61 protein-coding genes and 1 tRNA gene (2 of these 62 only partly in view) are annotated in these 51,757 nt (G+C 70.7%); 29 read left to right on the forward strand and 33 right to left on the reverse strand.

Features of this window, described 5'->3' with window-relative positions; all coding sequences use genetic code 11:
- Nucleotides 1–438, forward strand: partial view of a M56 family metallopeptidase gene (locus ASD35_RS06380; RefSeq protein WP_056874036.1) — the end only. The gene continues 804 nt to the left of window position 1, outside the view; only the last 438 of its 1,242 coding nucleotides appear in the window; the start codon falls outside the window, past its left edge; it ends in the stop codon at nt 436–438.
- 35 nt (nt 439–473) lie between these two features.
- Here the strand turns inward: ASD35_RS06380 and ASD35_RS06385 are convergent, their stop codons facing one another.
- Nucleotides 474–1,253, reverse strand: coding sequence for an MBL fold metallo-hydrolase (locus ASD35_RS06385; RefSeq protein ID WP_056874037.1), 780 nt, complete (start codon nt 1,251–1,253; stop codon nt 474–476).
- Nucleotides 1,254–1,388: 135 nt separating this feature from the next.
- On the opposite strand from ASD35_RS06385, the gene ASD35_RS06390 reads away from it, so the two are divergent.
- Nucleotides 1,389–3,407, forward strand: a complete 2,019-nt coding sequence (locus ASD35_RS06390) for a DEAD/DEAH box helicase (protein ID WP_056874038.1) — start codon at nt 1,389–1,391, stop codon at nt 3,405–3,407.
- A gap of 9 nt (nt 3,408–3,416) precedes the next feature.
- On the opposite strand, the gene ASD35_RS06395 is transcribed toward ASD35_RS06390, so the two are convergent.
- The 5 genes from ASD35_RS06395 to ybaK form a co-directional block, all read right to left on the reverse strand.
- On the reverse strand, nt 3,417–3,773 hold the full coding sequence (locus ASD35_RS06395) for a RidA family protein (RefSeq protein ID WP_056874039.1): 357 nt from the start codon (nt 3,771–3,773) through the stop codon (nt 3,417–3,419).
- Entirely contained in the window at nt 3,770–4,429 is a 660-nt protein-coding gene (gene plsY / locus ASD35_RS06400) for a glycerol-3-phosphate 1-O-acyltransferase PlsY (RefSeq protein ID WP_056874040.1), read from the reverse strand. Before plsY ends, ASD35_RS06395 begins: the two co-directional genes overlap by 4 nt.
- A gap of 35 nt (nt 4,430–4,464) precedes the next feature.
- Nucleotides 4,465–4,797: a hypothetical protein gene (locus ASD35_RS06405; RefSeq protein WP_056874041.1), complete on the reverse strand. Its 333-nt coding sequence runs from the start codon at nt 4,795–4,797 to the stop codon at nt 4,465–4,467.
- Nucleotides 4,798–4,888: 91 nt separating this feature from the next.
- On the reverse strand, nt 4,889–5,362 hold the full coding sequence (locus ASD35_RS06410) for an MgtC/SapB family protein (RefSeq protein WP_056874042.1): 474 nt from the start codon (nt 5,360–5,362) through the stop codon (nt 4,889–4,891).
- Nucleotides 5,363–5,402: 40 nt separating this feature from the next.
- Nucleotides 5,403–5,891 carry a Cys-tRNA(Pro) deacylase gene (gene ybaK, locus ASD35_RS06415; RefSeq protein WP_056874043.1) on the reverse strand — a complete coding sequence of 163 codons (489 nt, stop codon included), beginning with the start codon at nt 5,889–5,891 and terminating at the stop codon, nt 5,403–5,405.
- An 89-nt stretch (nt 5,892–5,980) separates the two neighbouring features.
- Between ybaK and ASD35_RS06420 the strand changes: the two genes are divergently transcribed.
- The 5 genes from ASD35_RS06420 (at nt 5,981) to ASD35_RS06440 (ending at nt 8,945) form a co-directional block, all read left to right on the forward strand.
- Complete coding sequence (locus ASD35_RS06420; RefSeq protein ID WP_056874044.1) at nt 5,981–6,529, forward strand: DUF2975 domain-containing protein; 549 nt, start codon at nt 5,981–5,983, stop codon at nt 6,527–6,529.
- Between the two features lie 50 nt (nt 6,530–6,579).
- Nucleotides 6,580–6,810, forward strand: a complete 231-nt coding sequence (locus tag ASD35_RS06425; RefSeq protein ID WP_056874045.1) for a helix-turn-helix transcriptional regulator — start codon at nt 6,580–6,582, stop codon at nt 6,808–6,810.
- 3 nt (nt 6,811–6,813) lie between these two features.
- A complete protein-coding gene (locus ASD35_RS06430) occupies nt 6,814–7,548 on the forward strand; it encodes a hypothetical protein (protein ID WP_056874046.1) in 735 nt (244 codons plus the stop codon).
- The gene (locus ASD35_RS27030) at nt 7,545–8,207 is read left to right on the forward strand and encodes a hypothetical protein (protein WP_056874047.1); all 663 of its coding nucleotides are present in this window, start codon (nt 7,545–7,547) and stop codon (nt 8,205–8,207) included. Before ASD35_RS06430 ends, ASD35_RS27030 begins: the two co-directional genes overlap by 4 nt.
- A gap of 102 nt (nt 8,208–8,309) precedes the next feature.
- Entirely contained in the window at nt 8,310–8,945 is a 636-nt protein-coding gene (locus tag ASD35_RS06440) for a LysE family translocator (protein ID WP_056874048.1), read from the forward strand.
- Here the strand turns inward: ASD35_RS06440 and ASD35_RS06445 are convergent.
- Both ASD35_RS06445 and ASD35_RS06450 read right to left on the reverse strand, forming a co-directional pair.
- Nucleotides 8,925–10,622: an acyl-CoA synthetase gene (locus tag ASD35_RS06445; protein WP_056874049.1), complete on the reverse strand. Its 1,698-nt coding sequence runs from the start codon at nt 10,620–10,622 to the stop codon at nt 8,925–8,927. The two genes, ASD35_RS06440 and ASD35_RS06445, sit on opposite strands and share 21 nt — an antisense overlap.
- A gap of 89 nt (nt 10,623–10,711) precedes the next feature.
- The gene (locus tag ASD35_RS06450) at nt 10,712–11,233 is read right to left on the reverse strand and encodes a GNAT family N-acetyltransferase (RefSeq protein WP_056874050.1); all 522 of its coding nucleotides are present in this window, start codon (nt 11,231–11,233) and stop codon (nt 10,712–10,714) included.
- Between the two features lie 45 nt (nt 11,234–11,278).
- On the opposite strand from ASD35_RS06450, the gene ASD35_RS06455 reads away from it, so the two are divergent.
- A complete protein-coding gene (locus tag ASD35_RS06455; protein ID WP_056874051.1) occupies nt 11,279–12,175 on the forward strand; it encodes an alpha/beta fold hydrolase in 897 nt (298 codons plus the stop codon).
- Here the strand turns inward: ASD35_RS06455 and ASD35_RS06460 are convergent, their stop codons facing one another.
- Complete coding sequence (locus ASD35_RS06460) at nt 12,176–12,427, reverse strand: DUF4212 domain-containing protein (protein ID WP_235538253.1); 252 nt, start codon at nt 12,425–12,427, stop codon at nt 12,176–12,178. It lies immediately after the preceding gene.
- Nucleotides 12,428–12,483: 56 nt separating this feature from the next.
- Here ASD35_RS06460 and prfB point away from each other — a divergent pair.
- The 6 genes from prfB (at nt 12,484) to ASD35_RS06490 (ending at nt 19,214) form a co-directional block, all read left to right on the forward strand.
- Nucleotides 12,484–13,588 (forward strand): peptide chain release factor 2 gene (gene prfB / locus ASD35_RS06465; protein WP_157275403.1). Its coding sequence is split into 2 segments (ribosomal slippage): nt 12,484–12,564 and nt 12,566–13,588, totalling 1,104 coding nucleotides; the frame shifts between segments, so codons are not numbered across the junction.
- 19 nt (nt 13,589–13,607) lie between these two features.
- Nucleotides 13,608–14,813: an AAA family ATPase gene (locus ASD35_RS06470; RefSeq protein ID WP_056874053.1), complete on the forward strand. Its 1,206-nt coding sequence runs from the start codon at nt 13,608–13,610 to the stop codon at nt 14,811–14,813.
- Nucleotides 14,810–15,403 carry a DUF4276 family protein gene (locus ASD35_RS26480; protein ID WP_082579953.1) on the forward strand — a complete coding sequence of 198 codons (594 nt, stop codon included), beginning with the start codon at nt 14,810–14,812 and terminating at the stop codon, nt 15,401–15,403. Before ASD35_RS06470 ends, ASD35_RS26480 begins: the two co-directional genes overlap by 4 nt.
- A gap of 19 nt (nt 15,404–15,422) precedes the next feature.
- Complete coding sequence (pepN, locus tag ASD35_RS06480; RefSeq protein WP_056874055.1) at nt 15,423–18,092, forward strand: aminopeptidase N; 2,670 nt, start codon at nt 15,423–15,425, stop codon at nt 18,090–18,092.
- On the forward strand, nt 18,089–19,105 hold the full coding sequence (locus tag ASD35_RS06485; protein WP_056874056.1) for a class 1 fructose-bisphosphatase: 1,017 nt from the start codon (nt 18,089–18,091) through the stop codon (nt 19,103–19,105). Before pepN ends, ASD35_RS06485 begins: the two co-directional genes overlap by 4 nt.
- A gap of 33 nt (nt 19,106–19,138) precedes the next feature.
- Nucleotides 19,139–19,214: transfer RNA gene (locus ASD35_RS06490), tRNA-Thr, on the forward strand.
- 92 nt (nt 19,215–19,306) lie between these two features.
- On the opposite strand, the gene ASD35_RS06495 is transcribed toward ASD35_RS06490, so the two are convergent.
- Complete coding sequence (locus tag ASD35_RS06495; protein ID WP_056874057.1) at nt 19,307–19,651, reverse strand: hypothetical protein; 345 nt, start codon at nt 19,649–19,651, stop codon at nt 19,307–19,309.
- A gap of 103 nt (nt 19,652–19,754) precedes the next feature.
- Between ASD35_RS06495 and ASD35_RS06500 the strand changes: the two genes are divergently transcribed.
- Nucleotides 19,755–20,930: a zinc-dependent alcohol dehydrogenase gene (locus ASD35_RS06500; protein WP_056874058.1), complete on the forward strand. Its 1,176-nt coding sequence runs from the start codon at nt 19,755–19,757 to the stop codon at nt 20,928–20,930.
- Nucleotides 20,931–20,945: 15 nt separating this feature from the next.
- Here the strand turns inward: ASD35_RS06500 and ASD35_RS06505 are convergent, their stop codons facing one another.
- Nucleotides 20,946–21,950, reverse strand: coding sequence for a glycosyltransferase family 2 protein (locus ASD35_RS06505; protein ID WP_157275405.1), 1,005 nt, complete (start codon nt 21,948–21,950; stop codon nt 20,946–20,948).
- A gap of 45 nt (nt 21,951–21,995) precedes the next feature.
- On the opposite strand from ASD35_RS06505, the gene ligD reads away from it, so the two are divergent.
- A complete protein-coding gene (gene ligD, locus ASD35_RS06510; RefSeq protein ID WP_056874059.1) occupies nt 21,996–22,868 on the forward strand; it encodes a non-homologous end-joining DNA ligase in 873 nt (290 codons plus the stop codon).
- Here the strand turns inward: ligD and ASD35_RS06515 are convergent.
- Nucleotides 22,865–23,527 carry an OmpA family protein gene (locus ASD35_RS06515; RefSeq protein ID WP_056874620.1) on the reverse strand — a complete coding sequence of 221 codons (663 nt, stop codon included), beginning with the start codon at nt 23,525–23,527 and terminating at the stop codon, nt 22,865–22,867. The two genes, ligD and ASD35_RS06515, sit on opposite strands and share 4 nt — an antisense overlap.
- 121 nt (nt 23,528–23,648) lie before the next feature.
- Entirely contained in the window at nt 23,649–23,843 is a 195-nt protein-coding gene (locus ASD35_RS06520; protein ID WP_056874060.1) for a CsbD family protein, read from the reverse strand.
- Between ASD35_RS06520 and ASD35_RS27940 the strand changes: the two genes are divergently transcribed.
- Nucleotides 23,842–24,162, forward strand: a complete 321-nt coding sequence (locus tag ASD35_RS27940) for a hypothetical protein (protein WP_235538255.1) — start codon at nt 23,842–23,844, stop codon at nt 24,160–24,162. The genes ASD35_RS06520 and ASD35_RS27940 overlap by 2 nt on opposite strands.
- On the opposite strand, the gene ASD35_RS06525 is transcribed toward ASD35_RS27940, so the two are convergent.
- From ASD35_RS06525 to ASD35_RS06535, 3 genes are all read right to left on the reverse strand, one after another.
- Complete coding sequence (locus tag ASD35_RS06525; protein WP_162254430.1) at nt 24,155–25,729, reverse strand: ATP-binding protein; 1,575 nt, start codon at nt 25,727–25,729, stop codon at nt 24,155–24,157. The two genes, ASD35_RS27940 and ASD35_RS06525, sit on opposite strands and share 8 nt — an antisense overlap.
- A gap of 101 nt (nt 25,730–25,830) precedes the next feature.
- On the reverse strand, nt 25,831–26,310 hold the full coding sequence (locus tag ASD35_RS06530) for a hemerythrin domain-containing protein (RefSeq protein WP_157275406.1): 480 nt from the start codon (nt 26,308–26,310) through the stop codon (nt 25,831–25,833).
- 43 nt (nt 26,311–26,353) lie between these two features.
- Nucleotides 26,354–26,623: a DUF378 domain-containing protein gene (locus ASD35_RS06535; RefSeq protein ID WP_200956008.1), complete on the reverse strand. Its 270-nt coding sequence runs from the start codon at nt 26,621–26,623 to the stop codon at nt 26,354–26,356.
- Nucleotides 26,624–26,694: 71 nt separating this feature from the next.
- Between ASD35_RS06535 and ASD35_RS06540 the strand changes: the two genes are divergently transcribed.
- Complete coding sequence (locus ASD35_RS06540) at nt 26,695–27,123, forward strand: CBS domain-containing protein (protein WP_056874064.1); 429 nt, start codon at nt 26,695–26,697, stop codon at nt 27,121–27,123.
- A 37-nt stretch (nt 27,124–27,160) separates the two neighbouring features.
- On the opposite strand, the gene ASD35_RS06545 is transcribed toward ASD35_RS06540, so the two are convergent.
- Nucleotides 27,161–27,676, reverse strand: a complete 516-nt coding sequence (locus ASD35_RS06545; RefSeq protein ID WP_056874065.1) for a hemerythrin domain-containing protein — start codon at nt 27,674–27,676, stop codon at nt 27,161–27,163.
- Nucleotides 27,677–27,798: 122 nt separating this feature from the next.
- On the opposite strand from ASD35_RS06545, the gene ASD35_RS06550 reads away from it, so the two are divergent.
- The gene (locus ASD35_RS06550; protein ID WP_056874066.1) at nt 27,799–29,127 is read left to right on the forward strand and encodes a sorbosone dehydrogenase family protein; all 1,329 of its coding nucleotides are present in this window, start codon (nt 27,799–27,801) and stop codon (nt 29,125–29,127) included.
- A 27-nt stretch (nt 29,128–29,154) separates the two neighbouring features.
- Here the strand turns inward: ASD35_RS06550 and ASD35_RS06555 are convergent, their stop codons facing one another.
- Complete coding sequence (locus ASD35_RS06555; RefSeq protein ID WP_056874067.1) at nt 29,155–29,679, reverse strand: hypothetical protein; 525 nt, start codon at nt 29,677–29,679, stop codon at nt 29,155–29,157.
- Between the two features lie 178 nt (nt 29,680–29,857).
- Between ASD35_RS06555 and ASD35_RS06560 the strand changes: the two genes are divergently transcribed.
- Nucleotides 29,858–30,688: a hypothetical protein gene (locus ASD35_RS06560; RefSeq protein ID WP_056874068.1), complete on the forward strand. Its 831-nt coding sequence runs from the start codon at nt 29,858–29,860 to the stop codon at nt 30,686–30,688.
- 95 nt (nt 30,689–30,783) lie between these two features.
- On the opposite strand, the gene rpoN is transcribed toward ASD35_RS06560, so the two are convergent.
- On the reverse strand, nt 30,784–32,277 hold the full coding sequence (rpoN, locus tag ASD35_RS06565) for an RNA polymerase factor sigma-54 (protein WP_056874069.1): 1,494 nt from the start codon (nt 32,275–32,277) through the stop codon (nt 30,784–30,786).
- Between the two features lie 342 nt (nt 32,278–32,619).
- Here rpoN and ASD35_RS06570 point away from each other — a divergent pair, with 342 nt between their 5' ends.
- From ASD35_RS06570 to ASD35_RS06585, 4 genes are all read left to right on the forward strand, one after another.
- A complete protein-coding gene (locus ASD35_RS06570) occupies nt 32,620–32,940 on the forward strand; it encodes a BON domain-containing protein (RefSeq protein WP_056874070.1) in 321 nt (106 codons plus the stop codon).
- Entirely contained in the window at nt 32,940–34,091 is a 1,152-nt protein-coding gene (locus tag ASD35_RS06575) for an AI-2E family transporter (protein ID WP_056874071.1), read from the forward strand. The genes ASD35_RS06570 and ASD35_RS06575 overlap by 1 nt, the downstream gene beginning before the upstream one ends.
- Before the next feature lie 111 nt (nt 34,092–34,202).
- Complete coding sequence (locus ASD35_RS06580; RefSeq protein ID WP_162254431.1) at nt 34,203–36,458, forward strand: ATP-binding protein; 2,256 nt, start codon at nt 34,203–34,205, stop codon at nt 36,456–36,458.
- 142 nt (nt 36,459–36,600) lie between these two features.
- Entirely contained in the window at nt 36,601–37,056 is a 456-nt protein-coding gene (locus tag ASD35_RS06585) for a PA2169 family four-helix-bundle protein (protein ID WP_056874073.1), read from the forward strand.
- Nucleotides 37,057–37,073: 17 nt separating this feature from the next.
- On the opposite strand, the gene ASD35_RS06590 is transcribed toward ASD35_RS06585, so the two are convergent.
- From ASD35_RS06590 to ASD35_RS06620, 7 genes are all read right to left on the reverse strand, one after another.
- Nucleotides 37,074–37,526, reverse strand: a complete 453-nt coding sequence (locus ASD35_RS06590) for a hypothetical protein (RefSeq protein WP_056874074.1) — start codon at nt 37,524–37,526, stop codon at nt 37,074–37,076.
- A gap of 70 nt (nt 37,527–37,596) precedes the next feature.
- The gene (locus ASD35_RS06595) at nt 37,597–38,133 is read right to left on the reverse strand and encodes a DUF421 domain-containing protein (protein ID WP_056874075.1); all 537 of its coding nucleotides are present in this window, start codon (nt 38,131–38,133) and stop codon (nt 37,597–37,599) included.
- Complete coding sequence (locus tag ASD35_RS06600) at nt 38,130–39,056, reverse strand: lipocalin family protein (RefSeq protein WP_056874076.1); 927 nt, start codon at nt 39,054–39,056, stop codon at nt 38,130–38,132. The genes ASD35_RS06595 and ASD35_RS06600 overlap by 4 nt, the downstream gene beginning before the upstream one ends.
- A complete protein-coding gene (locus ASD35_RS06605) occupies nt 39,010–39,498 on the reverse strand; it encodes a phage holin family protein (RefSeq protein ID WP_056874077.1) in 489 nt (162 codons plus the stop codon). The genes ASD35_RS06600 and ASD35_RS06605 overlap by 47 nt, the downstream gene beginning before the upstream one ends.
- A 202-nt stretch (nt 39,499–39,700) precedes the next feature.
- Nucleotides 39,701–40,108: a hypothetical protein gene (locus ASD35_RS06610; RefSeq protein ID WP_056874078.1), complete on the reverse strand. Its 408-nt coding sequence runs from the start codon at nt 40,106–40,108 to the stop codon at nt 39,701–39,703.
- Nucleotides 40,109–40,187: 79 nt separating this feature from the next.
- Nucleotides 40,188–41,156 carry an SDR family oxidoreductase gene (locus ASD35_RS06615; protein ID WP_056874079.1) on the reverse strand — a complete coding sequence of 323 codons (969 nt, stop codon included), beginning with the start codon at nt 41,154–41,156 and terminating at the stop codon, nt 40,188–40,190.
- A 39-nt stretch (nt 41,157–41,195) separates the two neighbouring features.
- Nucleotides 41,196–41,696: a hypothetical protein gene (locus ASD35_RS06620; RefSeq protein WP_056874621.1), complete on the reverse strand. Its 501-nt coding sequence runs from the start codon at nt 41,694–41,696 to the stop codon at nt 41,196–41,198.
- A 107-nt stretch (nt 41,697–41,803) separates the two neighbouring features.
- On the opposite strand from ASD35_RS06620, the gene ASD35_RS06625 reads away from it, so the two are divergent.
- Entirely contained in the window at nt 41,804–42,241 is a 438-nt protein-coding gene (locus ASD35_RS06625) for a response regulator (RefSeq protein ID WP_056874080.1), read from the forward strand.
- 87 nt (nt 42,242–42,328) lie between these two features.
- Nucleotides 42,329–42,703 carry a hypothetical protein gene (locus ASD35_RS06630; protein ID WP_056874081.1) on the forward strand — a complete coding sequence of 125 codons (375 nt, stop codon included), beginning with the start codon at nt 42,329–42,331 and terminating at the stop codon, nt 42,701–42,703.
- A gap of 58 nt (nt 42,704–42,761) precedes the next feature.
- Here the strand turns inward: ASD35_RS06630 and ASD35_RS06635 are convergent, their stop codons facing one another.
- Genes ASD35_RS06635 through ASD35_RS06645 form a run of 3 tightly spaced genes read right to left on the reverse strand, consistent with a single transcriptional unit; the run spans nt 42,762 to nt 45,587 of the window.
- A complete protein-coding gene (locus tag ASD35_RS06635; RefSeq protein WP_056874082.1) occupies nt 42,762–43,898 on the reverse strand; it encodes a putative zinc-binding metallopeptidase in 1,137 nt (378 codons plus the stop codon).
- Entirely contained in the window at nt 43,898–44,431 is a 534-nt protein-coding gene (locus ASD35_RS06640; RefSeq protein WP_056874083.1) for a phosphatase PAP2 family protein, read from the reverse strand. Before ASD35_RS06640 ends, ASD35_RS06635 begins: the two co-directional genes overlap by 1 nt.
- Nucleotides 44,415–45,587, reverse strand: a complete 1,173-nt coding sequence (locus ASD35_RS06645; RefSeq protein WP_056874084.1) for a glycosyltransferase family 1 protein — start codon at nt 45,585–45,587, stop codon at nt 44,415–44,417. Before ASD35_RS06645 ends, ASD35_RS06640 begins: the two co-directional genes overlap by 17 nt.
- Nucleotides 45,588–45,788: 201 nt before the next feature.
- On the opposite strand from ASD35_RS06645, the gene ASD35_RS06650 reads away from it, so the two are divergent.
- On the forward strand, nt 45,789–46,439 hold the full coding sequence (locus tag ASD35_RS06650) for an HAD-IIIA family hydrolase (protein ID WP_056874085.1): 651 nt from the start codon (nt 45,789–45,791) through the stop codon (nt 46,437–46,439).
- Here the strand turns inward: ASD35_RS06650 and ASD35_RS06655 are convergent.
- Nucleotides 46,411–47,487, reverse strand: a complete 1,077-nt coding sequence (locus ASD35_RS06655) for a DNA topoisomerase IB (protein ID WP_056874086.1) — start codon at nt 47,485–47,487, stop codon at nt 46,411–46,413. The genes ASD35_RS06650 and ASD35_RS06655 overlap by 29 nt on opposite strands.
- Nucleotides 47,488–47,555: 68 nt before the next feature.
- Between ASD35_RS06655 and ASD35_RS06660 the strand changes: the two genes are divergently transcribed.
- Both ASD35_RS06660 and ASD35_RS06665 read left to right on the forward strand, forming a co-directional pair.
- Nucleotides 47,556–48,794, forward strand: a complete 1,239-nt coding sequence (locus ASD35_RS06660) for a glycosyltransferase (RefSeq protein ID WP_056874087.1) — start codon at nt 47,556–47,558, stop codon at nt 48,792–48,794.
- Nucleotides 48,791–49,633 carry a DUF2334 domain-containing protein gene (locus tag ASD35_RS06665; RefSeq protein ID WP_157275408.1) on the forward strand — a complete coding sequence of 281 codons (843 nt, stop codon included), beginning with the start codon at nt 48,791–48,793 and terminating at the stop codon, nt 49,631–49,633. The genes ASD35_RS06660 and ASD35_RS06665 overlap by 4 nt, the downstream gene beginning before the upstream one ends.
- Before the next feature lie 15 nt (nt 49,634–49,648).
- Here ASD35_RS06665 and ASD35_RS06670 read toward each other — a convergent pair whose 3' ends face one another.
- The 3 genes from ASD35_RS06670 to ASD35_RS06680 form a co-directional block, all read right to left on the reverse strand.
- Complete coding sequence (locus ASD35_RS06670; RefSeq protein WP_056874089.1) at nt 49,649–50,155, reverse strand: hypothetical protein; 507 nt, start codon at nt 50,153–50,155, stop codon at nt 49,649–49,651.
- A complete protein-coding gene (locus tag ASD35_RS06675) occupies nt 50,155–50,412 on the reverse strand; it encodes a hypothetical protein (RefSeq protein WP_056874090.1) in 258 nt (85 codons plus the stop codon). The genes ASD35_RS06670 and ASD35_RS06675 overlap by 1 nt, the downstream gene beginning before the upstream one ends.
- A gap of 67 nt (nt 50,413–50,479) precedes the next feature.
- A protein-coding gene (locus ASD35_RS06680; protein WP_056874622.1) for a sigma-54 dependent transcriptional regulator crosses the window boundary here: on the reverse strand, nt 50,480–51,757 show its 3' portion. It continues 198 nt past the right edge of the window; only the last 1,278 of its 1,476 coding nucleotides appear in the window; its start codon lies beyond the right edge, outside the window — the gene reads right to left on this strand; its stop codon occupies nt 50,480–50,482.

The following is a 51,757-nucleotide window of genomic DNA, read 5'->3' on the forward strand; positions in this document are numbered from 1 at the left end:
GTGGCCACCGTCTCCACGCTGGCCTATGCAGCGGAGGGTCCGCAGCCGAAAGCGGGTGCCGGTTTCATCGAGCTGCAATTGAAGGTGGAGCGCAGTCAGGGTGGCGACAAGTCGACCATCGAGACCCGCGTGATCGGCCGCGATGGCGAGCGCATGATGATGCGGCTCAATGCCATCTCTGGCGACGGGCCCGGTTGGGTGACGGAGCCGCTGTCGATCACGCTTTGGCCGAACAAAGCTGGCGACTCGGCGCTGATCAAGACGCAGATCAGCCGCGGCGAGCCGGGCGTGGAACTGGGCCGCCCCAGCGTGATGACGGCCTGGGGCCAAAAGGCCCGCATCGAGCTCACCCGCGCCGGTTCGGACGAGAAGTTCGCGCTGGAGCTCGCGCCCACGGCGCTGCCGCCTGATTTCCAGCCGCCGAAGAACACGTTCTGACGCCACCATCCCCGGCCGGGCAGCGGCCGCCGCGCTCAGCCCGGCACGCGGTAGTTCGCTGCCCCGAACAGGTCGATGCCGCATTCCAGCTGCTCGACCCAGTCGATGAACTCCCCCACCGCGGCGCCCACCATGGGCGCGCCGTGCTGCGGCGCGATCATCTGGATGTCCAGCCCGCGCACCATCGACGCCCACAGCCGCAGCACCTTGTTGCTGACCATGTAGCGGCGGTGGAAGCCCTCCATGCGCGGGATGTGCCCGGCCAGCGCGGTGACGGGCTTCTCGGGGTCGAGGTTCGCGCCCAGCGAGGCACCGAGGTCGCCCGAGAACAGGATGCGGCTGACCGGGTCGTAGAACTGGAAGTTGCCCTCGGCGTGCAGGAAGTGCGCCGGCAGCGCCCACAGCTCGAAAAGGTCCTGGCCGCTGCCCAGCCGCAGGCGCTCGCCGGCGTCGGGCAGGCCGACGACGCGGCCCAGCGTCTTGCCCGGCTTGCAGAAATGCGGGGCGAAGCGCTCCCACAGGCGCGAGATGTAGACCGGCGCCTCGGTGGCCGTCATCCAGCGGTCCAGCGACGCAATGATGTCCGGGTCGGCATGCGAGGCCAGCACGGCGGCCAGCTTGTGCGGCGGAAAGAACGCCGACATGCCAAGGTAGAGCTCGTGATAGGCGATGTTGCCGCCGGGGTCGAGGATGGCGCCGGTGCCGCCATTGACGAGCAGGAACTGGTTGGACTGGACCGCGTCGCCGCCTTCGTCGCCCAGGCGCGAGAACATGACGCAGACATGCCGCTCCTGGCGGAACAACTCGATGGACATGGCGGCGGCGACCTCGGTGTGGCGGGACGCGCAGGCTAAGCGGGCGGCGCGCGGCCGGCCTTGTTCGGCGTCAAGCTCGGGCGCTTTTCACGCGCCGCTACAGTCGCGCCTCCCGAACCCGCCCCCTCCCCTGCGATGAGCCTTGCCGACGTGCGCGCGGCCCTGAACGCCGAGCTGTCGGCCACGCCCGAGTACTACGACTTCAAGGTGTTGCACACCGAGCGCGACGGCGCGCTGTGGCGGGTGACGCTGGAGCCGGGCTATGTGTTCGCCGAAGGCCAGCGGCCCGGCAACGCCTCGGCCCAGGCGCTGCTGGACGACAGCCTGGACGGCGCGAGCGTCTGGTGGGGCGCACCGGCCAAGGGCGGCGCCAGCGTGCTGGCCGTGCTGGCCGAGGACGACCAGCTCGTGCTGCAGAACGCCAGCAGCCCGCCGCCGTCGGCCGGCCACCTGATCCGCCTGTACCCGACGCGCTTCCTGAACGCCGTGGCCGACGCCTGGTGGGACACGCCGTGGGCTGAAGCTGCGCTGGGCTGCCTGCCCGACCTGTCGAACCCGCAGGCGCTGGCCGGTGGCGCGGCGTTGACCGGCGAGCCCTTCCGCTGGCTGCGCCCGGCGCAGCGCGCGGCGCTGGCGCTCACCGGCCACAGCAGCGGCTTCCTGTGGGGACCGCCGGGCACGGGCAAGACGACGACGCTGGGCGTGCTGCTGGCCGAGTACCTGGACCGCCACCGCCAAGCCCGCGTGCTGCTGCTGTCCACCACCAACCAGGCGGTGGACCAGGCCACGCTGGCGGTCGACAAGGCCTTGCACAAGGGTCGCCGCGAGCGGCTGCGCGCCGACGTGCAGCGCCTGGGCACGCGCTTCGACGCGGCGGCCTACGACGGCCGCGAGCACCTGATCCCGACGCAGGACCGCGACCCCATCGCCCGCCTGGCCCGCGCCGAGGCCGCCCGGCCGTCGGCGCGCGACGCTCCCGCGCTGAAGGCCTGGGCCGACCGCGTGGCCGCTCTGCGCGACGAGCTGCGCAGCGCGTCGCAGAAGGTGCTGCAACGCTGCCGCCTGGCCAGCATGACCACCACGCGCGCCGCCTTCACGCTGAAGACGCTGCGCGAGCTGGCCCCTGACGGCGCGCCGCCCTTCGACCTGCTGGTCTTCGACGAGGCCAGCCAGGTGAGCCTCGCGCACGCGCTGGTGCTGATGCCGCTGGGCCGCGCGCGGCTGTTCGCGGGCGACCCGCAGCAGCTGTCGCCGGTGCTGCGCAGCGACGACCGCACGGCGCGGCGCTGGCTGGGCCGCTCGGCCTTTGCCGAGATGCCGCGCGGCGGGCCTGCGGTGGCGCTGCTGGACGAGCAGTCGCGCATGGCGCCGCCCATCGGCGAGCTGGTCAGCCAGCTGTTCTACGACGGCGCGTTGCGCGTGGCGGCGGATGCATCAGCCTCGCCCGAGTGGCAGGCAGCCCGGCAGCGCACGCTGGGCGACATGCCCGCCGACGTGCATGTGCACGTGCACCGCGTGAAGGCCGACGGCGGCTGGGTGGCCGCCGAGCGCGGGCCGGTGCGGCGCGAGTCCGCCGAGGCGATCGCCGCGCTGCTGGACGAGGCGCTGGCCAGCGGCCAGTGGCGCTCTGACGAGCTGATCGTGCTGACGCCCTTCCGCGCCCAGCGCGCGCTGATCCGCGAGCGGCTGCGTGCGCGCGGGTTGCCGGAGCAGCTGCGCGTCAGCACCGTGCACCGCGCGCAGGGCAGCGAGGCCCCGGTGGTGCTGTTCGACCCGGCGGACGGCGCCCAGCCCTTCCTGCACGGCGAGGCCGCGCAGCGCCTGCTCAACGTGGCGTTGAGCCGGGCGCAGGCCAAGCTGGTGGTGTTCGTGTCGCCGGCCGATGCGGCCAGCCCGCTGCTGGCGCCGCTGGTGCAGCGGCTGCGACTGGCGGGGGACACGCGGCCCGTGACGCCGCTGCTGGACCTGGCGCGTGAAGCGGGCTTTCCGGCCAATGCGCTGGGGCGGCGCGTCAGCGCCGGCCGGCACGAGGGCGAGGTGGCGCGCATCAGCGCCGACGGGCGTCAGTTCTGGCTGGTCAATGCGCGCACCGGCGCGGAGCAGCTGATCGACGTGGCGTTCTGGCGCCAGCGCGCCCAGGGCCACGCCGGTTGAGTACCCGCCTCAGACGGCCGCGGTGACGAGGATCTCGACCTTCCACTCCGGCCGGGCCAGGCCGGCGATGACGGTGGCGCGCGGCGGCGTGTGGCCGGGCGAGACCCAGGCTTCCCATGCGGTGTTCATGCCGGCGAAGTCGGCGCGGTCGGCGAGGAAGATCTGGGCGCGCAGGATGCGGGCCTTGCTGGTGCCGGCGCGCTCCAGCAGCTTGTCGATGGCGGCGAGCACCTGGGCGGTCTGGCCCTCGATGCCGACGCTGGTGTCTTCAGGCACCTGGCCGGCCAGGTAGGCCACGCCGTTGTGCACGGCCATCTCCGACATGCGGGCGCCAACGTCGAAGCGTTCGATTTCTTGCTTGCTCATGGTTTCTTGCGGGTCTTGGTGGGTTTGACGGGATGCGATGCGGCCGCGGCCTTGGCCCCGAGCTTGCTCTCGGTGCCGGCCAGCAGCTTCTTGATGTTGCCCTGGTGCCGCCAGACCAGCAGCAGGCCCATGATGATCAGGGCGAGCGCGGTCGGGCCGGCTTCCCAAATCAGCAACTGATACATCGGCGCGAAGGCGGCCGACACGATGGCGGCCAGCGACGAGTAGCGGCTGAACCAGGCAATGATGAGCCAGGTCGCCAGCGTCGCCACGCCCAGCAGCGGGTTGAGCGCGAAGATGACGCCGGCCGCCGTGGCCACGCCCTTGCCACCCTGGAAGCGGAAGAACACCGGCCACAGGTGGCCCAGGAAGGCAGCCAGCCCGACCAGCGCCGCCGTGCCCTCGCCGAGGCCGAAGCGCGGCCCCCAGATCAGCACGGCCAGCACGGGCAGATAGCCCTTGAGCGCGTCGAACACCAGCGTCAGGATGGCTGCGGCCTTGTTGCCAGAGCGCAGCACGTTGGTGGCGCCGGGGTTGCCCGAGCCGTAGGAGCGCGGGTCCGACAGGCCCATCACGCGGCTGATGATGACGGCGAAGGACAGCGAGCCGATCAGGTAGCCAACGACGGCCGCAAGCAGGGGAAGAGCGGTTTGCATGGGGCGGCATTGTCATTCAGCCGACGGGCCGGGCGTCAACGCCGGCGGGCTTGCCACCACGACTGCAGCCGTCGCGCCTGGGCGAGCAGCAAGAGGATGAACCTGCCCACCGGCTTGCGCAGCGGCGGCACGTCCTCGGCCAACAGCAACAGGCCGACGGGCAGCCACTCGATGCCGATGACGGGCATGAACCAGAACACGGCGGCCAAGATGCACAGCAGCCCAGCCGGTATGCGCAGCCAGATGCCCCCCGGGCTGCGCAACCACCGCAGCCAGCGCGCCACACGCGCCGGCAGCACCTGCTCCAGGCCGGCATAGGCCCGGTCCAGCGTCTGCCGGCCGTTCAGGGCCTGGGTCTGCGTCGACATCGCTGCAGTGTGGCCACCGCCCGTACCGGCGCGCATCAGGCGCCGTCGGCCGGCCCCGTAGGACGGCGCCGCGCGCCGGTCCTCGCCGTGCTCAATGCTTGTCCCGGCCCGCCAAGCGCGGCAGCAGCGCCAGCACCGCCAGCGACAGCAGCGCGCTCAGCACCGCCGTCGTCTCGCGGCCCAGCCCACAGGCCACGCCGATGGCCGCGGTCATCCAGATGCCGGCCGCCGTCGTCAGGCCCTGCGTGTCTTCCTCGTTGTGGCGCTTGATGATGGCGCCCGCGCCGAGGAAACCGACGCCGGTGACGATGCCCTGGATGACGCGGCTCATGTCGGCCACCGCCATGCCGCCCAGTTCAGGCACCAGCACGAAGAGCGCCGCGCCCATGGCCACCAGCATGTGGGTGCGGATGCCCGCTGCCTTGCCGTGGCTCTCGCGTTCATAGCCCAGCATGCCGCCGAGTAGGGCCGCCAGCAGCAGCCGCGTCATGATGCGTGTGACCTGCTCGGCGTCGGGCGCGTCGGAGAACTCCGAGCGCAGGGTTTCGAGGATGGTGGTCCACATGGACGGCCGCACGGCAAACGGCGCGCCCGTCGCGACAGGATCAGTTCGCGCAGGTCACGGGCCGCGCGCCCAGCAACTCGGTCAGCACGCGCGGCGCGATGCCGACGAGATAGCCGCGCCGGCCGCCGTTGATGCAGATCTTGTCCAACGCCAGGATGCTTTCCTCGACGAACACCGGCATGGCCTTGCGCACGCCGAAGGGCGAGGTGCCGCCCACCTGGTAGCCGCTGTGGCGCCGCGCCACCTCGGGCTTGCAGGGTTCGACCTTCTTGCACGGGATCTGCCGCGCCAGCTCCTTCAGGCTCACCGTGCGGTCGCCGTGCATCAGCACGATCAGCGGCTCGGCTTTTTCGTCCTGCATCACCAGCGTCTTGACGACGGCATGCTCCTCGACGCCCAGTTGCCTGGCCGACTCGGCCGTGCCGCCGTGCTCGACGTAGTCGTAGACATGCTCGGTGAACTCGACACCGGCGCGCTTCAGCGCCTGGGTTGCGGGGGTCTCACTGACGTGGCTGCTCTTTTTGCTCATGCCCCTCATTCTCGGGGAAGCTCTTGTTGCCTTTACACAGCAAGCAATTATTGTTTTACAGTAAGTTTTTCTCGTTTTACGAAGACGCCATGTCCGAGTCCTTCTCCGCTGCCGGCCTGGCCCGCATCCGCCGCCTGGCCTGGATCGTGCGGTTGCTGTGCCTGCTCGGGGTGGTCGTCATCGGCACCCTGCCGTTCATCTTCTGGGCCGAGCCGGAGTGGGTGGCTGAAATCGCGGCCCGCACCTGGCACCTCAGCAAGCTGCAGCTCGACCTGGGTTCGCGGCTGTGGGGCCTGGCGGCGTCCATGCTCCCCACGTCGGTCAGCCTGTTCGCGCTGTGGCAGATGTGGTCGCTGTTCGGCTGCTTCGCTCAGGGCGAGCTGCTCGCGCAGCGCCCGGCCCAGCACCTGCGCCGCCTCGGCCTCGGCCTGTGCGCGCTGGCCGCCGCCCAGCCGCTGGGCCAAACACTGGCCATCCTGGCGGTGACCTGGGGCAACCCCAAGGGCGAACGCCAGCTGTGGCTGGGGCTGTCGTCCGACCATTACCTCGCGCTGCTGTTCGGCCTGCTGCTGCTGGCGCTGGCCCAGGTGCTGCACGAGGCGGCCCGTGTCGCCGATGAAAACGCGGAGTTCGTATGAGCCCCTCGGCCCGCCAAGCGGCCATCGGCGCAAGAAAGTGATTCGCTGACATGCCTATCGTCGTCACCCTCGACGTCATGCTCGCGCGGCGCAAGATGCGCTCGCGCGAGCTGGCCGAGCGCGTCGGCATCACTGAAGCGAACCTGTCCCTGCTCAAGAGCGGCAAGGTGCGCGGCGTGCGCTTCGACACCCTGGCCCGCATCTGCGACGTCCTGCAATGCCAGCCCGGCGACCTGCTCGCCTGGGAACCCGGCCCCGAACCTCCCGACGACTCCGACTGATCCATGCGAATCCTTCTCGCCTGCCTGCTGGCCGCCGCCACAGCCACCCATGCCCAAACTGCCAACGAAGTCCTGCCTCCGGTGGTGACGGAACTCAAGCGCGACGGCAACGCCTTGCCCTACGCGCAGATCAACAGCCTGCTGACCAAGCTGCGCCAGCACGGCGAGGGCCTGTTCCGCATGGACTTCAAGGTCGACACCGAGAAGACCAAGCGGCCACTTTCAGAAATCCGCATGGCGGTGCGCAGCGACGACGCCGACCACCCCATCAAGCTCGACGCCAACGGCCGCTTCGAGCTACCGCTGCTGCCCGAGGCCGAAGCCAAGAGCGCCGACCTCGCGACCAACGTGGCGAAGGGGCAGATGGCCGTGCGCGGCACGATAGAGCTGACCCTGGCGCCCGAGGCGCTGGACATGGCCAAGGTGCGCCAGATCATGCGCGTGGCCCGCACGCTGCGCGAGGAGCTGCTGCCCTGGTACCTGCGCTGGCTGTTCCCGCGCATCGACGCGGTGCGCATCTGCAGCCCGACGCCGACCTGGGAGCTGGAATGGCGCGAGGACGGGCAGTTGCTGGGGCTGCCACTGCCCCAGGCCGCCAACGAGCGCGATCCCGAGGCCAAGAAGGATGACCCGGCCCGGCTGTGCACGCTGCTGACCGGCCAGGAGAACTGGCCTGGCAGCGCCCGGCTGTTGGCACCGGCCGGCACCCGCCTGAGCGTGAAGCTGCGGAGCAAATGAACCACCGCTGGCTGGCCCGCATCCTCGTCGTGGCGCTGCATGCGGCGCTGCTGGCGGCGCTGTGGCTGCACAAGCCGGCGCGCCTGGACGACGGCCGCGACCGGCGGCTGACCGCCATCCGCCTCGTGCCACCGCGGCCCGACCCTGCGCCGCGACCGGCGCCACCTCTTCCGCCACGCGCCGCGCCGCGCACCGCCTTGCCGGACCTGCCGGCCATCGCGCCGCCCGCCTTCAGCACCGAGCCGGAGGCCACCGCCGCCGCGCCGGCGCCCACGGTCGCCGTGCCCCCCGTGCCCCTCACCCCGCCCGCCGAGCCGCCGCGCACCACGCTGCGGCTGACGCTGCCGCCGGGCTACGCCGCCTCGTCTGCCGCCGCGCGCAACCCCGCGCTCAGCGACCCGCGCAGCAACACGCCGCGCCTCACGCTGGAAGACCGCATCGCCGACGCCACCGGCGGCGCCGGGGCGTGGGTGGAGGAGCAGACCAGCGACAACCGCTCCCAGGCCGTCGGTGCGCTCGGCGAGTACCGCACCGTCATGCGCCGCGGCAATACCTGCGTCGAGATCTTCCGCTCGCGCATCTCCGACACCGACCCGTTCAACGGCAACGTCGCACCGCGCGCCGGCAAGATGATGGGCAAGCCGTACAAGTGCAGGTGAGCGCCGGGCTCGGCCCCGGCCCCGCTCGGCGAAGGCCCGCAACGCGCGAGGCCTTGGCTTGTTTCCTAGACTGCGCGAGTTCCGGCCTGACCGCTCACCACCATGCCCTTTTCCACCTGGCTGCTCTTCTGCAGCGTCGCCCTGCTCGCCACCTTCGCGCCCGGCCCGGGCGTGCTGCTGGCCATCTCCAACTCGGTGGCCGTCGGCCCGCGGCAGACGGCGTTCAGCTCGCTGGGCAACGCGGCGGGCCTGTTCATCGTCTCGGGCGCGGCGACCGCGGGCATGGGCGCGCTGCTGGCCGTGTCGGCCTCCGGCTTCCTGATCGTGAAGGCGGTGGGCGCCGCCTATCTCGTCTACCTGGGCATCAGACAGTGGCGCAGCGCGCCGCAGCCGCTGGCGGCCGCATCCACGTCAGCGGCGCAGCCGCACACGGCCGGCCGGCTGTTCCTGCAAGGCCTGGGTGTCGCGGTCACCAATCCGAAGGCCATCCTGTTCTTCACAGCACTGTTCCCACAGTTCCTGACGCCCGGCGCGCCGCTGCTGCCGCAGACCTTGCTGCTGACGGCCACCTTCACCGCGCTGGCTCTCATCTCGCATGCGTTCTACGTCGGCCTGTTCCGCAGCCTGCGGCGGTTCCTGACCGAGGCGCGGCACATGCGGCTCTTCAACCGCGTCTCGGGCGGCCTCTTCGTGCTGCTGGGCTTGAGCCTGCTGAGGCTACGCAACCGCGCCGCCTGACGCGCGCGCCTGCTCGCGCAGCCGCAGCACCCGGCGCTGCACCTTGCCGGTGGTCGTCATCGGCAGCGCGTCGATGAATTCGATTTCCTTGGGGTATTCGTAGGGCGCCAGCCGCGCCTTGACGTGGGCCTGCAGCGCGTCGACGAGCGCCGCGTCGCCCGCATGCCCCGGCGCCAGCACGACATACGCCTTCACCAGTGCACCGCGCTCGGCGTCGGGCTTGGGCACGACGGCCGCGTTGGCGACGGCGGGGTGCTTGAGCAGGCAGTTCTCGATCTCGCCGGGCCCGATGCGGTAGCCGGCGCTCTTGAACACGTCGTCGGCGCGGCCTTCGTACCAGAGCGTGCCGTCGCTGTCGCTGCGGGCGAGGTCGCCGGTGCGGCACCAGCTGTCGCCGGGGTCGCCGGTGAACTTCGCCTTCGTCGCGGCTTCGTTGTTCCAGTAGCCGAGGAAGAACACCGGGTCCGGCACGCCGTGGCGGTCGCGTGCATGCACGGCGACTTCGCCGGTTTCTCCAGGCGCGCATTCGCGGCCTTCGTCGTCGATGACGGCCACGCGGTGTCCCGGGTAGGCGCGGCCCATGCTGCCCGGCTTGGCCGGCCATAGCCGCTGGCAGTTGCCGACGACGTAGTTCATCTCGGTCTGGCCGAACATCTCGTTAACGGGCACGCCCAAAGCGTCGCGGCACCAGCTGAACACGGCGTCGCCCACGGCCTCGCCGGCGCTCATCAGCGCGCGCAGCTTGAGACCGTGGCGCTGCGGGCGGGGCTCGGCCTTCATCATGGCCTTGAGCGCCGTGGGGAAGAGGAAGGCGTGCGTGACCCCATGCACGGCCATCAGCTCGAACGCCTTGGCCGCGGAGAAGCGGCCCTGCCACGCCACGATGGGGCGGCCAAAGTAGAGCGTCGGCAGCAAGGCGTCCATCAGCCCGCCGGTCCACGCCCAGTCGGCAGGGCTCCAGAAGACGGCGTCGCTGGGCTGCGCCGGATTGAAAGGATCGAAGCCGAACCAGTTCTGGCTCGCAACGAAGCCGGTCAGGTTGCCGACCAGCGCCCGCTGCGGGATCAGCGCGCCCTTGGGGTTGCCGGTGGTGCCGCTGGTGTAGATCAGGATGGCCGGGTCGCCTGCGCGGGTGGCCACCGGCTTGAAGCGCGCCTCCTCGGCCTGCAGCGCCGCCATCCACGGCAGTTCATCGCCCGCCACGTCGCAGTCGCCGACGACCAGCGTGCGGCGCAGCGACGGGCAGTCGGCCTTGGCCTCGCGCAGCGCGGGCAGCACGTCGCAGGCGGCGATGGCGAGCACGGCGCCGCTGTCCTGCAGCCGGTAGGCCAGCGCCTCGGCACCGAACAGCATGGACAGCGGCATCGCCACCGCGCCGATCTGCTGGATGGCGATGTGGGCGACGGCGGTCTCGAAGCGCTGCGGCAGCACGATGGCCACGCGGTGGCCGCGGCGCACGCCCTGGTTCAGCAGCGCATTGGACAGGCGGTTGGCGGCGCGCTGCAGCTGCGCATAGCTGTACTGCGCGCGGCAGCCGCTCTCGCTGTCGAAATGGATGGCGGTGGCCTTGGGCGTCTCCCGCGCCCAGCGGCCGCAGCAGGCCTCGGCGATGTTGAAGTCGTCGGGCACCTGCCAGCGGAAGGCGGCATGCAGCTGCGCGTAACGGTCTTCCGCCATGGGAGTACCCCGGTTGGGACAAGGGGGCGAATGCTAGCCAGCAGCGCCTGCCCGGGGCTCATGGATTGCCCGGAGACCGGGCGGCCGGGTCAACCCAGCAGGGTCGACCACATGCTGGGGCGGTCGCCATCGGCGTAACGCTCCAACGCCTCGCCGCTGAGGCGGCAGATGCGCCAGTCGGCCAGCACCTCGGCGCCCAGCTTCTCGTAGAAGCGGATGGCGTCTTCGTTCCAGTCCAGCACCGTCCAGTCGAAGCGGCCATAGCCGCGCTCGCAGGCCAGCTGAGCCAGCTGGATGATCAGCGCGCGGCCCAGGCCGCTGCGGCGGTGGGCCGGGCGCACATAGAGATCTTCCAGATAGAGGCCAGGCTTGGCCAGGAAGGTCGAAAAGTTGGTGAAGTACAGCGCGAAGGCCACCACCTCGCCGTCGATCTCCCCCACCATGCACTCCACCGCCGGCCGGTCGCCGAACAGGTGGGGCTCGAGCTTCTGGGGCGTCACCTCGAGCAGATGGCTGAGGTTCTCGAACTCGGCGAGTTCGCCGATTAGTAGAACGATGGCGTCAAGGTCGCGCGGCTCGGCGGCGCGGATGTCGTGTTGAGGTGCGGGCATGGTGGGCCGCATTGTCGACGCACTGCCGTCGCCTACAGTGGGGACATGCCCGATGTCTACACCCCGCGCCGCCTGCACCGCGACGAATTCCTGAGCCTGCGCGGCTTGCGCCACCACATCCTGCGCTGGGGCGAACCCCGGGCCGGCCAGCCGCCACTGGTCATGGTGCATGGCTGGATGGACGTGGGCGCCTCCTTCCAGTTCGTCGTCGACGCCTTGCGGGCCGAGCGCGAAATCATCGCGCTGGACTGGCGCGGGTTCGGCCTCAGCGACACGACCGGCGCCGACTGCTACTGGTTCCCCGACTACCTCGGCGACCTCGACGCGCTGCTCGACGCCGTCAGCCCCGCCGCGCCGGTGGACCTGCTCGGCCACAGCATGGGCGGCAACGTCGCGATGAGCTATGCCGGCGTGCGCCCGCAGCGCGTGCGCCGCCTCGTCAACCTCGAAGGCTTCGGCATGCCCGACGTGTCGCCCGCCGCCGCGCCCGAGCGCCTTGCCAAATGGCTGGACGAACTGAAGGACCCGCCCACGCTGCGCCCCTACGCCACGCTGGCCGACGTGGCCGAACGGCTGCGCAAGAACAACCCGCGCCTGACCGCCGCCAAGGCCGCCTGGCTGGCCGGCCACTGGGCGCGAGAGACGCCGGAGGGCTTCCAGCTCAATGCCGACCCGGCCCACAAGCTGGCCAACCCCATGCTCTACCGCAAGGCCGAGGTGCTGGCTTGCTGGCAGCGCATCACGGCGCCCACGCTGTGGGTCGAGGGCAGCGACGACCAGCTGACGCGCTTCTGGGGCAGCCGCTACCCGCGCGAGGACTTCGAAGCCCGGCTCGCGCTGGTGCCGGGTCTTGCGCGCACCGTGCTGCAGGACGCGGGCCACATGCTGCACCACGACCAGCCCGAGGCGCTGGCCGCCGTGCTGGAGCCGTTCCTGGCCTGATCAGCCGCGCGGGGCACCGGCTTCGGCGTCCAGACGGGCCATCGCGCGCGCGTAGACGATGACGATGGCGCAAAAGCCCAGCAGCGCGCCCTGCGAGGCCAGCCAGAAGGCCAGCGGCCAACCGGAGACCTCCAGGCTGAGCTCGCTCGCGAACAGCACCGGCACGAAAGCCACCACCGCCCAGGCCAGCAGCAGCCAGGCGGTCAGGCGGCGCGTGCGGCGCCAGTAGTCGTCACGGGTGGGAGCTGTCACGCGCCCATTCTGGCGCATGAGAAAATCCGCGCTTTGCCAAAGCGTCCCCCTCTGTCATGGACATCGAACACATCAACCAAATCGGCAACATGCTTGCCGACCTCTCAGCGCGCACCGACGCGCTAAGGGGGTATCTTTGACTTCGACCGCAAAGCACTGCGACTGAACGAAGTCAACGCCTCGCTCGAGAACCCCAACGTCTGGAACGACCCCAAGCGGGCCCAGGAACTGGGCAAGGAAAAGCGCACGCTGGAGGGCGTGGTCGAGACGATCACGATGCTGACCAGCTCGCTGGCCGACAACGCCGAGCTCTTCGAGATGAGCAAGGAGGAAGGCGACGAGACCGGCATGCTGGCCATCGAGGCGGACGCTGGCAACCTGCGCGCCAAGATCGAGGAACTCGAGTTCCGCCGCATGTTCAACAACCCGGCCGACCCGCTGAACTGCTTCGTCGACATCCAGGCCGGCGCTGGCGGCACCGAGGCCTGCGACTGGGCCGGCATGCTGCTGCGCCAGTACCTGAAGTACTGCGAGCGCAAGGGCTTCAAGGCCACGCTGGAAGACGAGACGCCGGGCGACGTGGCCGGCATCAAGAGCGCGACCATCAAGGTGGAAGGCGAGTACGCCTTCGGCCTGCTGCGCACCGAGACCGGCGTGCACCGCCTGGTGCGCAAGTCGCCGTTCGACAGCAGCGGCGGCCGCCACACCTCGTTCGCGTCGCTGTTCGTCTACCCGGAAGTGGACGACTCGATCGAGATCGACATCAACCCGGCCGACGTGCGCACCGACACCTTCCGCGCCAGCGGTGCCGGCGGCCAGCACATCAACAAGACCGACTCGGCGGTGCGCCTGACGCACATCCCGACCGGCATCGTCGTGCAGTGCCAGGACGGCCGCAGCCAGCACAGCAACCGCGACGTGGCCTGGAAGCGCCTGCGCTCGCGGCTGTACGACCATGAAATGCGCAAGCGCATGGAAGAGCAGCAGAAGCTGGAGGACACCAAGACCGACGTCGGCTGGGGCCACCAGATCCGCAGTTATGTGCTGGACCAGAGCCGCATCAAGGACCTGCGCACCAACTACGAAACGTCTGCGACGCAGAAGGTGCTGGACGGCGATCTCGATCCGTTCATCACCGAGTCGCTCAAGCAAGGCGTTTGAAGCTAACCGGGGCAGACACATGTATCTCAAGTCCGCGCGAATCCGGCACTACAAGAGCCTTGATGATCTCGAGCTTCGTTTCGAGCGCGGAGTGACGCTGATCGTCGGACCCAATGCTTCGGGCAAGAGCAACATCATCGACGCGCTTCGCTTTGTGCATGACGCCGTCACCGATGGCCTGGAGCACGCCGTCTCGACGCGTGACGGCATTACGCGTATTCGGCAGTATTCCAAGTCGAAACCCTATAAGGTCTCCCTGAGTCTGTGCTTTGATCCCCAAGACGAAGACAAGGAGGCTGACGAGCTGGACTATTCCTTTTCGTTGGCGTCCAAGGAAGGCGGTAACTACATCGTCGACAGCGAAGGCGGTTTCATCGGCAATCTGTCAGCCAGGCACACCCGCGCGAAGAGTGACGAGCCGGCGACGCCTCAGCCCATTCGGCTAAAGCGCGACCCCGGCGGCCGCTATTCGATCGTGCCGTTGTGGGAAGGATCTCAAGTCGCTGCGACTGACCAGCTAGCCATGGCGATGAACGGCCCCGCCGGCGCCGTTGCTGTGTTTGATTCAAACTCGATCCCTGCCTTCGTCAGTGACTGGAATTACTACGCGCTGTATCCGAACACGCTCCGCGGCCTTTCGCCGCCCGAGCGCGATGGTCGCCTGAATGAGTCAGGCAAAAACTACGCGTCGGTCATCAAACAGTTGAAGCGGACCAAGGCCGGCAAGGAGGCGCTGAGCCGCATCTACGAAACGATGCAGGAGATCGTGCCCGCCTTCCGGGAAGTATCCGTCAGCACGGTGGGCGGCTTTCTCGTCCCCAAGTTCCGTTTTTCGATCGACGGCCAATCGGTGGACTACGACGCCATCCAGTTGTCCGATGGAACGTTGCGCGTGTTTGGCCTTCTGCTGGCGCTGTACCAGGTGCCGGCCCCGCGTCTGCTATTGATCGAAGAGCCCGAACAGAACGTGCAGCCCGGCGTGCTGGCCGTGCTAGCTGATGCATTCAGGGAGGCATCAACACGCACTCAGATTATTGTCACCACGCACAGTCCTAATTTCGTTGATCACTTCTCGCCAGAAGAAGTCAGAGTCACGAGTTCGCGCCGCGGCGCCACCGTCATTGCCCCGATCAAGGCCTCTCAGAAGCGTGCGGTGCAGAAGCACCTCCTGTCGCTCAGTGAGTTCATGCTCGCCGAGGGCCTGGTTCCCGAAGGCGTGGAATGAGCGGAGGTATCAGGTCGGTTCTTCCAATCGTCGAAGGGCACGGTGATGCGATCGCCGTGCCAACACTGATACGACGCATCGCACACGATCACGGCCTCTTCGAACTCAAGACTCTGAGACCGCACATTCGCGGTGATCTGCCGAAGATTCGCCCCCGACTCAAGGACTATCTGCTGACGGCTGCCGAGGAAGGCGCACCAGTCCTATGGGTCATGGACTACGACTGCGACACTTGTACGGACGTCATGCGCGATATCGCTGACCTGCAGACGCAAGCCCATCTTGCGGCGCCGCACATGCCGGTGCGGTTCGCATTTATGGTCAAGGAGTTCGAGTCCCTATTCCTGGCCGACGAAGCGACCACTCGGCAGGTTTTGAAATCAATTCCTTTGGACGCCGCCTTCCCTTCCACTCCTGAGTCGATTCGCGGCGCGAAGGAATGGCTGTCCAAGGCTCTGCCCAAGGGGCAGGCATACAAGGAAACGATTCATCAGGACAGGATCAGCTCGCAGCTCAGCCTGGAAGTCCTGAGAAAGACCTCAGCCTCCTTCAACCGTTTCGAGCGATCACTGCTCGACCTCATTCAATAGCCCACAAAGGATGCCCCTCATGCGTGAAGGCACCGCCACCCTGATCCAACGCCTGGACTACCAGCAACCGGCGTTCTGGATCCGCAAGGTCGACCTGACCTTTGACCTCGACCCGGCCAAGACGCTGGTCACGAGCAAGATGCAGATCGAGCGCAACACGGCCGTGCCGCACGGCCCGCTGCGCCTGCATGGCGAAGAACTCAACCTGCTGCGCGTGCTGATCGACGGCAGCAGCGTGTCCTTCCGCCAGGAAGGCCATGAGCTGATCATCGAGGGTGCCCCTGACGCGGACTTCGCGCTCGAGATCCGCAACACCTGCTGTCCCGACAAGAACACCGCGCTGTCCGGCCTGTACACGTCGGGCGGCAGCTTCTTCACGCAATGCGAGGCCGAGGGCTTCCGCCGCATCACCTACTTCCTGGACCGGCCCGACGTGATGGCCGTCTACACGGTCACGCTGCGCGCCGACAAGGCCCGCTTCCCCATCCTGCTGGCCAACGGCAACCTGACGGGCAGCGGCGACCTGGACAACGGCCGCCATTTCGCCGTCTGGCACGACCCCTTCCCCAAGCCCAGCTACCTGTTCGCCGTCGTCGCCGGCGACCTCGTCGCGCGCGAGCAGCGCATCCGCACCCGCACCGGCAAGGACCACCTGCTGCAGGTGTTTGTCCGCCGCGGCGACCTGGAGAAGACCGAGCATGCGATGAACAGCCTCATCGCCTCCATCGTCTGGGACGAGGCGCGCTTCCAGCTGCCGCTGGACCTGGAGCGCTTCATGGTGGTCGGCGTGTCCGACTTCAACATGGGTGCGATGGAGAACAAGGGCCTCAACATCTTCAACACCAGCGCGCTGCTGGCCTCGCCGGCCACGGCGACGGACGCCGACTTCCATCGCATCGAGTCCATCGTGGCCCACGAGTATTTCCACAACTGGACCGGCAACCGCGTCACCTGCCGCGACTGGTTCCAGCTGTCGCTGAAGGAAGGCCTGACCGTCTTCCGCGACCAGGAATTCAGCATGGACATGGCCGGCACGCCGTCAGCCCGCGCCGTCTGCCGAATCCAGGACGTGCGCCAACTGCGCGCGCTGCAGTTCCCCGAGGACAGCGGCGCCATGGCCCACCCGGTGCGACCGGACAGCTACAGCGAGATCAACAACTTCTACACCGCCACCGTCTACGAGAAGGGCTCGGAGGTGGTGCGCATGTACCAGACCCTCGTCGGCCGCGCCGGCTTCGAGGCAGGCATGAAGCTCTACTTCGAGCGCCACGACGGCCAGGCCGTGACCTGTGACGACTTCGCCCAGGCGATCGCCGATGCGAACCCGGGCTCCGAACTCAGCACGCGCCTGGACGCCTTCAAGCGCTGGTACTCGCAAGCCGGCACGCCGCGCGTGACGGCCCACGGCGAGCATGACGCCGCCACCCAGACCTACACGCTGCGCCTGACGCAGCAGACACCCGCCACGCCGGGCCAGGGCGACAAGCAGCCACAGGTCATCCCGGTCGTCATGGGCCTGCTGGACCGCCACGGCGTGGCGCTGCCGCTGGACGCCGACGGCACCACCGAGCGCGTGCTGGTGCTGGACCAGGCCGAGCAGACCTTCGTGTTCAACGGCATCACCAGCGAGCCGGTGCCCTCGCTGCTGCGCGGCTTCTCGGCGCCCGTCGTGCTGGACGACGGCCTGTCGGACGCCGCGCTGCTGGTGCTGATGCGCCACGACAGCGACCCCTTCAACCGCTGGGAAGCCAGCCAGCGCCTGGCGCTGAACCGCATCCTGCATGCGTTGCGTGCCGGCCAGCCACTGGTGCTCAGCCCCGTCTTCATCGACGCGATGCGCGCCCTGCTCAACCACCCCGAGCTGGACCCGGCCTTCAAGGAACTGGCGCTGACGCTGCCCGGTGAGAGCTACATCGCCGAGCAGATGGACGTCGTCGACCCGCAGGCCATCCACGCCGCCGTGATGGCCGCGCAAGTCCAGCTCGCCAGCGCGCTGCGCGACGACTGGGCCGCAGCCTTCGAGGCGCACCAGGTGCAGGGCGGCTACACGCCGGACCCGGTGTCCTCCGGCAAGCGGGCGCTGGCCAACCTGGCGCTGTCCATGCTCGTGCTGGATGCGCAAGCCACCGGCGACACCGTGTGGCCCGGCAAGGCCTACCAGCGCTTCAAGGACGCCGGCAACATGACCGACCGCATGGGCGCGCTGGCCGCCCTGGTCAACGCCAACGCCGAGCTGGCGGCGCCGGCGCTGCAGCGCTTCCACGCGCTGTTCAAGGACGACGCCCTGGTCATCGACAAGTGGTTCGCACTGCAGGCTCGCGCGCCGGAGGCTGACGGCCGCGTGTTCGCACGTGCCAGGTCGCTGCTCAAGCATCCGGACTTCAGCCTCAAGAACCCCAACCGCGCGCGCAGCCTGCTGGCCTCGCTGTGCATGTTCAACCCGGCCGCCTTCCACCGCACCGACGCGGCGGGCTACGTGTTCTGGGCCGAGCAGGTGCTGGCCATCGACGCCATCAACCCCCAGCTCGCCAGCCGGCTGGCGCGCGCCATGGACCGCTGGGCCGCGCTGGCCGAGCCCTATCGCAGCGCCGCTCGCGAAGCCATTGCCCGCGTCGCCGCCAAGCCCGACCTGTCGACCGACGTCCGCGAAATCGTCGAACGCGCCCTCGCCTCCGGAAACCCAGCATGAGCCGCCAAACCAGCCTGACCCAATACCTCGTCGAACAGCAACGCGAGCACGGCCACATCCCGCAGGAACTGCGGCTGCTGATCGAAGTCGTCGCACGCGCCTGCAAGCGCATCGCCATCTCGGTCAACAAGGGCGCCCTGGGCGAGGTGCTCGGCAGCGCCGGCAGCGAGAACGTGCAGGGCGAGGTGCAGAAGAAGCTCGACATCATCGCCAACGAGGTGCTGATCGAGGCCAACGAATGGGGCGGCCACCTCGCCGCCATGGCCAGCGAGGAGATGGACAGCATCTACGTCGTGCCCAACCGCTACCCTCAGGGCGAATACCTGCTGCTGTTCGACCCCCTCGACGGCTCCAGCAACATCGACGTGAACGTCTCCATCGGCACCATCTTCAGCGTGCTGCGCAAGGTGGGCCACTCGCGCGGCGTGTCGGACGAGGATTTCCTGCAGCCCGGCAAGCAGCAAGCGGCGGCCGGCTACTGCGTGTACGGCCCGCAGAGCATGCTGGTGCTGACGGTGGGCGACGGCGTGGCCGTCTTCACGCTGGACCGCGAGACCGGCTCCTGGGTGCTGACGCAGGACCAGGTGCGCATCCCGGACGACACCAAGGAATTCGCGATCAACATGTCCAACCTGCGCCACTGGGCGCCGCCGGTACGCCGCTACATCGACGAATGCCTGGCCGGCACCACCGGCCCCAGGGGCAAGGACTTCAACATGCGCTGGGTGGCCAGCATGGTGGCCGACGTGCACCGCATCCTGACCCGCGGCGGCGTGTTCCTCTACCCCTGGGACCAGCGCGAACCCGACAAGCCCGGCAAGCTGCGCCTGCTGTACGAGGCCAACCCCATGGCCTTCCTGATCGAGCAGGCCGGCGGCGCGGCCGTCAACGGCACGGAGCGCATCATGGACATCAAGCCCGGCAAGCTGCATGAACGCGTCGCCGTCGCGCTGGGCTCCAAGAACGAGGTCGAACGCATCGCCGCCTACCACCGCGAGGCGGAGCAAAATTAGCCGCTATAATCTTGGGCTGACTTCACCGTCACGGCCGGCATAGCTCAGTTGGTAGAGCAGCGCATTCGTAATGCGAAGGTCGGGGGTTCGACTCCTCTTGCCGGCACCAGATGAAATGAGAAGGGCTTGGCATCCGCCGAGCCCTTTTTCTTTGTGCGGCCGGCGCGTCAACCTTGCCGCAAGCCTCTCCTCTTCACCGGCTCACCTCTCGCCCGACATGCCGCTGCCGTCGGGCTGGCTCGGGGCTTCGCTTCCGGCACGCTGCTCGCGCCACCGGCCGAACTCCTCGCTGAAGCGCTGGTAGCGCGCCTCCCGCCAGTGCGGGTAGTGGGCGTCGAGGTCGCGTTCATGCTCGCCGCGCAGGCGGCTGTAGTCGGGGTCCGCCGTCCAGTCGGCCGGCTGCTGCGTGAAGCGCGCCTCGAAGTCGTAGCCGTGCGGGCGCGGCGGATGGGCGGGGCGCCAGTCGCCGTAGTTGCTGCCGGCCGTGCTGCGCTCGCCGTCGCCGGTGGGGTAGACATGGGGATGGAGTTGGGGGTCGTGGTTCATGGCGCTGCGAGGGCGGTTGGGAGGCCTCGACGCGGCAAGGCCCATGCCCGCACGGGCACGGCATGGCGGTTGCCGCAGCGGGTGATCCAACCGGGAGAACCTCATGCGCGCACTCACCTTCCACGGCACCCGCGACGTCCGCGTCGACAACGTGGCCGACCCGACGCTGCAGCACCCACAGGACATCCTGCTGCGCGTCACCGCCACGGCCATCTGCGGCTCCGACCTGCACCTGTACCGCGGCAAGGTGCCCGGCCTGAAGGAAGGCGACATCCTCGGCCACGAGTTCATGGGCATCGTCGAGGAGGTCGGCGCCGGCGTGACACGGCTGCGGCCGGGCGACCGCGTCGTCGTGCCCTTCGTCATCGCCTGCGGCGCCTGCTTCTTCTGCGAGCGCAACCTGTTCGCCGCCTGCGAGACCACCAACGACGGCCGCGGCGCCATCCTGAACAAGAAGGACCTGCGGCCCGGCGCGGCGCTGTTCGGCTACACCCACCTGTACGGCGGCGTGCCCGGCGGCCAGGCCGAGTACGTCCGCGTACCCATGGCCAACACCGGCCCGCTGCCCATTCCCGACGCGCTGACCGACGCCCAGGTGCTGTTCCTGTCCGACATCCTGCCCACCGGCTACCAGGCCGTACTCAACGCCGAAGTGCAACCGGGGAGCAGCCTGGCCATCTTCGGTGCCGGCCCGGTCGGGTTGATGGCCGCGGCCTGCGCGCGGCTGAAGGGCGCCGAGCGCATCTTCATGGTCGACCACCATGACGACCGCCTGCGCTTCGCGGCCGACACCTATGGCGTCGAGCCGATCCACTTCGACAAGGTCGACGACCCGGCGCGCGCCATCATCGAGGCGACCCAGTTCCGTGGCGTGGACGCCAGCATCGACGCCGTCGGCTTCGAAGCCAAGGGCAGCACCGTGGAGACCGTGCTGACGACGCTCAAGCTCGAAGGCAGCAGCGGCGAGGCGCTGCGCCAGGCCATCGCGGCCACGCGGCGCGGCGGCATCGTCAGCGTGCCGGGCGTCTATGCCGGCTTCATCCACGCCTTCCTGTTCGGCGACGCGTTCGACAAGGGCCTGCAATTCCGCATGGGCCAGACGCATGTGCAGCGCTTCATGCCCGAGCTGCTCGAGCACATCGGCAACGGCGCGCTGCGCCCCGAGGTCATCGTCAGCCACCAACTGTCACTGGACGACGCCGCGCGCGGCTACGAGATGTTCGACAAGAAGATCGACGGCTGCCGCAAGATCGTCCTCACGCCGGGCCGGGCCACCTGAAGCGGCGCGCGCGGCTTACAGGAACGGCGTGCGGAAATGCCAGGCGCCGCGCAGCCGCCAGTAGACCGACAGGAAGGGGATGGCGGCCGAGGTGGCCAGCATCTCCAGCACGTGGCCGGGCTCGTGGGACGTGACGCGCAGCCGACGCCAGGCCACGCGCAACACCAGCGCCGCCGCCACGCCCAGGCCGAGTGCTGCCAGGCGCGGCCAGCCCGCCAGCGCCAGGCCCGGAGCGGCCAGCGTCAGCGCGACGATGACGTAGTAGTCCCACGGCGGCACCGGCCGCACGCGCTCGCGGTAGGCGCGCGGGTGCTTGCGGTGCAGCAGCGCATCGAAGAACACGTTGCGCTGCTGGCGCAACGACACGCCCCAGCGCTCGGGCCGCACCGGATGCCACACCAGTGCCTGCGGCGCGCGGCCGACGGCGCCCACCTGCAGCAGGCGGAAGTGCAGGTCGGAGTCCTCCCGCCAGGCGCGCAGGAAGCGTTCGTCGAAGCCGTCCACCTTCTGCAGTGCCTCCCGCCACACGAACGCGTTGGCAGTGACGAACTCGGCCGTCTCCAGGCCGCGCGTCATCAGCTCGTGGTCGGTGGGCCGATCACCGGCGCCTGGGGCGCGCGGCACCCTGACCCGGCCCGCGGCGGCGACCCAGTCACGGTGCAGCAGCAGCGTCGCCAGGCCCTGCTGCAGCCACTCGGCGTCGGGCTGCGTGTCGTCGTCGGTGAACGCGACCACCGCCGCGCACGCCGCGCGCCAGCCGCAGTTACGCGCCACGGCCGGGCCGCGCCCCGCGGACGGGCGTTGGTAACGGATGCGGGGGTGAAGCGCGCGGGCCGCATAGGACTGAACCAGCTCGCGGGTCGCCTCATCGTGGCCGTCGTCCACGACCAGGATCTCGTAACAGCGCGGCGCCAGCGTCTGCGCCAGCAAGGCTTGCAGGCACCGCTCCAGCAGCGCCGGGCGCCGGTAGGTCGGCACGACGACGCTGACGTCCACCTCTGCATGCGTTGACATCATCATGCGCAGGCTTCGGCAATCGGCATGCCGCTTGCCCGCAGGGCCCCCGTGAAGCTGACCCACCCTGAACGTGTCGTCGATGCCGCCAGCGGCGCCACCAAGGCCGACGTGGCGCGCTACTACGACGGCGTCGCCGACTGGCTGCTTGCCGAACTGAAAAGCCGCCCGGTGGCGCTGTTGCGGGCGCCCGAGGGCGTCGGTGAGGGCGGCTTCTTCCAGAAGCATGCCGGCAAGGCAGCATGGCCCGGCCTGCGCCTGCTGGACGCCGCCCTCTGGCCCGGTCACGACGCCTTGCTGGCCCTGCCCACCCGTACAGCCCTGCTGGGTGCGGTGCAGATGAACACCCTTGAGTTCCACGCCTGGAATGCGCGCGTGCCGCGCTTGGACAAACCCGACCGCATGGTGTTCGACCTGGACCCCGGCGATGGCGTGGACTGGGCCGCCATCCGCGACGGCGCGGTGCGCGTGCGCGACCTGCTGGGCGAACTGGGCCTGCGCAGCTGGCTCAAGACCAGCGGCGGACGCGGCCTGCACGTGGTGGTGCCGCTTGCGGCGCGCTGGCCGGTGGACACCGTCCGCGCGTTCTCACAGGCCGTGGTGCAGCGGCTGGCCGGCCGGGAGCCCGAGCGCTTCGTCGCCAAAAGCGGGGCAGACAACCGGGTCGGCCGCATCTTCGTGGACTACCTGCGCAACGGTGAAGGGGCGACGACGGTGGCCGCCTATTCGCTGCGGGCGCGGCCAGGGCTGGGCGTGTCCATGCCGTTGGCCTGGGACGACCTGGCAGCGCTGGATTCGCCCACGCGCTGGACCGCGGCCAACGCGCTGCAGCATCTGGCCGAGCGGCCCGCCGACCCCTGGGCCGAGCTGGGCGCGCACAAGCAATCGCTGGCCGCGCCACTGAAGGCGCTGGCCAGCCCTTAAGCGTTCTCGGACAGGAATATCTCGACGCGGCGGTTGGCCGCGCGGCCGGCCTCCGTCTCGTTGCTGGCCACGGGCTCGTGCGAGCCGCGGCCGGTGACGCTGAGCCGTGACGGCGCCACGCCGCGCGCGCTCAGGTAGTCGCGCACGGCCAGGGCACGCTCGCGCGACAGCGGGTCGTTGATGGCATCGCTGCCCGTGCTGTCGGTATGGCCGACGATGGTCACGCGCACGTTCGGGTCGAGGTTGCGGCCGATTTCGTCCAGCACCGGCCTCATCTGCGGCTTGATGTCGGCGCGGCCGCTATCGAAGGACACATCGCTCGGCACGTTGAGCTTCAGGCGGTTGTCCTCGGTGCGGGCCACCTCGACGCCGGTGCCCTGGCTGGCGCGGGCCAGCGCCTCGCGCTTGTCCTCCATGCGCTTGGACCACAGGTTGCCGGCCACCGCGCCGACGACACCGCCGATGGCCGCGCTGCGGCCGGCATTGCCGCCCGTCGCCGAGCCGATGATGGCGCCGGCCACGGCGCCGACGCCTGCGCCCTTGGCGGTGCCTTGTTCACGCTCGCTCATGGACGAGCAGCCAGCCGCAAAGGCCAGCGCGGCGACGAGCGCGGCGGTACCGGTACGGCACAGCGCAGAGGTGATGGTGGACGAAGACATGACGCGGCTCCTGATGGATTGAATGGCCGTCATCGTCGGCGCGCCGCCCATGCCAACCTGTCGTCGCGCGCCGCAGCCGTGTGTCGTCTTCGTCCTACTGCGGCGCGCCCGGCGCCGGCCATTAAACCTTGCGCGTCGTCGCGTGGGCGTCCTTGACGGCCTCCTTGACGTTGCCCACGGCCTTCTGGCCCTTGCCCTCCACCTGGGTGGCGGCGCCCTTGACCTGCTGCTCGGTGCTGCCGACGGCCTCGCCCAGCTTGCGTTGAGCCTTGCCTGCAACGTCCTTGACGCTGCCCTTGATCTGGTCGGTGTTCATGGCACTACTCCTTGAGATGCGCGGGATTTCTCCCGACGGGGATGTCAGCGTAATCGCCAGGTTAGTTACAAGGCACCGGCCCGGGCCTTATCCCCAGGTGGGCGAAGTCCTACGCCGCCTGCGGCGCTGGCCGCTGCGCCTACCCGTTCCTCCTACGACTGCGCTGGGCCTCGTCCGCTGTGCTGCCGCCGGCGGCTGGGCGATGCTTGGCTCACCTCTTCAGGACTTCAGGAGAACCACCATGGGTAAGTACCTTCTCGCTTGGCTGCTCGGCGTCCCGGGCCTGGTGTTGCTGCTCGTCTACCTGTTCTTCAATTGACGCGCTCGGCCGCCGCGAGCTGAGCCACGGCGGCCACCAGCGCATCCGGCGTGACCGGCTTGGCCAAGTGCAGCTGATAGCCCGCATTCAGCGCGCGCTCGGTGTCGTCACGCCCGGCAAAGGCCGTGAAAGCCGCCGCCGGCACGCGGCCGCCAGCGTCGGCAGGCAGCGCACGCACCTGGCGGATCAGGTCGTAACCGTCCTGCACCGGCATGCCGATGTCGCTGAGCAGCACCGCCGGCGGGGCCTGCCGCAGCAGGCGCAGCCCCTCGGCCGCGGTCGATGCCGTCGTCACACGCGCACCGGCACTCTGCAGCACGCGCGCCGTGATGGCGCGCACGTCGGCTTCGTCGTCCACCAGCAGCACGTTCACGCCATCCAGCCGTGAGGCAACATCCGGGGGCGGCGCCGCGGGCAGGGACGGCAAGCCCAGGGCACCCATGTCCGCCACCCCCGGCAGCCTGACCGTGAAGGTCGCACCGCGGCCCAGCCCTTCGCTGTGGGCCTGCACCGCGCCCCCATGCAAGGACACCAGCTGGCGCACGATGGCCAGGCCGATACCCAGCCCGCCATGGCGGCGCGTGGTGGTCGCATCCTGCTGTTGGAAGCGGTCGAACAGCTTGGGCAGGAAGTCCGGCGCGATGCCCTGGCCGGTGTCGCTCACGGTGATGACATGCTCGCGGCCGATGCGGTCCAGCGTGACGTCGATGCGCCCGCCGCGCGGGGTGAACTTGATGGCGTTGTTCAACAGGTTAGCGACGATCTGCTGCAAGCGCGCCGGGTCGCCCATGACCCAGCAGCCGTCGGTGCCGAAGGCGGTGCGCAGTGTCAGGCCCTGCGCCGTGGCGGCCGGCAAGGCCGAGTCGATGGCGGCGGCGAGCACGCTGTCGAGCTCGATGCGCTGCAGGTCCAGCCGCAGCTGGCCGGACTCGATGCGCGTCATGTCCAGCAGGTCCTCGATGAGCCGCACCTGCATCTTGGCGTTGCGGGAGATCGCTTCCAGCCCGTGCTTGAGCGTGTCGGCGTCGAAGAGGCCGCGCTCCAGCACCTGGGCCCATCCGAGGATGGCCGACAGAGGCGTGCGCAGTTCGTGCGACAGCGTGGCCAGGAACTCCCCCTTGGAATGGCTGGCACGTTCGGCCTCGGCGCGCGCAATCTGCGAGGCGCGCAGCGCCTCTTCACGCGCGCGCTCCTCGGCGCGGCGGGCCGTGATGTCCTGCGTGAGCTTGAGGAAGCCCAGCAGTTCGCCGCCCGGGCCGCGCAGCGCCGTCAGCACGACCGCGACCTCGATGAGGTTGCCGTCCTTGCGCACGCGCTTGCCTTCGCCCTTGTATTCGCCGGTCTCCGCGGCGACGCGAAGCTCGTGCTCGGGCTGGCCACGCTCGCGGTCCTCCGGCGTGAAGATGGTCGAGAAGGGCATGCCCACGGCTTCTTCGGCCGAATAGCCCTTCATCAGCTCGGCGCCGCGGTGCCAGGAGTTGATGCGGCCCTCGGGGTTGATGGTGTAGATGGCGTAGTCGCGCACGCCTTGCAGCAAGGCCTGCAGCGTGGCGGTCCGCTCGTGCAAGACGTGCTCGTCGTTACTGCGACCCCGACCCGCCGGATCAGCTTCCATCGTCGATGCCCCTAATGACCCACCGCCGTCGTCGCCATGGTCTATCGCCATGATCAGACAGCCTCTTGTGCAAGCAGCCGCAGCGTCTCGTCGCGCTGCCGGATGATCCGCTCGCCCAACCGTTGCATGTCCAGCCCAGCGGCCTCGACGCGCGGGAAGAGGTCGCCCTCCTCCTGCTTCACGTGCTCGGCCACCGCGCGGGCGAGCATTATCACGAGGGCGTCGAAGCGTTCATCGCTGGCGTCCAGCGTCTCGATCTGTTCGATCAGGGCACGCACGCTGTCGTGCTCGGCCAGCGCGTCGTCGATGAAGTCGTCATCCTGCAAGGCCTCGCGGGCCGCGGGATAGAAGACGCCCTCCTCGGCGACGGCATGCGCCGTCAGCGCGTCGCAGATCTGCCGCGCCAGCGCGTTGCGCTCCCCGGCGTCGGCGCCATCGCTGGCCAGTTCGTCGAACTCTGCAAGCAGCTGGCTGACGGCCTTGTGGTCTCCAGCGAGAACTGCAAGGGCATGAGAGGACGCGTGGCTCGCCATGAAGGGCTCCGGAAACAAAGGCAGGGGCAAGCGACATGCCCGCCTAGAGCGTCCCTTGTGCGAGACGCGGCAGCAGCGTCAGCCCATAGAGGGCCGCCACGCCGACGGCCCGTGCAGCGACCGTCATCGGGCCGAACAGCGCCGCGACGAAGTCCATGTTGAACAGGCCGACCAGCGCCCAGTTGAAGCCGCCGATGATCAGCAGCATCAAGGCCACCATCGTCGCCACGCGTGCGGCCGCGCTGCGGCCGGTCAGGTCGGGTGTGGAAAAGCCGGCATCGCCCATGGCTGCATCCTTGATCGAGTGAAGCATCCATCGCGGCAGGTCGCGTGCCCGGCTGGGCACCCGATTTGCCGATCAGGCTCTCCACACAGGAGAACGCCATGTCCAAGATTGCCGAGATCATGTCCACCGACGTGCAGACCATCCAGCCGCAGGAAACGCTGCGCCGCGCCGCGCAGTGCATGCGGGACCTGGACGTCGGCGCCCTGCCCGTCTGCGACGGCGAGCGCCTGTTGGGCATGGTGACCGACCGCGACATCGCCGTGCGCGCCGTTGCCGACGGCCTCAACCCCGACCAGGCCTGCGTGTCCGACATCATGACCCCCGAAGTCGAGTTCTGCACTGCCGACCAGGACGCCGACGAGGCCAAGCGGCTGATGGGCGCGCGCCAGGTCCGCCGCCTGCCGGTGGTCGATGGCAACCGGCGGCTGGTGGGCATCCTCTCGCTGGGCGACCTGGCCACCCGCGAGGCCGGTCACATCGACCGCGCGGTGCGCGAGATCTCCGAACCGGGCCGCACCGCAGCCTGATCGCCCGGCGGGGCGGCGCCCCGCGCGGCCCACGCTGTCAGGGCAGCGGCGCCGCCGCGTCTGTCTGGGCGCCCATGCGCTCGCGCGGCGCGCCGCGGGCCCGCAGGCCCTCTTCATGCTGCCTCACCGCCCGGCCCATCTGCCCGCGCGCGTCGGCATCCAGCAGCTGCCGCATCTTCGGGAACAGGTGCTCTTCCTCTTCCTTGTGGTGGTGGCGGGCCTGCTCCTCCAGCACCTTGCACTTGGGCTGGAAGGTGGTGTCGCCAGGCGCCAGCGCGAGCAGGTCGGAGAGCAGCCGCTTCAGTGACAGGTGCTCCTCCAGCGACTCCAGCAGGATGTCCTCGGTGCGATTGGCGTGCACCCGGGGGTAGACGACCTTTTCCTCGGCCAGCATGTGCACCGCCAGTTCGTCGCCGGCGCGCGCCAGCAGCTCGCCGCGCTGCGCATCGGCTTCGGCCTCGAGCAGGGTCTGGAGCAGGTGTTCCAGGCGCCGGTGCTGCTCGGTGAGCACCGTCACCACGTCGTCGGCCGGTATTGCGCTGGGAGATTCCATGGGCTGCTTTCACTGGGTTGATGCCGTGCTGGCGCCGCGCTGAGGCAATGGCCATGCCCAACGCAAGCTGCGGCAATTCCTGCCGCAACGGGAGTGGGAATGCCGCTTGCTGCACGCCGTTCATGCGCCAGCTTCCGATCTGCCTTGCACTCACCGCGGCCCTGGGCGGCTGTGCCGAGCAGACGCGCCTGCCCAGCGGTGCCGATACCGGGCCGCGTCCGACGCTGGTGGAGCCGGTCAAGACGCTGGTGCCGACCTTCCACATCGCGCCGGCCAAGCCCTGGGCCGCTGGCGAGGCGCCCACCGCCGCAGCCGGCCTGCAGGTGCAGGCGCTGGCCACCGGGCTGGATCACCCGCGCTGGCTGCACGTGCTGCCTAACGGCGACGTGCTGGTGGCCGAAACCAACGCGCCGCCGCGGCCGGATGACGGCAAGGGCTTGAAGGCCTGGGTGGCCGGCAAGATCATGGCGCGCGCCGGCGCCACGACGCCCAGCGCCAACCGCATCACGCTGCTGCGCGACGCGGACGGCGACGGCCGCGCCGAAGTGCGCGACACCTTCCTGGACGGCCTGAACTCGCCGTTCGGCATGGCCCTGGTGGGGGACCGCTTCTACGTGGCCAACACCGACGCGGTGGTGGAATTCGCCTACGCGCCGGGCCAGACCCGCCTTGCCGGCCCCGGCCGCAAGCTCACCGACCTGCCGGCCGGCACGCGCAACCACCACTGGACCAAGAGCCTCATCGCCAGCCCCGACGGCAGCCGGCTCTATGCAACCGTGGGCTCCAACAGCAATGTGGCCGAGAACGGCATCGAAGCCGAAGAGGGCCGCGCGGCCATCTGGGAGATAGACCGCGCCACGGGCCGCAAGCGCCTGTTCGCCACCGGCCTGCGCAACCCCAATGGCATGGCCTGGCTGCCCGCGCCCGGCGCTGGCGCGCCGGTGTTGTGGACGGTGGTGAACGAGCGCGACGAACTCGGCAGCGACCTCGTGCCCGACTACCTCACCGCCGTGCGCGACGGCGGCTTCTACGGCTGGCCCTACAGCTGGTACGGCAGCCACGTGGACAGCCGCGTGCAGCCGCCGCGGCCGGACCTCGTCGCCAAGGCGCTGGTGCCGGACTACGCGCTGGGCGCACACGTCGCGCCGCTCGGCCTTGCGGCCGCTGGCGCCAGCAAGCTGCCCACGGCGCTCGCGGGCAGCGCCGCGGGCGGCGTGTTCGTCGGCCTGCACGGCTCGTGGAACCGCAAGCCGCTGTCGGGCTACAAGGTGGTCTACGTCGGCTTTGCCGATGGCAGGCCGCAAGGCCCGCCGATCGACGTGCTGACCGGTTTCGTCGGCCCGGAGGGCGAGGCGCGCGGGCGGCCGGTGGCCGTGGCCATCGACGCCCGCGGCGCGCTGCTGGTGGCCGACGATGTAGGCAACACGGTCTGGCGCGTGGCGCCACGCTGACGCGGGCGCCACGCGGCGTTCAACGCATCAGCGGTAGACCGACTGGCCGCCCGCCTGGGTACGCCAGTGCTCCTCCAGGTGGGTTGCGTCCTCGTCATTGCGCGGGCGCAGGCCCATCAGGATGCCGCCGTTGCGCAGGCCGCTCTCATACTCCTTCACGCGTTCCTCGGGGATGCTCCAGCCGATCAGGGCGCCCACCAGGCCGCCCGCCGCGCCGCCCGCACCGGCGCCCGCCACGGCGGCCGCGAGAGGGCCCGCGATCACCAGGCCCAGGCCCGGGACCGCCAGCGTCGTGCCCACGGCCGCGATCGCCGCCGCCACTGCGCCCAGCGTGCCGCCGATGCCGGCACCGATGCCCGCGCCCTCGGCCGCCTTGGTGCCCAGTTCGGTCTCGGGGCCTGCAGCGCCGAAATGGCGCTTGCGCGTCTCGTCGGACATCACCACATCGACGTCGTTGGAGGAGTAGCCCCGGTCCAGCGCGCTCCGGTAGGCGCGCTCGGCGCTGTCACGGTCGGGAAAGAGGCCGGTCAGATGAGTTGTGTCGTTCGCCATGGAATCTCCATCAAGTAGGCCCGACGCCGTTGCGCCAGGTGCACCTCAATGGCAATGCGCGGGCCCGGTCCCCGCCCCGCCACAGGAACGCGCATTGCCGCCCCTCTACACAGGCCACGGCTTCGGCAGTGAGACACAGGCCTGAGGACACCCGGACTTTTCGTGAAAGGATTTCCAAATGTCTAGACATGATGATCGCAGCCGCCACCAGGGCGGCCAGCAAGGCAACTTCGGCAGCGGCGACCAGGGCCGCCGCGACTACCTGGGCCAGCAGCATGCGGAAATCGGCGGCAACCGCGGCCAGCAAGGCGGCATGGGTGACTACGCCGACTCCCGCGACTATTACCAGGGCGGCACCTTCCGCGAGCAGGTCGACCAGGGCAGCAGCTACCGCGGCCAAGCCGGCGGCTACGGCGGCCAGCAAGGCGGCTACCAGGGCGGCTATGGCGGCCAGAGCTACCAGGGCGGCGGTTCGCAGGGCGGCTACGGCGGGCAGGGCTACGCCGGCCAGGGCAGCCAGTTCAGCCAAGGCGGCGGCTACGGCGGCAACCAGGGCAGCTACGGTGGCCAGCACAGCCAAGGCGGCGGTTACGGCGCCAATCAAGGCAGCTACGGCAGCGGGAGCGGTGGCCAAGGCGGCGGCTACTACGGCAGCCAGGGCGGTGGCCAAGGCGGCTACAGCCAGGGCGGCAGCTACGGCGGCCAGGGCGGCTATGGCGGCTCCAGCCAGGGCGGCAGCTACGGCAGCGGCAGCCAGGGCGAGCATTCGCAGTTCGACCCCGACTACCACCAATGGCGCAACGAGCAACTGCGCGCGCTGGACCAGGACTATCAGAACTGGCGCCAGGACCGCTACAAGAAGTTCTCGGACGAGTTCTCCAGCTGGCGCCAGAGCCGCCAGGGCGACTCCGCCAGTGCTTCGGGTTCGAGCGGCCAGGGCAGCAGCGATTCGCCCAGCGCGTCCAGCACCGGCAGCGCGTCGTCCACCGCAAGCGGCAAGAGCAAGTAAACCTTGCGGCAGCGCCGCCCTCGTGGCGGCATCCCGCAGGCAAAGCGGCCGCCTTCCGGCGGCCGTTTTTCATGCAACGCCCGGGGCCGCCGCGCTCAGGCCGCCACGCGGCGGCGGCGGTCGACCGACTCGATCTTCAACATCTGGCGGTACTTGGTCACCGTGCGGCGCGCGATGACCAGGCCCTGCTGGGCCAGCTGCCGGGTGATCTCGGCGTCCGACAGCGGCGCCTCGGGGTTCTCGGACTCGATGATGTCCTTGATGAGGCCGCGGATGGCCGTGCCCGAGCAGGCGCTGCCGTTGGCGCTGATCATGGCGCGGCTGAAGAAGTACTTCAGCTCCAGCACACCGACCGGCGTGGCGATGTATTTGTTGTTGGTGACGCGCGAGACGGTGCTTTCGTGGATGCCGCACTCCTCGGCGATCTCCTTCAGGCCCAGCGGCTTCATCGCCATCGCGCCATAGTCCAGGAAGTTGTGCTGCCGCTTCACGATCGCCTCGGCCACGTCCAGGATGGTGGAGAAACGCTGCTCCACGTTGCGCAGCGTCCAGCGCGCCTCCTGCAGATGCACGCCCAGCTCCGAGTTCGCGGCCGTCCGGTGGCGCTGGTACAGCTTGGCATAGACCTGGTTGAGCCTGACCTTGGGGACGATGGCCGGGTTGAGCTGAACCGTCCATTTGCCGCGCACCTTCTTGACGATGACGTCAGGCACGACATAAGGCACCTGCGACGACCCATAGCGCCAGCCCGGCCGAGGGTCCAGCCGGCGGATGCGTTCGCAAACCGCCTCGATGCGCGCCGGGCTTTCGCCCAGCTGCCGGGCGAGCCCCGCCACGTCGCGGGCGGCGAGTGCCGGCAGGTGGTCGCTGATGATGCTTTGCGCCAGGCCTCGCATGTCGGGGCAGGTGATGGCCGGCAATTGCAGCAGCAGGCATTCGCCCACGTCGCGCGCGGCCACGCCGGCAGGGTCCAGCGACTGCACCCGCTTCAGCGCGATCTGCATCTCCTGCAGGTCGGGCTCGGGGTCGAGTTCGGCCACCTCCGCCAGCTCCTGCAGCGGCGTGCGCAGGTAGCCGTCGTCGTCCAGAGATTCGACGATCAGGTGCGCCAGCGCCAGGTCGCGGTCCGACAACGGCAACACGTTCAGCTGTCCGTGCAGGTGGGAGGTCAGCGAGGTCTCGACGGCCATCATGTCCAGCGCGCTGAGCTCGCCGTCCTCGGCGCGCTTGAGGCCGGTGCTGCCGTCCGCCGTCCAGAGGTCGCGGTCGCTCTCGCCGTCGCCCTGGTCAGGCGGCCCGGCAACATCGTCGGCAGGCACCTGGAGCTCCGCCGCGCCGTCTGCGGTCACGGCCTCCAGATGAGATGACGCAACCGCGCCATCGTTCAATGGCGCCGAGGGCTCGGCGCCATCCGCGCCGTCATGGGACTCGATGTCGTCGACTTCGAGAAAGGGGTTCTTGCCAAGCGTGTCGCGCAGCATCGCGGCAAAGTCCAGCGACGACATTTGCAGCAGCCGCACGGCGTGCTGCAGTCGGGGCGAGAGCGTCTGCGTTTGTCGATGCTCTGTGCGCAGATCCAGGGAATTCACGGGGTACTTCCTCCATGGGTAGTCTGGCGTGCCGCCCTGCCGGGCGCGGCACCATGCCGCACTGACGCAACCTTCGTGCCGGCTGCGGCCACTTGTCGGAGCCCGAACCACAAACCGGCTGACGCCTGGGCAAACCGAAATGCTTGCCGCTCACACCCGCCGCATCCCAGACCGCGAGAGCTGCAAGTTTTACGAGATGGCCCACCAGGGACTGTGAGTTTCGGTAAACCCTGCCGGCTGGCGGTGTCGCGACTGGTGCCGTGGGCCGGCTCGGTTCACGGACCTGGCACACCGCTTGCCCTGGGCGCTTCGCGAGCCCGTTGCCTCGCGAAGGAGAACCCCATGAAGAAGATCCTCATCGCCTCGATGGTCACCCTCGCCGCCCTGGCCACCGGCGGCTGCGCCGTCAGCAGCGGCCAAAGTACGGTCGGCCAGTATGTCGACGATGCCACCATCGCCACGCGCGTGAAGGCCCGTTTCGCGGAAGACACCCAGGTCAGCGCGATGCGCATCCAGGTGGAAGCGCTGAAGGGCACCGTGCAGCTGGCAGGCTTTGCCACCTCGCAAGCCGAGAAGGACCGCGCCGGCCAGCTGGCGCGCGCCACGCCTGACGTGAAGGAAGTGCGCAACAACATCATCGTGCGTCCCGCCACCAACAACTGATGAACTCGCCCGCCGCTCCGGCCGCCCCTCCGCGCCGCGGCTGGGCGCTGCGTGGCGTCTTCTTTCTCGCCCTCGTCTTCGCGGTGCGAGAGGCGCGGCCGTTGCTGGCGCCGGTGCTGATCGCCGTGCTGTTGACGCTCGCGCTGTCACCTGCCGTGCGCGCCCTGCGCCGGCACGGCGTGCCGGAGGTGCTGGGCGCGCTGCTGATCGTCATCGCGCTGATGGCCAGCACGGTGCCGCTGGCCATGACGCTGGCGCGCCCCGCCGCCGCCTGGTGGGAGACCGCGCCGACGACGGTGGCGCAGCTGCTGGAGCAGCTCGACAAGGTGCGCTCGGCCATCCCAGGGCTGCACCCGCCGCCACCGCCACGGCCCGGCCGCGCCGCCCAGGCCGCGACGCCGGACCCGCTGAAGGAGCGGCTCGCCAGCGAGGGCGTGGCCCTGACCGGCCTGGTGCTGACGCGCAGCCTGTCCTTTGCCGTGTCGTTCACGGCGACCGTCATCCTGCTGTACTTCCTGCTCGCCTCGGAGCATTGGGTGGTGTCGCGCATCGTCGAGGCCGTGCCGCGGCAGCGCACACGCGCGCTGGTGCTGGGCGGCGTGCGCACGGCGCAGCGCGAGATCGGCCACTGGCTGGCCGTGGTGGGCATCGTCAATTGCACGGTCGGCGTCATCATGGGGCTGGTGCTGTGGATGATGGGCCTGCCCAACCCGACGCTGTGGGGTGCCGTCACGGCCGTGTTCTGCTTCGTGCCCTACATCGGGCCGATGGCGGTGATGGCGCTGCTGCTGCTGGCCGGCATCAGCAGCTTCGACAGCGGCGCGCAGGTGCTGGGGCCCATGCTGGCCTTCGTCCTGCTCCATGCCATCGAGAGCAACATCGTCAGCCCGCTCATCGTCGGCCGCCGGCTGTCGCTCAGCCCGGTGTCGGTGTTCCTGTCGGTGATGTTCTGGGGCTGGCTGTGGGGCATCGCCGGCGCGTTGATCGCGGTGCCGCTGCTGATCGCGCTGCGCAGCGTCTGCCGGCGCACCCATGGCCTGCGCCTGCTGCGCTGCTTCCTGGAGGGCGACCGGCGCGAGGCGGCGCCTTCGTTGCGCTCGCTGCTGCGCCGGCCGCCGGCCAAGCCTCGGCAGAACCGCTACTCCACTTAAGGAACGTCGTTTGCTTCTGGCGCGCGTATGCCGCACATGCCCCTTCGCGAGACTCTTGCACCGTTATCGTTGCACCTGGCCCCGCCCAGCGTGCGCCTGCCCCTTCTCGCCATGCCCGTCACCATCCGTTCCCGCCTCATCCTGCTGATGCTGGCCGTGCTGCTGCCCGGCATGCTGGGTGTCGGCTGGCTGATCGGCAGCACCTACGAGGCCGAGCGCGAGGCGCACGAGCGCTACCTGCGCGACACGGCGCGCGCGCTGTCCATGCTGGTGGACGGCGAGCTGGCGCGCCGCGCCACCATCGCCCACGTGCTGTCGCAATCGCCCGAACTGGACGGCCCGGTGCCGCCGGACGCCGAACGGCGCCTGTCCTTCGAGCGCCAGGCGCGGCGCGCGATGCAAGGCCTGGGCGGCTGGGTTGAGCTGCGCGCGCCGGGCCGCGTGCTGATCAGCACGCGCCGGCCCGAAGGCGCCAGCGGCGAAGCCCCCGGGCCCGCCGCGCTGAGCCCGGTGGCCACGATGCAGCCACTGACGACGCTGGCCGGCGCGCGCGGCGCGGCGCCCGAGATGTACGCGGCCTGGGTGACGCCGGTGCTGCGCGACGGCCAGCTGATCTACAACCTGGTCGTGACGGTCCGGCCTGCCGAGCTGCAACGCATCGTGCAAGCCCAGGGCAACCCGGGCTGGATCGGCACGGTGATGGACAACACCGGCCGCATCGTGGCGCGCCAGCCAGGCGGCGATGCCTTCGTCGGCCGCATGGTGCGCGACGACCTGCTCGCGCGGATGCGCGGCTCGAGCGAAGGCGCCTTCGAATCCGTCTCGCTGGACGGCATGCCGGCGGCCGGCTACTTCAGCACCTCGCCGCTGGGCTGGAGCTACGTCAGCGCGATGCCGCGCGAGCAGTTCGACGGCCACCTCCCGCGGGAGGTGCTGCGCATCGGCATCGGCACGCTGGTGCTGCTGTCGCTGGCGGTGGCCGGCGCGCTGTGGGTGTCGCGCCGCATCGAGCGGCCCATCCGCGCGCTGCGCACGGCCGCCGAGGACCTGCAGGCCGGCCGGCCGGTGCAGGCCCGCCCTTCCGGCATGGTGGAGTGCGACGACGTGGCGAGCGCGCTGGCGACGGCCGGCCGCTCGATGGCGCAGGCCCGCACCGAGCTGGAACACAGCGTCGCCCAGGCCGTGGAGCGCACGCGCATCGTCGAGCAGCGCGGCGCGCAGAGCCAGCGCGTGGCAGCGCTGGGGCGGCTGACCGGCGGTGTCGCGCACGAGTTCAACAACCTGCTGGGCATCATCAGCAACAGCATGCACCTGATGCAGCGCCACCCCGCCGCCGCCGAGTTGCAGGGGCCGCTGGGTGCCACGCAGCGCGCCGTCGACAAGGGCAGCCAGCTGACCCAGCACCTGCTGCGCTTCTCGGGCAAGCGGCCGGTGCGCATCCAGACGCTGTCGTTCGCCCGCTACCTGCCCGAGGTGCAGGACCTGATGCGCAGCGTGCTCGGACGGCGCATCGAGATCAAGGTGCAGGTGGCGCCCGACGTGCGGCCGGTACGGCTGGACGCCAGCGAGCTGGACCTCGCCCTCGTCAACCTCGCTCTGAACGCGCATGACGCCATGCCCAACGGCGGCGAGCTGACGCTGCGCGCCGCCAACGCCACCGAGGAGGACAAGGAAGGCCTGCCCAACCTGGCGCCGGGTGACTATGTGGTGCTGACCGTCGGCGACGACGGCGTCGGCCTGGACTCGACCATCGTCGAGCACGCCTTCGAGCCCTTCTTCACGACCAAGTCGGTCGGCCAGGGCAGCGGCCTGGGGCTGAGCCAGGTGCATGGCTTTGCCACGCAGGCCGGCGGTGCGGCCCGGCTGGCGAGCACGCGGGGCGTGGGCACCACGGTGTCGCTGCTGCTGCCGGTGGCGCGCGAGGACGAGGACCGCGTCGCGGCCCCCTTCGCCGACGCCGCGCCGCAGAGCATCGCCGGCGCGACCGTGCTGCTGGTGGAGGACGACGAGAGCCTGGGCGACGTGACCGCGGCCCTGTTGATGGCGCATGGCGCCAAGGTGCTGCGCGCCGGCCATGTGGAGGCCGCGCAGCGCCTGCTCGTCGGCGGTGCGCCCCCCGACGTCGTGCTCAGCGACATCGTCATGCCCGGCGGCCAGGACGGCGTGGCGCTGGCGCGCTGGCTGCGCGAGCAGCGGCCCGCGCTGCCTGTCGTCCTCATCACCGGTTTCAGCAACACCGCCATGGCCGAGGGCGAGTTCACGGTGCTGCGCAAGCCCTGCCCGCCGACGGAACTGCTGGCCGCGCTGCAGGCCGCCGTCGCCCGCGCCCGCCGGGCGGGACCCGCGCCGGCCATCCCCAAGCCGTAAAGCCTGCGGCAAGTTGCTGCAAGGCCGCCGCCTATGGTGGCGCATCGGGAGCGGGCACGCCGCCTGCCAGTACATCGGCCTCCCTGCTGGTGGCGGCCCGGCCGCTGCACAGCGTCTTCCACGACCTTCCGAAAGGACTGCCATGAGCAACGACGACATCATCGACACCCTCAACGACCTCATCGAAACCTCGAAGGACGGCGAGTACGGCTTCCGCACGTCGGCCGAGTACCTGAAGGACGCGGCGTTGAAGCAGACCTTCGTCACCCGCGCCGAAGAATGCCGCCAGGCCGCAGCCGAACTGCAGTCCCTGGTGGTGCGCTTCGGCGGCAAGGCCGAGGACAGCGGCTCGGCCGCCGGCGCGCTGCACCGCGGCTGGGTGGCCGTGAAGGGCACCCTGGCCGGCTACACCGACAAGGCCATCCTCGAAGAGACCGAGCGCGGCGAAGACACCGCACTGGTGTCCTACCGCAAGGCGCTGGACGAGGCCCTGCCGCCCGATGTGCGCGCCATCGTCGAGCGCCAGTACGAGGGCGTGAAGCGCAACCACCTGCAGGTGCGCACGCTGCGCGACCAGGCCCGCGCTGCGGCGACCTGACGCCCGTCTTGGTCTGACTAATCCCGACCCGGCCGCCGCTCGGCCGGGTCGGCTTCACCGGGCAGATCTTCGGCCGTCTTGCCGCCGTCCTCCTCGTCCTCCTCGTCCTCTTCGTCGTCCTCATCGCCAACCGTGGCGTTGAGGTTCACCGCCGCCTCGGCGGCACCGGCGTCGTCGGCGTCGAGCTCCACCTCGCCCGGCGTGAAGATGCGGTCCACGCCGATGTCGGCGCCGTCGCGCACGCCGGCGTCGTCGCCTTCGGCGGCGGCTGTGGTCTCGCCCAGCGGCAGCGGCGATGGCTGGTCGCCGCGCAAGGCCACGTCGACCGGCATGCCGGGGTCCGCGTCGTCCTCCAGGCCGACGACGTCGCTGCCACTGTCCGAGTTGTCGCCGGGGCCCAGGCTGGCCGCGTCACGGCCGGGGGCGGGCGTCGGCGCGGTGTCGATGCCGAGCAGGCTGCTGCGTGCCATGGTGGTTCTTCCTCAGGGCGCGGGGACGGTCCCGCGCAGGCACGCGGCAAGGCATGTGCCTTGGGGTGCTTCAACCCAGCGGCACGCTCTTACGTTGGGCGTCGTCGCCTTCGTCCTCGCGCTTGTCGGCGCGGATGACGCTGATGCCGCCGTCGGGCTCCATGCGCGCCATCTTCACGTCGGCCAGCTTGTCGATGCCGTGAGCCCGCAGCGCGGCCATCAGCTCCGGGATGGTGACGAGCTGGCGGCGCAGGTTGTGGCCGATCAGGTGGCCGTGGCGGACCAGCACCACCGGCGGCGGCTCGACGAAGCGGCGCACCCAGTTGTAGCGGTAGCCGGCCCAGTCCATCGCCCAGTTCCAGCCCACCAGCGTGGCGACCAGCACGACGCCCTCGGCCACCGTCGTGTAGCTGCCCGCCATCGCGTTCTGCGAGGCGTCGGCGATGAGCACCAGCAGCAGGATGTCGGCCACGCCGACGGAGCCGGTGTCGCGCCGCAGCACGAAGCGCAGCAGCAGGAAAAGGAACCAGTACATCGCGCTGCCGCGCACGACCAGCTCCAACGGCGAGACGTCGAAGCGCAGCAGCGCTGCGAGATCCAGGGTCACGGCGCCTCGCTGAAGCGCAACCGCCCGACATCGAAGCCCTGGTCGCGCGCGATCTGCAGCACCGCCTGGCGGCGCTCGGGGGCGAGCTGCGGCTGGCGGGCCAGCACCCACAGCGAATCTCGCTCGGCGCTGCCGATCACCGCCTCGTCGTAGCCGGCATCCACATGCAGCACGCCGTGCTCCGTCCAGGCCCAGGGCAGGCACTGCAGCGGCGCCGGCCAGGCGCTGACCTTGAGCCGCGCACCCTGGCTGCCCGGCACCGCCTGCACCAGCGACTGCCGGCCATGCGTGCCGTGGCCATCGATACGGCGCTGCAGCAGGTCGAACTGGCCGTCCTCCCGTGCCAGCAGGCCCAGCTCGGGCGGCTGGTGCGGCTCGTCCTCCAGTGCCGCAGGCAGCTCGCCGACCAGGAACCAGCGGCCGGCCAGGCGGTCCAGGTCGACCACGGGGACGGTCGCCAGCGGCTCGGCGGGCGGCTGGTCGCGCTTGGCGCGCAGCAGGCTTTCCAGCAGCGGCAGGCCCAGCGTGATGACGGTACTGGCCGTCACCGGGCTGATGCGATGGCGCCAGCGCGCCGGCAGCATCGGCCAGGCCAGGCCGAGCAGGCTCACCCAGGGCACGCCGGCGCCGGCCGGGCGCGGTGGCGCGGCGGCCGCAGCCGTCGCGGCACCGGCTGCCGCGGTGCGCGTGGGCCGCCACAGCAGCAGCGTCGCCACGCCGGCGGCAATCAGCGCGGGCTTGATGAGGCGGCGCGGTTTCTTGAGCTTCTCGCCGAGCTGTTCGCTGAAAGCGGCCACGCCGCGGCGCAGGCCTTCCTCGCGCGCGATCAGGCGCTGCTCGACCCGCAGGATGCGGGCGTCGATGTCGTCCGGGCCCTCAGCGGGGGACAGGCTGGCCGGCAGCGGAGGCAGCGGGGCTGTCATCGGCATGGTCCTTGGTGGGGTGCGGCGTGGGGTCGGGCGACACCATCAGGTGGCGGCGGGTGGCGGGCAGCTTGAGCCGCGGCAACAGCCGGCGCACGCGCTGCAGCGCCAGCACGACACCGAGCCCGTTGATCGCGATGGCCAGCAGCAGCGCCCACAACAGGTGCAGTCCGAGGCTCACGAGCAGCGCAATCAGCGCCGCCCACAACACCAGCCAGGCCGTCACGCCCAGGACGGCCACTCCGACCAGAAGCACGACGATCTCGGCGAGGGACTGGCCCGCGCGCTGCAGCTCCAGCGACAGCAGCTCGACGCGGTCGCTGAGCAGGCCCGGCAGCTCGCGCCACAGGGTCTGAAGCTGCCGTCGCAGCGACGCGGGCGCGGCGCGCTGCGCCGGGCCGGAGGAGCCTGGAGGTGGGGTGTCGGCGATAGGTTCGGTCAAGTTGATCTCAACGATGCATTACGGGCCGAGCGCCGGGCCGCTTCCAGGCCAGCCCGTCGGGCGGGGCCTGCGGCTCGCTGCCGCGAGCCCGCCGTCCCCGCGGGGGCTGAGGCCGGACATTGCGCCCGATGTGCGCAATGTGCCTGCCGAAGGGCTGCGGCGCAAGCCGCAGCGCGGTCTGCAAGACCGCCCGGGGTCTCATTCAGCGCGTCAACCGGGCGATCAGCACGCCCACGGCCAGCGCCGTGGCAACGGCGGTCAGCGGGTTGTCGCGCACGGTGCAGCGCAGGCTTTCGCACCACTCGTCGCCCAGCTCGCGCGCATCGTGGGCGCGCTGGCTCAGGGCCTCGCTGGCGGCATGGACGCCCTCCTGCACCTTCTGCACCGCCGGCGCGGCCGTGTCGGCCATGCGGTCGATGGCCTGGTGCGCGCCCTGCACGACGCGGTTCAGCACGTCCTGGCCGACGGCCGCGCCCTTGTCGACGGCCGCATCGGCCTTGTTCGCCACCTCGTTGACGGTGCCCGTTGCGGACGTGGCCGGCGTGGCGGGCGAGGCCGAGGAGGTGGGGAACGGCGAATTCGCAGGAGTGTTGGCAGTGGTGGTGGCCATGGTGGATCCTTGAGATGGAGAGAAAGGGATGGCGAGAGCCAGACTGCAGGGCAAACGGGGTGCCGGGCTGTTGACCGTCTCAGATGGCGCCCACGCTGCCGGTCACCGGCAGCACGATGCCGGTGATGTAGCCCGCGCAGGCCGGCGAGGCCAGGAAGACGTAGGCCGGCGACAGCTCCTCGGGCTGGGCGGCGCGCTTCATGTCGGTCTGCTTGCCGAACTCCGCGACCTTGTCGGCCGGCGAATCGGCCGGGTTCAGCGGCGTCCAGACCGGGCCGGGCGCCACCGCGTTGACGCGGATGCCGCGGTCGATGAGGTTGCTGGCCAGCGCCTTGGTCATCGCATGGATGGCACCCTTGGTGGCCGAGTAGTCGATGAGCTTGGGGCTGCCCCGCAGGCCGGTCGTCGAGCCGGTGTTGATGATGGAGGCGCCGTTCTTCAGGTGTGGCAGCGCCGCGCGGGCCATGCGCAGATAGCCGCCGATGTTGGTGTCCAGCGTCTCCTGGATGCGCTCGTCGTCCAGGTCCTCGAGCGAGGACGCATGCTCCTGGAAGGCCGCGTTGTTGACGAGCACGTCCAGCTTGCCGAAGCGGGCGATGACCTGCGCCACGGCGCTGTCGCACCAGGCACTGTCCTTCACGTCACCCTGCAACAGCAGGCATTGGCGGCCCTCGGCCTCGACGCAGCGCGCCGTCTCCTCGGCGTCCTCGGTGGACGAGTGGTAGCAGACCGCCACGTCGGCGCCTTCGCGCGCGAACAGCACGGCCACGGCGCGGCCGATGCCGGAATCGGCACCGGTGATCAGCGCAACGAAATCCTGCAGCTTGCCGCTGCCGCGGTAGTCGGGCGCCATGAAACGTGGCGCGAGTTCGAGGTCGGCCTCGACACCGGGCTTCTCCAGGTGCTGGGCCGGCAGGTCGACCGGTTGGGTGCGCGGGCCGGCCTGCACGGCCTCGCCCTTCTCGTCGCTCTTCGCCTGGGCGGCGTCAGCGCGGTCCTGGCGTTGCTGGATCTCGCGCTGGGTCTTCAGGGTGTCATCGGTGCTCATGTCGTCCTTTCCAGAGATTCGGCAGAGGCTGCGGTAAAACTAACCACCGACTGCCTTCTTCACTTCCGCCACCTCGGCCTCCTTGCCGGAGGGCGTTTGCGCGTCCAGGCCACGGTCGGGCGACTCGGCGACCTGCGGGATGTCACCCGGCCGGTCGATGAGCTCCTCGATGATGAAGTGCCCATAGTGCTGGGCGCGCTCGGCACCGTGGGCGCGCGCCGCGTCGGCGATGGCGCGGGCCTGCTCGTCGCTGTTGGCGTGCACCACCAGCCAGTGGTAGCCGCGCTCGGCCAGCGCGCGATGGGCCAGCACCAGGTTCATCTCCTGGCCCACGGCCGCGATCGGGCTTGCGTTGGCGATGTCGTCGTCGATCTGGCGCAGCATCTCGCGGTCCGAATAGCGCCGTACGGCGCCCGGCGGCAGGCCCAACGTCGCCAGCGCGGTTTCGGTGCGGTCGACGGCGGCGGCGTCGGGCAACGAGATGACCACATGGCCGACCGGCTTGAAGACGCCGAAGCTGCGGTTTTGCGGGTTGGTCATGGGCGGGGCCTGCGGTTCGAGTGGATACATCCCCCGAACGGCAAGTGCGGTGCCCGCGGCTCGGGCACGCCGTTTGCCAGTAATTTCCAACGCCCTCTGGAGATTTCATGCAAAGCCTCGCTCGCCGCCCCGTCCTCTATGTGGAGGACCACCCGGTCAACGCCCTGCTGATGGCGGCGATCTTCGAGCGCCGCCCGCAGCTGGAGCTGGTGATCGCCACCCACGGCGAAGAAGCGATGCACAAGGCGGCGGGGCTCAAGCCTTCGCTGCTGCTGCTGGACCTCAGCCTGCCCGATTGCCATGGCAGCGAGCTGCTCGGCCGGTTGCGCGCGGTGGCTGGCTGTGAGCGGGCGCCTGCCATCGCGGTCACGGCTCATGCGGATTTCGACATCACCGGCACGGGCTTCTGCGAACTCTGGCCCAAGCCGCTGAACCTGGGGCATGTGCTGCGGCGGCTGGACTCGCTGACGGGCGTGACGCCCGCACAGCCACCAGCGCCGGAGCCCTCTGCGCCGATGTCCCGCATGTGGGCGCTGGCGCGCTGAGGCCGTCTGCCCGGCACCTGCCTTGCCCCGGGATGATGGCCCGCCCGCAAGTGGCGGGTGCAATGGCAACCACTCAAGGAGTTAGGCATGAGAAAGATCTTTTCCCAAGCGGCCGGCGCGGCCGCAGTCCTCGCCGCCGCAGCCGCGAGCCTGGCCTATGCGCAGGGCACCGGCGGCGCCGCTGGCGGCTCGGCCAGTTCCCCTGGCAACACGCCGTCGCAGACGCAGACCCGGCCGATCGACCAGACTTCAAGCACCAGCAGCGGCATGAACAGCGGCAGCACCGCGACCACCACGGCGCCCGGCAGCATGGACAGCGGCAGCAACGCGACCACCCCGACGAGCGGCAGCAACAGCAGCTACAACGGCAATAGCAGCAGCAGCGGCACGTCCGGCACCACCACCACCAGCAGCGACTGGAACGCCGACGGCACACGGGCGGCGCGCGCCGATCGCAACTGAAGCCCCTGAAGACAGACGCCGGCGCCGCGGGATGCGGCCGCCTGGCGTCATTGCAGCTTCACGCGGCGCCGCGGATGACCCGGTGCACGAGGTGCAGCTTGCGCACCGCCGGCACCGACAGCACGAACGGGTAGAAGTCCGCCACACCCATGCTGCGCGACAGCTCGTTGAGCACGCCCGTCAGCTCCATCCAGCTGTTGATCAGCGCCAGAAAGCCCTGGACGTCCGGGTCGTCGCCGCCGGCGATGACATCCGGCCCGAAGCGCTCGTAGCTCAGCTCCACGCGCTCGCCGTCCAGCCCGAAGCTGCGCGCCGTGTCCAGCGTGTCGGCCAGGTGCAGGTAGTGCGCCCAGGTCTCGGCCCAGTCCTCCCAGGGATGGGCGCTGGCGTAGGCGCTGACGAAGCGCTGGCCCCAGTCGGCCGGCGCGCCCTCGGCGTAATGGCGCTGCAGCGCGGCGGCGTAATCCTGGCGCTCGTCGCCGAACAGGCTGCGGAAGTGCTCCAGCCACGGTGACGGCTCGACCAGCAGCTGCCAGTAGTAATGCCCGGTCTCGTGGCGCAGGTGGCCCAGCAGCGTGCGGTAGGGCTCGCGGAGCTGGCCGCGGCGCGTCTCGCGGCGGGCGTCGTCGGCCTCCGAAGCGTCCAGCGTGATGATGCCGTCGGCGTGGCCGGTGATGACCGCCGGGCCGTCGGGCGGGCTCAGCAGCAGGTCAAAGGCCAGGCCGTGCGCCGCATCCTCGCTGCGCGACTTGACCGGCAGCCCCAGCCCGATCAACGAGGACACGAGGCGGCGCTTGGCCTCCTCGATGCGGCACCACCACACGCCGGCGTCGGGCTGGGACAGGTCGGGCACCGTGCGGGTGAGCCGGCAGCAGCGGCACAGCGTGAAGCCGGCGGCCACCTCCTCGGCGTCCAGCAGCCAGTTGCAGGCGGCCGCGCTGTCCAGGTTGGCGCAGCGGGCGTAGCGCGGCGCGCGGCGCACCGGTACGCCGGCCTCGCGCCAGGCGCCCTTGCCCGCGCGCGCCGGGGCGGCCTCCAGCGCCAGCAGGCTGCCGCGCGTGGCCGCGTAACCCAGCGGCCGCTGGCAGGCCAGGCACTGGCTGTTGCGAAAGAAGATGGGCCGGCCGCAAGCGCAGCTGAAGGCACGCGGCGTCTTGGGCAGCGGGACGGCGCGCAGGGCGGCGACGGGGACCATCAATGCACCAGCCGCACAAGGCTGGCGGTGGCCGTGCCGAGCAGCGCGCCGAACAGCACGTCGCTCGGGAAGTGCAGCCCCAGCACCACGCGTGACAACCCCACCAGCGCCGCGAAGCCCCACAGCAGCGGCGCCAGCGCCGGATGGAAGCTCGCCAGCAGCATCGCGAAAGCGAAGACATGCAGCGTGTGGCCGCTGGGGAAGCTGAAGGCATCGGGCACCTTCAGGCAGGCCCGGATGTCGTGGCAGCGCTCGAACGGCCGCTGGCGCCGCGTGCTGCGCTTGAGCGTGTAGTACACGGCCAGGTTGACGGCGCCGAGCAGCAGCATCAGTCCGGCCTCCCGGCCGCCGCCCTCGCTGAGCCAGGGCAGCAGCACGATGAGGGCCACCCACAGCGGACCGTCGGCCAGCCGGCTGCACAGGGCCAACAGGTGCAGCAACAGGGGCCGGGCGGCCGCGCGGTGCAGCGCCTGGGCGCCGCGCAGGTCCAGCTCGGCGCCGCGCAGCCGGCCGCTGTCAAGCCATGGCGGCATAGCCCGGCACCGGCTGGCCGGCGGCGGCAAGCTGCTGCAATTCCTGCTCGAAGCGGTGCAGCACGCTGGTCCAGTCGGCCTGCGTGGCAGTCAGCCGCGCCTCCAGCCGCAGCAGCCCGTCAGGCTCGGAGGCATCGAGCGCGCGCGTCGCGGCGTCCAGGAACGCGTCGGCCGCCTCCAGGCCATCGCAGGCCGGCGCGAGGCAGCCGCTGATGCCGTCGCGCACATGCTGGCCAGGCGCCGCGGTGTCGAAGGCCGCCACGGCCAGGCCGCTGGCCAGCGCCTCCAGCACCACGTTGCCGAAGGTGTCGGTCAGGCTGGGGAACAGGAACACGTCGGCGCTGGCGTAGTGCCGGGCCAGCGCGGTGCCGGTCTGCATGCCGACGAACCTGGCGCGCGGGTGGGCGCGCTGCAGCTTGGCGCGCATCGGCCCGTCGCCGACGACCACCATGCGCAGGCCCGGCCGGCGCGCGCTCAGGCGCTCGAAGGTCTGCAAGGCCAGGCCGGCATTCTTCTCCGCCGCCAGGCGCCCGACATAGAGCAGCACGCGGCTGTCGCTGCCGGCGCGCCAGTCTTGGCGCAGCGCCGGGTCGCGCCGCTTCGGCGTGAACAACTTCGGGTCGACGCCGCGGCCCAGCACCTGCAGGCGCTCGAAGCCATGGGCCGCCAGCTGGCGCGCCAGCTCGCGCGTCGGCACGAAGCTGGTGGCCGCCATCGCATGCAGGCGCTTCAGGTAGCCCAGCACGACGGGCTCCAGCCAGCCCAGGCCGTAATGGCTGCAATAGGCATGGAAGTTGGTGCGGAAGTCGGCGCTGGCCGGCAGGCCCTCGGCCTGCGCGGCGCGCAGCGCGGCCCAGCCCAACGGGCCGGGAGTCGTGACGTGCACGATGTCGGGCAGGCCGCCGGTCTCGCGCCACAGCTCGCGCAGCGCGGCCGGCGTCGCCCACCCATAGCGCAGTTCGGGATACATCGGGATGGGGCCGCCGCCGCAGCGCCATTCCTCGGCGTTGCGGCAAGGCGCATCCTCGGGCCGGCGCGGCCGGATCAGCTGCACCGCATGGCCGGCAGCGCGCAGGTGGCGCACGGCGCGCTCGGCGGTGAGCGCCACGCCATTGATCTCAGGCGGGAAGGTCTCGGTGACGTAGGCGATGCGCACGGGCGGTGTCCTGGGGCTGGCGAATGACCCCGCTGCATGGCAAGCGCAATGCCCGCGGCAGCGATTTCGCGGTGGGCATGCGGATTGCCGTTTGTTACCTCCCTCCCACCGCCTGCCCATCTCCAGCCCGCCAATGACGAACCCGAGCGCCCGCCCTGCCCCCTTGAGAGTCTTCTTGCAGCGCGGCGGCCGGTCGTCGTGATGCTGTTCGCTTCCGGGCCATTGCGTTGGCGCCGCCATCCGGCGCAGGCAGGCGACATCTGGCCGGCCACGCAGCCACCGCCGCCCGGCCGGGCCGCGGTGTTCATCGACAAGGACAGCCTGCTGGACGGCACGCCCGGCAGCATCGACGCGCAATTGCTGCACCTGAAGCCCGGCGTGGCCGAGGCGCTGGTGGCGCTGGACGGGCGCGGCTTCGCGCTGTCCGTCGTGACCAACGAAAGCGGGCTGGCGCGCGGCTGTTTCACACGGGCGCAGTTCGCACGGCTGCAGGCGGCGCTGGAGCAGGCGCTGCGCGCCGCGGCCGGCGTCGCGCTGCTGGACTTCCTCGTCTGCCCGCACGCGCCGGGAGCGGACGGCCGGCCGTCCTGCCTGTGCCGCATGCCCGCACCCGGGCTGCTGCTGCGCGCGGCGCGCCGCCACGGCATCGCGCTGGAGCGTTCATGGCTGGTGGGCGGCACGCTGGACCACGTCGAGGCCGGCCGCCGCGCCGGCTGCCGCACGCTATTGCTGGCAGGCAGCCGCAGCGCCGAAGCGCCGCGCCTGCTGCGCCAGCCCGACTTGGAATGCACTGGCTGGGCCGAGGCGGCCTGCTTGCTGCCGCTCAACGGCGCGCTGTCGCTGCCGCGCTGATCGCAGCGCTGCGCGAGCGCAGCAGCGCCATCAGCTGGCGCTCGGCCGCACTCAAGCCGGTGCGGGCGGCCGGCGCCGTCGCCCAGGGCAGGCCGCGCAACGCCGCGCGGGCCGCCTCGTCGCCCAGCGCCTCGCTCAGCGCCAGCACGCGCGGGTGGATGTAAGCCTTGCGGCAAACCGCGGCGGTGTTGCCCAGGCGCTGGGCGACCGCCCCCACCACCTGGGCGGGCCGGCAGGGTTCGGCCCCTTCGGCGCAGGCCTGCAGCGTCAACTGCAGCGCCAGCACGCTGCCGTGCCAGGTGCGGAAGTCCTTGGCGGTCACGCGCTCGCCGGCCGCCGCGGCCAGCCAGGCGTTGACGTCGGCCGAGCCGACCGCATGGCTCACGCCGTCCTCGTCGAGGTAGCGGAACAGCTCCTGCCCCGGCAGCTCGCGGCAGCGCCGCACGATGCGGGCGACGCGCCGGTCGGCCAGGCGCACGTGGTGGCGCACACCGCTCTTGCCGACGAAGGACAGCTCGATGGCGTCGCCCTTCACGCCGGCATGGCGGTTGCGCAGCGTCGACAGGCCATAGGAACCGTTCTCGCGCGCATAGGCCTCGTTGCCGATGCGCAGCCAGGTCGTGTCCAGCAGGCGCACCAACGCGGCCAGCACGCGCTCGCGCGTCGGCTCGTCGGGGCCGGCCAACGCCTGCTGCACGCGCCGGCGCAGCCGTGGCAGCACCGTGCCGAAGCGGCGCAGGCCGTCGAACTTGGTCTGGCCGCGGCCGGCTTGCCAGTCGGCGTGATAGCGGTACTGCTTGCGCCCGCGCGCGTCGCGCCCGGTGGCCTGCAGGTGGCTGTCGGCATGCGGGCTGATCCACACGTCGACCCAGGCCGGCGGGATGGCCAGCTGGCGGATGCGCGCCAGCGTCGCTTCATCCTTGACGCGGCGGCCGCGGGCGTCGACATAGTCGAAGCCGCCTGCCTTGCCCGGCCGCCGCGTGAGGCCGGGTTGCGCATCGTTGACCCAGCGCAGGCCGGCCTGGCGGGCAGTGGTGGTCGAGGCCATGGGCGGCCGAAGCAAACGGCAGGCCAGGCCCTTGCGGCGTCGGGCATGCCGATTGCCTTGGCGTGCGGATGCAGCCTCAACCCGACCTCGCCGCGCCACCGGCACGCCTTCATCCCATCCAGGCCGCGGCCGGTCCGCACCTGCTCGATGTCTCGATGTTCTGGGGCGCCACGGGCGGCGTGCGCCGGGTGCTGACCGCCAAGCACGAGCGGCTCAAGGCACTGGGCTGGCGGCACACCATCATCGCGCCCGGCGCACAGGGCAGCGGCCAGCTGGACTGTGGCGGCATCCCTCTGCCGCGCAGCGGCGGCTACCGCGTGGTGCTGAGCCGGGCCCGTGCGCGGCGCCAGATGGAGTTCCTCGCCCCCGACGTGATCGAGTCCGCGGACCCCTACACGCTGGCCTGGGCGTCGCTCGCCGCCGCCGAGTCGCTGCAGGTGCCGGCGGTGGCCTTCTGCCACAGCAACCTGCCGGCGCTGGCGGCGCGGCTGGTCGGCGGCCCGCGCGGCACGGCCACGCGGCGCGGCTTCGAGGCCGAGCGCTGGGCGCGGCGCTACCTGGTCGGGCTGTACCGGCATTTCGACCTGGTGCTGGCACCCAGCCGCGGCCTGGCCGACAAGCTCAAGGCCTGGGGCGTGCCGCGCGTGATGGTGCAGCCGCTGGGCGTGGACTGCTCGGTGTTCACGCCGCGTGCGCACGACGAGGCCTGGCGCGCCGGCTTCTGCCGCGAGCACGGCCTGTCGCCGTCGACGCGGCTGCTGGTCTACACCGGGCGCTTCGCGGCCGAGAAGAACCTGCAGCTGCTCGCCAACGCGGTGCGGCGGCTGGGCCCCGGCCACATGCTGGTGGCGGTGGGCAGCGGCCCCTTGCCGCCGGTCGGCCCGCAGGTGCTGGTGCTGCCGCCCGAGCATGACGCCAGCCGCCTGGCCCGCCTGGTGGCCAGCGCCGACGCCTATGTGCACGCCGGCGACCAGGAGACCTTCGGCCTGGGTGTGCTGGAAGCGATGGCCTGCGGCACGCCGGTGGTCGTCGCCGCGGCCGGCGGCCTGGCGGAGTTGGCCGAAGGCGCGGGCCTGTTGGTCGACCAGCCGCGCTCGCACCGCTGGGCCGAGGCCATGCGTGCCAGCCTGGCCGGCAACAACGCGGCGCAGCGCCGCGCCGCGCTCGCGCGAGCCCAGGCGCAGGACTGGCCGCTCGTCATGACCCAGCTGACCCAGCGCTACACGGCCCTGCTGGGCCGCTCCGCCGCGCCGGCCCTGATGCCTGCGGGCGGCCTGGCGCTGCCGCAGCTGGCACGCCACCGTTGACCCCGAGCAGCTTCAGCGGGGGGCTGGCGCGCACGCCCGGCATGGCCACGCCGCGCCCGGTCACGGGCGGCAAGGCGTGCAGCACGCGCGACCTCTGCGTGGTGCTGCACGACGTGGCCCCATCGCGCTGGGAGGGCTGCCAGCGCGTGCTTGGCCATGTGCGCCGCTGTGCCGATGCCGCCGGCATCGAGCTGCCATTGACGCTGCTGGTGGTGCCGCACATGCACGGCGACACCGCCCTGCCGGCGCGCTACCTGCGCTGGCTGCACCGCATGGCGGGCGCGGGCCATGAACTGTGCCTGCACGGCCTGACCCACCGCGACGAGGGCCCGCCGGCGCGCGGGCTGCGCGAGCACCTGCTGCGCCGGCACTACACCGCCGGTGAGGGTGAGTTCGCGGCGCTGACGCGGGAGCAGGCGCTGGCAAAGCTGCGCGAGGGCCGCGCCTGGGCCAAGGCGCTGGGCCTGAGCATGGACGGCTTCGTCGCGCCGGCCTGGTTGATGAGCCCGGCCAGCCTGAAGGCGGTGGGCAAGGCCGGCTTCCGGCACACCTGCACGTTGACCGAGGTGATCGCGCTGCCGCAGCGGCAGGCGCTGAAGGCACCCAGCCTCGTCTTCAGCACCCGCGCGGCGTGGCGGCGGCAGCTTTCGAGAGCCTGGAACACCTACCTGGCCCATCAGGCCCGCGACACCCGGCTGCTGCGGCTGGAGCTGCACCCCGGCGATGCCGACCACCCCGACATCCTGCGCTGCTGGACCGGCCTGCTGACCGAAGCGCTGCGCAGCCGCATGCCGCTGCGCCTGGGCGAAGCGGCAATGCTGGCGCGGCGGCTGGGCTGACGGCCAAAGGCAGGGCTAACGCGGCGGCTGGCCGACGGGGTCGCCGTCCTCGTCCTCGATCTCGCCGTGCTGCTGGATTTCGGCGCGCCAGCGGCGCAACAGCGCCCGCATCTCTTGCTCCAGCGCCGCCCAGGGCATGCCGGCGGGGTCGGCGTCGCGCAGCAAGGCCTGAAGCGCCTCGAAGTGCAGCCGCGCCATGCCTTCCAGCGTGCCGACCAGCAGCGCCCGGTGCGAGGCCTCGGCGCCGTCGATGCGGCGGGACAGCTCACGCAGCCGCTCGACATCGCCCATCGCCTCCGTGAGTGCCGGCCAGGCGGCATCACGTGAGCGCTTCAAGGCGGGATAGAGCAGCTGCTCCTCCAGCTTGCACAGCAGCTCCACGCCGAGCTGCAGGCGCTCGGGCCCGACGCGCGGGGCCGGGCGCCAGGTTTCGAAGCAGTCCTCCAGCGCCTGCTGCAAATCTTGCAGCAGGGCGAGCAACGGGCGCCGGGACGCCACCGGGGCGTCCAGCGTGCCCTGCATCAACGCGAGCTGCGCGAGCTCAGCAGGCGCACCAGGCCGAAGACCAGTGCGCCAGCGGCAACGGCCACCAGCGCCGAGCGCACCGGCGCATCGTGCACGTAGCCCACCGCGCGGTCGGAGACGCGCGCGACCTGCGTGCGCATGCCGTCGACGCTGTCGGCCAGGCGGTCGATGCTGCGGCGCGCGGCGTTTTCCACCTTCTCCAGCGCGAGCTTGGAGGTGTCGGCGGCTTGGTTGTAGAGATCGGAGTGGCCCATGGTGCTTCCTTCAACGAGAGTGGTGATGGAAGCCCTGGGCAAGCGGCGCGCCCGCGCCGCTCCGATCTCACTCGCCGCCGCGCTGCGGCGGGCGGTCCGGCACGGTGGCGCCTTCGGCGGCGTATTCCTTCAGCCGGTTGTAGAGCGTCTTGAGGCTGATGCCGAGGGCGGCCGCCGTGCGCTCCTTGTGGTGGTTGAAATGACGGAGCGTGGCCAGCATGAGGGCACGCTCGGCCTGGGCGACGCTGGAGCCGATGGGCAGCGTGATGCTGGGCACGCCCTCCGCCACGACCGGTATGTCGGCCGCCGATGTGGCCGGGGCATGCACCGGCGTCGCCGTCTCGTGCGCGCCGCTGAGGGTGCCCCAGCCGGACATGCCGCCCGCATCACCGCTGCTGGGCAGCCAGGTCTCGTCGATGACGTCGCCCTGCGCCATCACGTAGGCACGCTGCACGGCATTGCGCAGCTCGCGCACGTTGCCCGGCCAGGGGTACTCCACCAGCGCCGCGATCGCCGCCGGCGTGAAACGACGCACCTCGCCCTCCTGCTCGCAGATGGCAGCCAGGAAGTGGTTGGCCAGCAGCGGGATGTCGGCCGCGCGGTCGCGCAGCGGCGGCAGGTCGATGGGGAAGATGTTGAGGCGGTACAGCAGGTCCTCGCGCAGCTTGCCGCTGGACACCGCCTGATAGGGCTGGCGGTTGGTGGCCGCGATGATGCGCACGTCGGTCTCCTGGCTGACCGTGCTGCCCACGCGCATGAAGCGCCCGGTCTCCAGCACGCGCAGCAGCTTGACCTGCAGCTCCAGCGGCATCTCGGTGATCTCGTCCAGGAACAGCGTGCCGCCGCTGGCGCGCTCGAAGAAGCCCTGGTGCTGGCGGTCGGCGCCGGTGAAGCTGCCCTTCTCGTGGCCGAAGATCTCGCTCTCGATCAGGTTGGGGCTGATGGCGCCGCAGTTGACGGCCAGGAAGGGCCGCTTGCGGCGGCGGCTGAGGTCATGCACCGTCTGCGCGACGACCTCCTTGCCGGTGCCCGACTCGCCCGTGATGAACACCGACACGCTGGTGCCGGCCACGCGCGAGATCTGCTCGTAGATGCGCTGCATCGGCGCGCTGCGGCCCCACAGGTGGCCGAAATGGCCGGACTGCGCGAGGTTGGCCGTCAGGTCCTGCACCTCGGCCTGCAGCGCGGCGGGCTTCATGATGCGCGACAGCACGCCCTGCAGCTGTGTCAGGTTGACGGGCTTGATCAGGTAGTCGGCCGCGCCCAGGCGCAGCGCCTGGATCGAGGTTTCGAGGTTGGCATGGCCCGTGCAAAGCACGACCTCCGAATTGGCGACCAGCTTGGG

The organism is Pelomonas sp. Root1444, from assembly GCF_001426885.1.
Lineage (GTDB): Bacteria > Pseudomonadota > Gammaproteobacteria > Burkholderiales > Burkholderiaceae_C > Pelomonas.

Bases quoted from the DNA above. Each gene is read 5' to 3' on its own strand.
- ASD35_RS06385 (WP_056874037.1), bottom strand. From the start codon at position 1,253: ATGTCCATCGAGTTGTTCCGCCAGGAGCGGCATGTCTGCGTCATGTTC.
- ASD35_RS06390 (WP_056874038.1), top strand. From the start codon at position 1,389: ATGAGCCTTGCCGACGTGCGCGCGGCCCTGAACGCCGAGCTGTCGGCC.
- ASD35_RS06395 (WP_056874039.1), bottom strand. From the start codon at position 3,773: ATGAGCAAGCAAGAAATCGAACGCTTCGACGTTGGCGCCCGCATGTCG.
- plsY (WP_056874040.1), bottom strand. From the start codon at position 4,429: ATGCAAACCGCTCTTCCCCTGCTTGCGGCCGTCGTTGGCTACCTGATC.
- ASD35_RS06405 (WP_056874041.1), bottom strand. From the start codon at position 4,797: ATGTCGACGCAGACCCAGGCCCTGAACGGCCGGCAGACGCTGGACCGG.
- ASD35_RS06410 (WP_056874042.1), bottom strand. From the start codon at position 5,362: ATGTGGACCACCATCCTCGAAACCCTGCGCTCGGAGTTCTCCGACGCG.
- ybaK (WP_056874043.1), bottom strand. From the start codon at position 5,891: ATGAGCAAAAAGAGCAGCCACGTCAGTGAGACCCCCGCAACCCAGGCG.
- ASD35_RS06420 (WP_056874044.1), top strand. From the start codon at position 5,981: ATGTCCGAGTCCTTCTCCGCTGCCGGCCTGGCCCGCATCCGCCGCCTG.
- ASD35_RS06425 (WP_056874045.1), top strand. From the start codon at position 6,580: ATGCCTATCGTCGTCACCCTCGACGTCATGCTCGCGCGGCGCAAGATG.
- ASD35_RS06430 (WP_056874046.1), top strand. From the start codon at position 6,814: ATGCGAATCCTTCTCGCCTGCCTGCTGGCCGCCGCCACAGCCACCCAT.
- ASD35_RS27030 (WP_056874047.1), top strand. From the start codon at position 7,545: ATGAACCACCGCTGGCTGGCCCGCATCCTCGTCGTGGCGCTGCATGCG.
- ASD35_RS06440 (WP_056874048.1), top strand. From the start codon at position 8,310: ATGCCCTTTTCCACCTGGCTGCTCTTCTGCAGCGTCGCCCTGCTCGCC.
- ASD35_RS06445 (WP_056874049.1), bottom strand. From the start codon at position 10,622: ATGGCGGAAGACCGTTACGCGCAGCTGCATGCCGCCTTCCGCTGGCAG.
- ASD35_RS06450 (WP_056874050.1), bottom strand. From the start codon at position 11,233: ATGCCCGCACCTCAACACGACATCCGCGCCGCCGAGCCGCGCGACCTT.
- ASD35_RS06455 (WP_056874051.1), top strand. From the start codon at position 11,279: ATGCCCGATGTCTACACCCCGCGCCGCCTGCACCGCGACGAATTCCTG.
- ASD35_RS06470 (WP_056874053.1), top strand. From the start codon at position 13,608: ATGTATCTCAAGTCCGCGCGAATCCGGCACTACAAGAGCCTTGATGAT.
- ASD35_RS26480 (WP_082579953.1), top strand. From the start codon at position 14,810: ATGAGCGGAGGTATCAGGTCGGTTCTTCCAATCGTCGAAGGGCACGGT.
- pepN (WP_056874055.1), top strand. From the start codon at position 15,423: ATGCGTGAAGGCACCGCCACCCTGATCCAACGCCTGGACTACCAGCAA.
- ASD35_RS06485 (WP_056874056.1), top strand. From the start codon at position 18,089: ATGAGCCGCCAAACCAGCCTGACCCAATACCTCGTCGAACAGCAACGC.
- ASD35_RS06495 (WP_056874057.1), bottom strand. From the start codon at position 19,651: ATGAACCACGACCCCCAACTCCATCCCCATGTCTACCCCACCGGCGAC.
- ASD35_RS06500 (WP_056874058.1), top strand. From the start codon at position 19,755: ATGCGCGCACTCACCTTCCACGGCACCCGCGACGTCCGCGTCGACAAC.
- ASD35_RS06505 (WP_157275405.1), bottom strand. From the start codon at position 21,950: ATGATGATGTCAACGCATGCAGAGGTGGACGTCAGCGTCGTCGTGCCG.
- ASD35_RS06515 (WP_056874620.1), bottom strand. From the start codon at position 23,527: ATGTCTTCGTCCACCATCACCTCTGCGCTGTGCCGTACCGGTACCGCC.
- ASD35_RS27940 (WP_235538255.1), top strand. From the start codon at position 23,842: ATGGCACTACTCCTTGAGATGCGCGGGATTTCTCCCGACGGGGATGTC.
- ASD35_RS06520 (WP_056874060.1), bottom strand. From the start codon at position 23,843: ATGAACACCGACCAGATCAAGGGCAGCGTCAAGGACGTTGCAGGCAAG.
- ASD35_RS06530 (WP_157275406.1), bottom strand. From the start codon at position 26,310: ATGGCGAGCCACGCGTCCTCTCATGCCCTTGCAGTTCTCGCTGGAGAC.
- ASD35_RS06535 (WP_200956008.1), bottom strand. From the start codon at position 26,623: ATGCTTCACTCGATCAAGGATGCAGCCATGGGCGATGCCGGCTTTTCC.
- ASD35_RS06540 (WP_056874064.1), top strand. From the start codon at position 26,695: ATGTCCAAGATTGCCGAGATCATGTCCACCGACGTGCAGACCATCCAG.
- ASD35_RS06545 (WP_056874065.1), bottom strand. From the start codon at position 27,676: ATGGAATCTCCCAGCGCAATACCGGCCGACGACGTGGTGACGGTGCTC.
- ASD35_RS06550 (WP_056874066.1), top strand. From the start codon at position 27,799: ATGCGCCAGCTTCCGATCTGCCTTGCACTCACCGCGGCCCTGGGCGGC.
- ASD35_RS06555 (WP_056874067.1), bottom strand. From the start codon at position 29,679: ATGGCGAACGACACAACTCATCTGACCGGCCTCTTTCCCGACCGTGAC.
- ASD35_RS06560 (WP_056874068.1), top strand. From the start codon at position 29,858: ATGTCTAGACATGATGATCGCAGCCGCCACCAGGGCGGCCAGCAAGGC.
- ASD35_RS06570 (WP_056874070.1), top strand. From the start codon at position 32,620: ATGAAGAAGATCCTCATCGCCTCGATGGTCACCCTCGCCGCCCTGGCC.
- ASD35_RS06575 (WP_056874071.1), top strand. From the start codon at position 32,940: ATGAACTCGCCCGCCGCTCCGGCCGCCCCTCCGCGCCGCGGCTGGGCG.
- ASD35_RS06580 (WP_162254431.1), top strand. From the start codon at position 34,203: ATGCCCGTCACCATCCGTTCCCGCCTCATCCTGCTGATGCTGGCCGTG.
- ASD35_RS06585 (WP_056874073.1), top strand. From the start codon at position 36,601: ATGAGCAACGACGACATCATCGACACCCTCAACGACCTCATCGAAACC.
- ASD35_RS06590 (WP_056874074.1), bottom strand. From the start codon at position 37,526: ATGGCACGCAGCAGCCTGCTCGGCATCGACACCGCGCCGACGCCCGCC.
- ASD35_RS06600 (WP_056874076.1), bottom strand. From the start codon at position 39,056: ATGACAGCCCCGCTGCCTCCGCTGCCGGCCAGCCTGTCCCCCGCTGAG.
- ASD35_RS06610 (WP_056874078.1), bottom strand. From the start codon at position 40,108: ATGGCCACCACCACTGCCAACACTCCTGCGAATTCGCCGTTCCCCACC.
- ASD35_RS06615 (WP_056874079.1), bottom strand. From the start codon at position 41,156: ATGAGCACCGATGACACCCTGAAGACCCAGCGCGAGATCCAGCAACGC.
- ASD35_RS06620 (WP_056874621.1), bottom strand. From the start codon at position 41,696: ATGACCAACCCGCAAAACCGCAGCTTCGGCGTCTTCAAGCCGGTCGGC.
- ASD35_RS06625 (WP_056874080.1), top strand. From the start codon at position 41,804: ATGCAAAGCCTCGCTCGCCGCCCCGTCCTCTATGTGGAGGACCACCCG.
- ASD35_RS06630 (WP_056874081.1), top strand. From the start codon at position 42,329: ATGAGAAAGATCTTTTCCCAAGCGGCCGGCGCGGCCGCAGTCCTCGCC.
- ASD35_RS06635 (WP_056874082.1), bottom strand. From the start codon at position 43,898: ATGGTCCCCGTCGCCGCCCTGCGCGCCGTCCCGCTGCCCAAGACGCCG.
- ASD35_RS06640 (WP_056874083.1), bottom strand. From the start codon at position 44,431: ATGCCGCCATGGCTTGACAGCGGCCGGCTGCGCGGCGCCGAGCTGGAC.
- ASD35_RS06650 (WP_056874085.1), top strand. From the start codon at position 45,789: ATGCTGTTCGCTTCCGGGCCATTGCGTTGGCGCCGCCATCCGGCGCAG.
- ASD35_RS06655 (WP_056874086.1), bottom strand. From the start codon at position 47,487: ATGGCCTCGACCACCACTGCCCGCCAGGCCGGCCTGCGCTGGGTCAAC.
- ASD35_RS06660 (WP_056874087.1), top strand. From the start codon at position 47,556: ATGCAGCCTCAACCCGACCTCGCCGCGCCACCGGCACGCCTTCATCCC.
- ASD35_RS06670 (WP_056874089.1), bottom strand. From the start codon at position 50,155: ATGCAGGGCACGCTGGACGCCCCGGTGGCGTCCCGGCGCCCGTTGCTC.
- ASD35_RS06675 (WP_056874090.1), bottom strand. From the start codon at position 50,412: ATGGGCCACTCCGATCTCTACAACCAAGCCGCCGACACCTCCAAGCTC.